The organism is Parasediminibacterium paludis, from assembly GCF_042651445.1.
Classification (GTDB): Bacteria; Bacteroidota; Bacteroidia; order Chitinophagales; family Chitinophagaceae; genus Parasediminibacterium; species Parasediminibacterium paludis.
Genome location: NZ_JBHSDC010000022.1, coordinates 115,344 through 173,014 on the forward strand (window position 1 = coordinate 115,344; position 57,671 = coordinate 173,014).

At 36.4% G+C, this 57,671-nt stretch carries 50 protein-coding genes (2 of these 50 cut by a window edge); 15 read left to right on the plus strand and 35 right to left on the minus strand.

Annotated features, from left to right (window positions below):
* The 7 genes from ACFOW1_RS10865 to ACFOW1_RS10895 all read right to left on the minus strand — a co-directional run.
* Nucleotides 1–47, minus strand: partial view of an efflux RND transporter permease subunit gene (locus ACFOW1_RS10865; protein WP_379014232.1) — the 5' portion only. It extends 3,118 nt beyond the left edge of the window; the window shows 47 of its 3,165 coding nt (coding positions 1–47); the start codon lies at nucleotides 45–47; its stop codon lies beyond the left edge, outside the window.
* Nucleotides 48–70: 23 nt separating this feature from the next.
* Entirely contained in the window at nucleotides 71–1,180 is a 1,110-nt protein-coding gene (locus ACFOW1_RS10870; protein ID WP_379014233.1) for an efflux RND transporter periplasmic adaptor subunit, read from the minus strand.
* A 13-nt stretch (nucleotides 1,181–1,193) separates the two neighbouring features.
* Nucleotides 1,194–2,510 carry a TolC family protein gene (locus tag ACFOW1_RS10875; protein ID WP_379014234.1) on the minus strand — a complete coding sequence of 439 codons (1,317 nt, stop codon included), beginning with the start codon at nucleotides 2,508–2,510 and terminating at the stop codon, nucleotides 1,194–1,196.
* Nucleotides 2,511–2,739: 229 nt separating this feature from the next.
* Nucleotides 2,740–3,138, minus strand: coding sequence for a hypothetical protein (locus tag ACFOW1_RS10880; RefSeq protein WP_379014236.1), 399 nt, complete (start codon nucleotides 3,136–3,138; stop codon nucleotides 2,740–2,742).
* 134 nt (nucleotides 3,139–3,272) lie between these two features.
* Nucleotides 3,273–6,344 carry a protein translocase subunit SecDF gene (gene secDF, locus ACFOW1_RS10885; protein ID WP_379014237.1) on the minus strand — a complete coding sequence of 1,024 codons (3,072 nt, stop codon included), beginning with the start codon at nucleotides 6,342–6,344 and terminating at the stop codon, nucleotides 3,273–3,275.
* Between the two features lie 159 nt (nucleotides 6,345–6,503).
* Nucleotides 6,504–6,866 (minus strand): hypothetical protein, encoded by a 363-nt coding sequence (locus tag ACFOW1_RS10890; protein ID WP_379014238.1) that lies wholly within the window; start codon nucleotides 6,864–6,866, stop codon nucleotides 6,504–6,506.
* A gap of 448 nt (nucleotides 6,867–7,314) precedes the next feature.
* Entirely contained in the window at nucleotides 7,315–8,070 is a 756-nt protein-coding gene (locus ACFOW1_RS10895) for a hypothetical protein (protein WP_379014240.1), read from the minus strand.
* 138 nt (nucleotides 8,071–8,208) lie between these two features.
* Between ACFOW1_RS10895 and ACFOW1_RS10900 the strand changes: the two genes are divergently transcribed.
* Both ACFOW1_RS10900 and ACFOW1_RS10905 read left to right on the plus strand, forming a co-directional pair.
* Complete coding sequence (locus ACFOW1_RS10900; protein WP_379014242.1) at nucleotides 8,209–9,063, plus strand: WG repeat-containing protein; 855 nt, start codon at nucleotides 8,209–8,211, stop codon at nucleotides 9,061–9,063.
* 146 nt (nucleotides 9,064–9,209) lie between these two features.
* Nucleotides 9,210–9,590 (plus strand): VOC family protein, encoded by a 381-nt coding sequence (locus ACFOW1_RS10905; protein WP_379014243.1) that lies wholly within the window; start codon nucleotides 9,210–9,212, stop codon nucleotides 9,588–9,590.
* A 60-nt stretch (nucleotides 9,591–9,650) separates the two neighbouring features.
* On the opposite strand, the gene ACFOW1_RS10910 is transcribed toward ACFOW1_RS10905, so the two are convergent.
* A complete protein-coding gene (locus ACFOW1_RS10910; RefSeq protein WP_379014245.1) occupies nucleotides 9,651–11,171 on the minus strand; it encodes a hypothetical protein in 1,521 nt (506 codons plus the stop codon).
* A 177-nt stretch (nucleotides 11,172–11,348) separates the two neighbouring features.
* Between ACFOW1_RS10910 and ACFOW1_RS10915 the strand changes: the two genes are divergently transcribed.
* Together ACFOW1_RS10915 and ACFOW1_RS10920 are read left to right on the plus strand one after the other, a co-directional pair.
* Nucleotides 11,349–11,828, plus strand: a complete 480-nt coding sequence (locus ACFOW1_RS10915; protein ID WP_379014246.1) for a GAF domain-containing protein — start codon at nucleotides 11,349–11,351, stop codon at nucleotides 11,826–11,828.
* 49 nt (nucleotides 11,829–11,877) lie between these two features.
* A complete protein-coding gene (locus ACFOW1_RS10920) occupies nucleotides 11,878–13,104 on the plus strand; it encodes a 4-hydroxy-3-methylbut-2-enyl diphosphate reductase (protein ID WP_379014248.1) in 1,227 nt (408 codons plus the stop codon).
* Nucleotides 13,105–13,182: 78 nt separating this feature from the next.
* Here ACFOW1_RS10920 and ACFOW1_RS10925 read toward each other — a convergent pair whose 3' ends face one another.
* Nucleotides 13,183–14,220 (minus strand): endonuclease/exonuclease/phosphatase family protein, encoded by a 1,038-nt coding sequence (locus ACFOW1_RS10925; protein ID WP_379014250.1) that lies wholly within the window; start codon nucleotides 14,218–14,220, stop codon nucleotides 13,183–13,185.
* A gap of 136 nt (nucleotides 14,221–14,356) precedes the next feature.
* On the opposite strand from ACFOW1_RS10925, the gene ACFOW1_RS10930 reads away from it, so the two are divergent.
* From ACFOW1_RS10930 to htpG, 3 genes are all read left to right on the plus strand, one after another.
* Nucleotides 14,357–16,945: a TonB-dependent receptor gene (locus ACFOW1_RS10930; RefSeq protein WP_379014251.1), complete on the plus strand. Its 2,589-nt coding sequence runs from the start codon at nucleotides 14,357–14,359 to the stop codon at nucleotides 16,943–16,945.
* Between the two features lie 40 nt (nucleotides 16,946–16,985).
* Complete coding sequence (locus ACFOW1_RS10935; RefSeq protein ID WP_379014253.1) at nucleotides 16,986–18,332, plus strand: DUF5689 domain-containing protein; 1,347 nt, start codon at nucleotides 16,986–16,988, stop codon at nucleotides 18,330–18,332.
* A 239-nt stretch (nucleotides 18,333–18,571) separates the two neighbouring features.
* A complete protein-coding gene (gene htpG / locus ACFOW1_RS10940) occupies nucleotides 18,572–20,416 on the plus strand; it encodes a molecular chaperone HtpG (protein WP_379014254.1) in 1,845 nt (614 codons plus the stop codon).
* A gap of 54 nt (nucleotides 20,417–20,470) precedes the next feature.
* On the opposite strand, the gene ACFOW1_RS10945 is transcribed toward htpG, so the two are convergent.
* Complete coding sequence (locus ACFOW1_RS10945) at nucleotides 20,471–20,887, minus strand: thiol-disulfide oxidoreductase DCC family protein (protein WP_379014256.1); 417 nt, start codon at nucleotides 20,885–20,887, stop codon at nucleotides 20,471–20,473.
* Between the two features lie 200 nt (nucleotides 20,888–21,087).
* Nucleotides 21,088–23,058 (minus strand): 30S ribosomal protein S1, encoded by a 1,971-nt coding sequence (gene rpsA / locus ACFOW1_RS10950; protein WP_379014257.1) that lies wholly within the window; start codon nucleotides 23,056–23,058, stop codon nucleotides 21,088–21,090.
* Between the two features lie 221 nt (nucleotides 23,059–23,279).
* Here rpsA and ACFOW1_RS10955 point away from each other — a divergent pair, with 221 nt between their 5' ends.
* The gene (locus tag ACFOW1_RS10955) at nucleotides 23,280–23,672 is read left to right on the plus strand and encodes a VOC family protein (RefSeq protein WP_379014258.1); all 393 of its coding nucleotides are present in this window, start codon (nucleotides 23,280–23,282) and stop codon (nucleotides 23,670–23,672) included.
* A gap of 25 nt (nucleotides 23,673–23,697) precedes the next feature.
* Here the strand turns inward: ACFOW1_RS10955 and ACFOW1_RS10960 are convergent, their stop codons facing one another.
* The 8 genes from ACFOW1_RS10960 to ACFOW1_RS10995 form a co-directional block, all read right to left on the minus strand.
* On the minus strand, nucleotides 23,698–23,988 hold the full coding sequence (locus tag ACFOW1_RS10960; protein ID WP_379014260.1) for a winged helix-turn-helix domain-containing protein: 291 nt from the start codon (nucleotides 23,986–23,988) through the stop codon (nucleotides 23,698–23,700).
* Nucleotides 23,988–24,668 carry a hypothetical protein gene (locus ACFOW1_RS10965; protein ID WP_379014261.1) on the minus strand — a complete coding sequence of 227 codons (681 nt, stop codon included), beginning with the start codon at nucleotides 24,666–24,668 and terminating at the stop codon, nucleotides 23,988–23,990. Before ACFOW1_RS10965 ends, ACFOW1_RS10960 begins: the two co-directional genes overlap by 1 nt.
* Nucleotides 24,669–24,670: 2 nt before the next feature.
* Complete coding sequence (locus ACFOW1_RS10970; RefSeq protein WP_379014263.1) at nucleotides 24,671–25,282, minus strand: hypothetical protein; 612 nt, start codon at nucleotides 25,280–25,282, stop codon at nucleotides 24,671–24,673.
* Between the two features lie 74 nt (nucleotides 25,283–25,356).
* Nucleotides 25,357–26,019 (minus strand): hypothetical protein, encoded by a 663-nt coding sequence (locus ACFOW1_RS10975; protein WP_379014264.1) that lies wholly within the window; start codon nucleotides 26,017–26,019, stop codon nucleotides 25,357–25,359.
* An 81-nt stretch (nucleotides 26,020–26,100) separates the two neighbouring features.
* Nucleotides 26,101–26,727 carry a hypothetical protein gene (locus ACFOW1_RS10980; RefSeq protein ID WP_379014266.1) on the minus strand — a complete coding sequence of 209 codons (627 nt, stop codon included), beginning with the start codon at nucleotides 26,725–26,727 and terminating at the stop codon, nucleotides 26,101–26,103.
* A 38-nt stretch (nucleotides 26,728–26,765) separates the two neighbouring features.
* Nucleotides 26,766–27,068 (minus strand): 2TM domain-containing protein, encoded by a 303-nt coding sequence (locus ACFOW1_RS10985; protein ID WP_379014268.1) that lies wholly within the window; start codon nucleotides 27,066–27,068, stop codon nucleotides 26,766–26,768.
* Between the two features lie 17 nt (nucleotides 27,069–27,085).
* On the minus strand, nucleotides 27,086–27,355 hold the full coding sequence (locus ACFOW1_RS10990; protein WP_379014269.1) for a 2TM domain-containing protein: 270 nt from the start codon (nucleotides 27,353–27,355) through the stop codon (nucleotides 27,086–27,088).
* A gap of 100 nt (nucleotides 27,356–27,455) precedes the next feature.
* Nucleotides 27,456–29,669 carry a TonB-dependent receptor gene (locus ACFOW1_RS10995; protein ID WP_379014271.1) on the minus strand — a complete coding sequence of 738 codons (2,214 nt, stop codon included), beginning with the start codon at nucleotides 29,667–29,669 and terminating at the stop codon, nucleotides 27,456–27,458.
* A 244-nt stretch (nucleotides 29,670–29,913) separates the two neighbouring features.
* On the opposite strand from ACFOW1_RS10995, the gene ACFOW1_RS11000 reads away from it, so the two are divergent.
* Nucleotides 29,914–34,866 (plus strand): PKD domain-containing protein, encoded by a 4,953-nt coding sequence (locus ACFOW1_RS11000; protein ID WP_379014272.1) that lies wholly within the window; start codon nucleotides 29,914–29,916, stop codon nucleotides 34,864–34,866.
* Nucleotides 34,867–34,925: 59 nt separating this feature from the next.
* On the opposite strand, the gene ACFOW1_RS11005 is transcribed toward ACFOW1_RS11000, so the two are convergent.
* From ACFOW1_RS11005 to ACFOW1_RS11045, 9 genes are all read right to left on the minus strand, one after another.
* Nucleotides 34,926–35,474, minus strand: coding sequence for a carboxymuconolactone decarboxylase family protein (locus tag ACFOW1_RS11005; protein ID WP_379014274.1), 549 nt, complete (start codon nucleotides 35,472–35,474; stop codon nucleotides 34,926–34,928).
* A 103-nt stretch (nucleotides 35,475–35,577) separates the two neighbouring features.
* Nucleotides 35,578–36,153: a uracil-DNA glycosylase family protein gene (locus ACFOW1_RS11010; RefSeq protein WP_379014275.1), complete on the minus strand. Its 576-nt coding sequence runs from the start codon at nucleotides 36,151–36,153 to the stop codon at nucleotides 35,578–35,580.
* 2 nt (nucleotides 36,154–36,155) lie between these two features.
* Nucleotides 36,156–36,740 (minus strand): Crp/Fnr family transcriptional regulator, encoded by a 585-nt coding sequence (locus ACFOW1_RS11015; RefSeq protein ID WP_379014276.1) that lies wholly within the window; start codon nucleotides 36,738–36,740, stop codon nucleotides 36,156–36,158.
* A 21-nt stretch (nucleotides 36,741–36,761) separates the two neighbouring features.
* On the minus strand, nucleotides 36,762–37,502 hold the full coding sequence (locus ACFOW1_RS11020; RefSeq protein WP_379014277.1) for an MBL fold metallo-hydrolase: 741 nt from the start codon (nucleotides 37,500–37,502) through the stop codon (nucleotides 36,762–36,764).
* Between the two features lie 189 nt (nucleotides 37,503–37,691).
* Entirely contained in the window at nucleotides 37,692–39,041 is a 1,350-nt protein-coding gene (gene rodA, locus ACFOW1_RS11025) for a rod shape-determining protein RodA (RefSeq protein ID WP_379014278.1), read from the minus strand.
* Nucleotides 39,042–39,047: 6 nt separating this feature from the next.
* Entirely contained in the window at nucleotides 39,048–41,147 is a 2,100-nt protein-coding gene (mrdA, locus tag ACFOW1_RS11030) for a penicillin-binding protein 2 (protein WP_379014280.1), read from the minus strand.
* Between the two features lie 168 nt (nucleotides 41,148–41,315).
* Nucleotides 41,316–41,846, minus strand: a complete 531-nt coding sequence (locus ACFOW1_RS11035) for a rod shape-determining protein MreD (protein WP_379014281.1) — start codon at nucleotides 41,844–41,846, stop codon at nucleotides 41,316–41,318.
* Complete coding sequence (gene mreC, locus ACFOW1_RS11040) at nucleotides 41,839–42,690, minus strand: rod shape-determining protein MreC (protein ID WP_379014282.1); 852 nt, start codon at nucleotides 42,688–42,690, stop codon at nucleotides 41,839–41,841. Before mreC ends, ACFOW1_RS11035 begins: the two co-directional genes overlap by 8 nt.
* A gap of 64 nt (nucleotides 42,691–42,754) precedes the next feature.
* Entirely contained in the window at nucleotides 42,755–43,780 is a 1,026-nt protein-coding gene (locus ACFOW1_RS11045) for a rod shape-determining protein (RefSeq protein WP_379014283.1), read from the minus strand.
* 449 nt (nucleotides 43,781–44,229) lie between these two features.
* Here ACFOW1_RS11045 and ACFOW1_RS11050 point away from each other — a divergent pair, with 449 nt between their 5' ends.
* The 4 genes from ACFOW1_RS11050 to ACFOW1_RS11065 all read left to right on the plus strand — a co-directional run bounded on the left by ACFOW1_RS11050 (nucleotide 44,230) and on the right by ACFOW1_RS11065 (nucleotide 52,035).
* Entirely contained in the window at nucleotides 44,230–45,885 is a 1,656-nt protein-coding gene (locus tag ACFOW1_RS11050) for a pyruvate dehydrogenase complex dihydrolipoamide acetyltransferase (protein ID WP_379014284.1), read from the plus strand.
* A gap of 252 nt (nucleotides 45,886–46,137) precedes the next feature.
* Nucleotides 46,138–47,973, plus strand: coding sequence for a DUF4139 domain-containing protein (locus ACFOW1_RS11055; RefSeq protein WP_379014285.1), 1,836 nt, complete (start codon nucleotides 46,138–46,140; stop codon nucleotides 47,971–47,973).
* A gap of 182 nt (nucleotides 47,974–48,155) precedes the next feature.
* Nucleotides 48,156–51,635: a transglutaminase family protein gene (locus ACFOW1_RS11060; RefSeq protein ID WP_379014287.1), complete on the plus strand. Its 3,480-nt coding sequence runs from the start codon at nucleotides 48,156–48,158 to the stop codon at nucleotides 51,633–51,635.
* A gap of 163 nt (nucleotides 51,636–51,798) precedes the next feature.
* The gene (locus tag ACFOW1_RS11065) at nucleotides 51,799–52,035 is read left to right on the plus strand and encodes a VF530 family protein (RefSeq protein ID WP_379014288.1); all 237 of its coding nucleotides are present in this window, start codon (nucleotides 51,799–51,801) and stop codon (nucleotides 52,033–52,035) included.
* A 70-nt stretch (nucleotides 52,036–52,105) separates the two neighbouring features.
* Here the strand turns inward: ACFOW1_RS11065 and folE are convergent, their stop codons facing one another.
* The 4 genes from folE to ACFOW1_RS11085 all read right to left on the minus strand — a co-directional run bounded on the left by folE (nucleotide 52,106) and on the right by ACFOW1_RS11085 (nucleotide 54,322).
* Nucleotides 52,106–52,828: a GTP cyclohydrolase I FolE gene (gene folE, locus ACFOW1_RS11070; RefSeq protein WP_379014289.1), complete on the minus strand. Its 723-nt coding sequence runs from the start codon at nucleotides 52,826–52,828 to the stop codon at nucleotides 52,106–52,108.
* The gene (locus ACFOW1_RS11075; protein ID WP_379014291.1) at nucleotides 52,791–53,276 is read right to left on the minus strand and encodes a 6-pyruvoyl trahydropterin synthase family protein; all 486 of its coding nucleotides are present in this window, start codon (nucleotides 53,274–53,276) and stop codon (nucleotides 52,791–52,793) included. The genes folE and ACFOW1_RS11075 overlap by 38 nt, the downstream gene beginning before the upstream one ends.
* A gap of 317 nt (nucleotides 53,277–53,593) precedes the next feature.
* On the minus strand, nucleotides 53,594–53,881 hold the full coding sequence (locus tag ACFOW1_RS11080) for a hypothetical protein (RefSeq protein ID WP_379014292.1): 288 nt from the start codon (nucleotides 53,879–53,881) through the stop codon (nucleotides 53,594–53,596).
* 33 nt (nucleotides 53,882–53,914) lie between these two features.
* The gene (locus tag ACFOW1_RS11085) at nucleotides 53,915–54,322 is read right to left on the minus strand and encodes a 6-pyruvoyl trahydropterin synthase family protein (RefSeq protein WP_379014293.1); all 408 of its coding nucleotides are present in this window, start codon (nucleotides 54,320–54,322) and stop codon (nucleotides 53,915–53,917) included.
* 94 nt (nucleotides 54,323–54,416) lie between these two features.
* On the opposite strand from ACFOW1_RS11085, the gene mqnB reads away from it, so the two are divergent.
* Nucleotides 54,417–55,055, plus strand: a complete 639-nt coding sequence (mqnB, locus tag ACFOW1_RS11090) for a futalosine hydrolase (protein ID WP_379014294.1) — start codon at nucleotides 54,417–54,419, stop codon at nucleotides 55,053–55,055.
* A 38-nt stretch (nucleotides 55,056–55,093) separates the two neighbouring features.
* Entirely contained in the window at nucleotides 55,094–55,924 is an 831-nt protein-coding gene (locus ACFOW1_RS11095; protein ID WP_379014296.1) for a 1,4-dihydroxy-6-naphthoate synthase, read from the plus strand.
* 33 nt (nucleotides 55,925–55,957) lie between these two features.
* Here ACFOW1_RS11095 and ACFOW1_RS11100 read toward each other — a convergent pair whose 3' ends face one another.
* From ACFOW1_RS11100 to ACFOW1_RS11110, 3 genes are all read right to left on the minus strand, one after another.
* The gene (locus ACFOW1_RS11100) at nucleotides 55,958–57,268 is read right to left on the minus strand and encodes a cryptochrome/photolyase family protein (protein ID WP_379014297.1); all 1,311 of its coding nucleotides are present in this window, start codon (nucleotides 57,266–57,268) and stop codon (nucleotides 55,958–55,960) included.
* Nucleotides 57,269–57,338: 70 nt separating this feature from the next.
* A complete protein-coding gene (locus ACFOW1_RS11105; RefSeq protein WP_379014298.1) occupies nucleotides 57,339–57,551 on the minus strand; it encodes a hypothetical protein in 213 nt (70 codons plus the stop codon).
* A 7-nt stretch (nucleotides 57,552–57,558) separates the two neighbouring features.
* Nucleotides 57,559–57,671, minus strand: the 3' portion of a protein-coding gene (locus ACFOW1_RS11110) for an SRPBCC family protein (protein WP_379014299.1). Its footprint extends 418 nt past the window's final position; the window shows 113 of its 531 coding nt (coding positions 419–531); its start codon lies off the right edge, out of view; its stop codon occupies nucleotides 57,559–57,561.

Here is a 57,671-nt window from a genome sequence, read left to right on the forward strand (position 1 = left end):
TTATTCTTTAGCGAGAAGCCTATAATGTTTTTTATAACCTTAATCATTGGATTGATTTATGAGGTAAAAATTAGTTATTTAATGCATCGTAGAATAGGATAGCTTGTGAAGCAATTATGATATCGCCTTCCTTTACACCACCTAATAAGTAGGTCTTATCTCCTAAAGTGCTTAATACTTGCACCGGTGTAATATCTGCAACACCTTTACCTTGGTATTTTAATACATAATATTGGCTATGGTCAAATATTAAGGCACTGGAAGGAATACAAATAGCTTGTTGATTTTCTTTGCTTAACACGGTTACACTTGTAAACATTTGTGGCTTTAATGAATAATCTGTATTTGGAAGTACAATTCGTACTTTCATTACTTTGTTAGTAGGGTCTAACACATTTAGTATTTTATCCACTTTGCCTTTGAATATCTTCCCAGGATAAGATAATGTTGTAATATTTACCTCGTCGCCTAAATGCACATTCCCAATATTTGATTCATACACATTCGCCTGAATCCACACATTTTTTAAATCAGATATTGCAAAAATGCTATTTCCATTATCGGCTCTAATAGCCGTATTATTGGTAATATTTTTTTGCACAATAAAACCACTAATAGGGGCTTTTACCACATAATCGCCCTGAGTATTATTGCCATTAATTTTTAAAACACGTTTCACTAATTGCAACTGCGCTACTGCTTGGTCGTAATTGGCTTGTGCGGCTGTAACCTCAAGTTGAGAGGAAAGTCCACTAGCAAACAGGTCTTTAGCAGCATCTAATTGTTTTTTTGTGGCTGTTAGATTGGTTTCTGCTACAATCAAATTATTGCTATAGCCTGCCATTTCACTACTTTTTATAATAGCCAAAGTTTGACCAGCAGTTACATAATCGCCAATTTGCACTTTTACATCTTGAATATTACCACTTACTAATGGGTAAATATTTACTTGATGATCTTGGTCAAAATCTACACTACCAGTTAAGGTTAACGCATTTAGCAATGGACATTTGCTCACGGTATCTATACGCATACTTTTTTGCAAAGAGTCTGGTATAATATATTTCTCTTTTTCAGCAATCACGTTTTCTGGGTGACTTTTGCAGCTTAACAATCCTACATTTATAAAGAAAAGAACAACAAGGTATTTGCCCGATTTTAAAAAAACTGAGTGATTCATGTCTGAAAGTATTTTAGTTGAAAAAATTTGCGCCAGTATAAAAGTTTAAATCTTCAAATGTATTGGCGTAGTTAGATTGCAGGGTATTTATTTGAATAACATTTTGTTTGTAAGAATCATAGAAATCTAAAAAATCTAATAAACCGAGATTTCTTTTTTCGTAGTTGATAAGCACTTCATTAAGTAGCCTATCGTAATCTTTTAAAAATTTCGGATCTATTTTTTGAAACAATTTATTGTTATCATACGCTTTTAGTAAGGCTCTATTTATTTGCTCTTCCAAAGTTGCTTCAATGCTTTTTTGCGTTGTTGCATTCACATCTATCTGTATTTTGGCCGATTTAATATTACCTTGGTTTCTGTTGAAAAAAGGAAGATCGATAGCAATACCTCCCGAATTAAAGTTGCGGGCATAGCTACCCTGTCTATCATAGCTTAAAGAAGCTGTCAAATCGGGAACTGCTAATGCCTTTTGATAGCTATAGTTCAATTTGCTGATATCCGTGTTGGCCTTAGCCATTAACAAGTCGGTTCTATTTTTATAAGCTGAATCGATAAGTGTACTTACAGAATACTGTGATGGCTGCAACCCCATTACTTTATTATTGTCTACTACTGGTATAATGTAACTGTTTTTTGCCTGTAAAACCAAACGTAGCTCACTTTCCGTATCGTTTATTTGGTTAATAAGATCGTTGTATTCACTTTGCAAGCTATACAACTGCGCTTTTACACGTATGACTTCTTTTTCTGAAATATAGCCTTTGCCATTTTGTTGGTTAAAAGCGTTGACAACTTGTTGTAATGCAGCAATTTCCTTGTCATATACCCTTGCCGATTGTTGCAGATAATAGATGGTAAAAAAATCTGTTCTTAATGTGTATTTTAGCGTTCTAATCAAATCGTAGAATTGATATTCTGCTAATTTAGCATTCGCCTCGGCAATTTTTATTTGCTTATTTCTTTTGCCTGCCAATAAAATTAACTGAGAAACAGATACGGCAGTTTCTGCGTTCTTAAAGAAATTAGAACTGGGATAATTTGATTGATCATCGTGTAATGGAATCAACGGTCCTCTGCTTAAAGAAAAATTTGGGTTTGGCAATAATTTGGCTTGTATAATCAATGCTTTTTGTGCATCAATATTATATTTCTGTGCCAGTACCAATAAATTTTGTTTAAGAAACATCGTTTCTGCACTATCTAAGCTAATTTGTATAGAATCTTTCTGGAATAAGCCGGGCTGAGCTATTACATGTAAAAAATTTACATTGCAAAAGACTAATATAATAAGCCCTTTCTGCCATCCGTATTTTATTAATTTGTTCATCATATAATGTTTATTATAAGCAAATACTCTAATTATAAAAGTCCAATGACTGAATCGTTATAAAATAGTGATGTTTTGTGCCGTAAGTAAGATGAAATAATTGCATACAAGTGTAGCCAATATCATCTAGCTTCTACATTAAATTATCGTGATTAGCCGTTACGCTTTGGTAAAGCGGCTACTTCACCATCCTTATGTAGTCGTTATAGGACAGCATTAATTTAAATAATTAAGCTTCTTTGGGCGGCGGAGGCGTGACATCTTTTGAAAACAAGAAAGAATACTTTTCATCTAAAGGATAAACAAACGATACAACGGTAATAAATTGTTGGTCAACGCTAAAATGAAACGGCTTAGGCTCGTATATTTTTATTACGTTATGTTTAATAGATTGGGTATTTTTTTGTTCGCCTTGCTTTTGTATCTCGGGAAATGCATCCTTATAGCCTAAAACTATTTCGGAGATATATTCTACCGCAGAATTGATATCATTGAAATCCGAATTTGCAGTACTATGCGGATTATAAATAGGATGAAAATCTATGGCATCAACACTAATATTAAGTATCTGTATAGCTAGGATAAACAATAGATACTTACTAATAATATGTTTTAAAGAGATATTCATAAGCCTTTGCAATATTACGCTGAATCTCGTTCAAAAAAACGTTAATTGTATTAAGTGTTTTTATTTTAAGCCAATTTTAAATAAAAAGCCCCGCAAATTAGTCGCAGGGCTTTTTATTTAACTATATCAATTTCTTATTTTTTAACTTCAGAAGAACCTAATGGTTTGCTTTTTGCAAAGTCAACCAAAATAGGCGCCGCTACAAAAATAGATGAATATGTACCAGTGATAACACCAATCAGCATCGCAAATGCGAAACCTCTTGTAACCTCACCACCAAAGATGAATAAGATTAAAATGGTTAAGAATACGGTTAAAGACGTCATTACCGTACGGCTTAATGTTTGGTTGATTGCTCGGTTAATGATGGTAGCATTAGATTCACCTTTCATCAATTTACTATCTTCTCTAATTCTATCGTAAACAATTACGGTATCGTTCATAGAGAAACCAATTACAGTCAATATCGCTGCAATAAAGTGCTGATCTATCTCTAATGGGAAAGGCACAATTTTACGTGCAAAACTGAATACAATAAGTGTAACGAATACGTCGTGTAACAAAGAGAAAATAGTACCTAAGCTATATCTCCAATCACGGAAACGGATGAAGATATACAAACAGATAACCAAGATGGCAAATATAGTAGCTTTTTGAGCACCCGCTTTTAAGTCATCAGAAATGGTAGGTAATACAGTTTGTGAACTTTGTTTGAATTTGGTATCAAATTCAGCATAAGAAGTTCCAGCAGGTAAATGGTTTGCTAAGCCTTTAAATAAAGCTGCTTCCACCAGTGAATCGATATTTTTACCAGTTTCATGTATTCTATAAGCAGTGGTGATGTTTAATTGATTGGTACTACCAACTGTTTTAAGAATTGGTGTTTGGCCGCCAAATTCAACTTTCAACTCATCTGCTAGTTTCTCTTGGTTTACAGCTTGGGTAAATTTAATAGTATAGCTTCTACCACCAGCAAATTCAACACCTTGGTCGAAACCATTGAAATAAGATGCAATACCTAAAATTAATACCACCGCAGAAATACCGTAAGCTATTTTTCTATATTCAATAAACTTGAAAGATGCATGTTTGAATACTTTTTTAGACAAACCAGTAAAATAATCAAAGTGGCGATTTTTACCCATGTATAAGTCTGTAACCAAACGTGAGATTAAGATACCACAGAATAATGATAAAACGATACCTACCATTTGCGTAGTAGCAAAACCTAATACAGGGCCTAAACCGAAGTAAGCCAATATAGCAGCCGTTAAGAAAGTGGTAACGTGCGCATCTAACACTGGTGATAGTGACCTTTTGTAACCATCATTTACTGCCGTGGCGTAGTTTTTACCCTTGGTAAGCTCTTCTTTAATACGTTCGAAAATAATTACGTTCGTATCTACCGCCATACCAATTGTTAATACCAAACCTGCAATACCTGGCGCCGTTAAAGTAAAGCCTAACGCAGCCAAAATACCAATAGTAAACAATAAGTTTAATATCAACGCAATATTAGCAACCCAGCCTGCTGTATTGTAATACACAAGCATTAAACCAAATATAACAATGAAAGAAATTAAGAAAGATAAAGCACCACCTTTTAAAGCAGCTTTACCAAGTGTTGGCCCAATCACTTGGTCCTGAACAATTTTAGCTGTTGCTGTCAATTTACCACTCTTTAAAATATCTGCTAGTTCTTGCGCTTCTTTTACCGTGTAATTACCACTAATAGAAGAATTACCACCTGTAATGGCTTCGTTTACATTGGGTGCAGAATATACAAAGTTATCTAGTACAATAGCAATGGGTTTACCTACATTTTTGCCAGTCATTTTAGCCCAAATGTTGGTACCCACTTTATCCATATTCATTTTAATAGATACTTTACCTTCTGTAAAGTCTTGTACGGCTTCAGCAACGTGTTCGCCCTCTAACTCAGCTTGACCATTGTCTAACGTTTTAATTGCGTATAACTGTAAAATAGTTTTTGATACAGCAGGATCTTCGCTGTCTACTTTACCATACATCAACACCATATTAGCAGGGAACTTGCTTTTCGCAATATCCATACGTAGATACGCATTCAATTTGCTAGTGTCGATTGCTTTTACATAACCAATAGCTGCAGGAAAAATCGTTTGACCGTTTTTGCCTTGTTGTGGTTGTGTAAATTGAATTAAACGTCTGATAGGTGCTTCGTTGGCTTTATAAGCAGAACTATCCACTTTGCTATTTTTTGCAACACCACCTTTCGCTAAATCAGATAATTTTTTGGTTTTAGAAGTATCTACCGCAGCTACCGATGCAGTATCTTTTTTAGTAGTATCAACTACTGCCTTGGTACCATTTAGATAGTCTTGCACAGCTTTATCAGCAGCTACAAGACCATCGCCTACTTCGTTTAAGTTATAAACTTCAAAAAACTGTAAGTTGGCGCTAGATTGGATAATTCTACGTACTCTTTCGGGGTCGTTAGCACCAGCCAATTCTATATTAATAACCGCTTTTACTTTATCGGGGTTAATGCTTGGAGACGATACACCAAAACCATCAATACGTGTGGTTAATACACGCAGAGTATTGTTAAAGGCGCTTTCAGCTTGGTCACGTAAATAAGCCGTTACTTTAGCGTCGCTATCGTCAAACTTAATTTTACCATTACTTTTTCCTGCAAAGAGCGGTGCTAAAGTAGCGTTGGGGTTATCAGCTTTAAACTCGTTGGTAAACAACGTGATAAAGTCTGCGCCACTATTGGCTTTTTTTGCTATGGCTGCTTCAAGGGCTTTGTTAAACGCAGCGTCCTTGCTGTAGTTAGCAAGTGCTTTTACCAAGCCATCTAAACCTACTTCCACGGTTACACTCATACCACCTTGCAAGTCAAGACCAAGTAATACTTCCTTGTCTTTTGCACTGCGGTAGGTTGTTAAACCAAATGGACCAATTTTAGTGTCTTTGGTGCTGTCTAATAAGCGTTGTAAGCGAGCTCTTTTTAGCTCTTTCAATGTGTCAGCATAAAGTGCTTTTAGCGCTTCATTGTCTGAATACTTCTTGTCAGCAGAAGGATAATTTGCTGATACCCATTTGTCAGCCTTAGCTTCCATATCGCTCTCGTGGCTATGTACAAACCACGTAAATGATAATTGATAGATACAGATAAGAATTAGGGCAATCGCAAAGAAGCGTACTAAACCTTTCAGTTGCATAATTAGTAACGGTTTAAAAATTTTTAAGTGGGCAAAGATAGGGGGTAAAGGTTATGAAAAAATCCAAGCCAAAAACTGGGGATTTTATTTGAAAATAGGCTATTTATTGGGTAAATTATCATAATTAATTACGATATTCTAGCTAATTTTCTCTTTGCCTTAGCTATTATGATTAATGGTGTCTGATAATGGTTCTTCTAGAGTTGATGGCTTGCTTCTATCCCTTTTGGCCAAAAGTTCTAGGTACTGCTGTTCTTTATTTTCCCATTGAAAATTGCGGTACAGCCAAGCCATAAATACGGTGATAATGAGTAATGCCAATGCAAATACAATGGCGCTCATTTTACTATTAGCCACCATATTTGCCCGCTCGAACCAGCCTGTAATAACCACCACGATAATAGCTGCGCTAATGCCCAAACCTACCGACATACCTTTTACAAACTCTACAAAGCTCTGCCTGTAGGTGTCTCGTTGTTTGGCCCAGTACACAATAAAGTCTTCTTCTTGTTTTGTAAGCATGTAGCAAAAGTAAGGCAATAGTTGATGGTTAAAGGGCGATGGTCCACGGTCGATGGTCCATAGTCGATAGACCATAGATGGTAGACAATAGACCATAGACCATAGACGGTAGACAATAGACTATATATTATAGACTATCGACCATCGACTATCGACCGTGGACTATGGACTATGGTCTGTCGTCTATCTACCATTAGGGGTAATACAGCGCACACTCTGGGTAACGCAACGCACACTCGGGGTAATGCAGCGCTTATTAGGGGTGGCATTACGCACACTCCGGGCAACAAAAAGCATATTCGGGGTGGCGTAGCGCATAGTGGGGGCGAAGTGGCGAACATTAGGGGTAGTATAACGCACACTCGGGGTGACAAAAAGCATACTCGGGGTAAGCTAGCGCACACTCCGGGCAATAGCTACCGCACGGCTACAAAAAGAAAGCCCGCTTTTAAACGGGCTTTGTAGTAGAACTAGGGGGTGTGATGGTTGGTTTAGTCGCTTTTACCTGCTTTAGAGCGGCTGCATACGATAGGCGGCTGCTAATGGCTTTGTCTTTCTTAAAAAAGTCAGCCGCTAGTTTTACCACATCCATTGCTTCGTTGTACAAATTATTAAGCGCAATGTTATGGTCTGCTGTTTGGTTAGGTTTATTGAACTTAAAGCTTTCCTGGTTAATATTGGCATTGTTCATCGTTTCGGCATAGCCCACCAAGCGATTGAGTAAATCGTTATTTATGTTTTTGGTTAATAAATCAGCTTTTACTTCTGGCGTTATCTTTTTATTTATACGAAACAGCAGGTTAATTAAATCAGATTGTGACTCATTGTTTTTGGCATTATCATAATATGTATCATAGCCAAATGTTTTTAAATATTCGGTAAGCGTGTTTTTGTCTTTCACAAAAGTGGTGAGGCGTTTTTTTAGCGTGGTAAGGTCATCAAGCGCCGTTACTTGAATACGATGCAAGGCCATGGTCGCTTTTCGTAGTGCTTCGGCATCGTCAAAACCCAAAAAGGTTTTAAAGCTATTGGTAATTTTTTGCTCAATGTTTACCAAAAAAGGTGGCACCCACAAGGGAAACTCGCCTTCTAGTTTGGTTTTCTGTTCCATCACTACTGCAAATAGCAGTGATATTGCGGTAATCATTTCATCTACGCTACCCTTAAACTGACGTTTAACAGTGCTTTTGGTTCCTTTTGACATAACAAATTGTTTTAAATGCTAATTTAGGAAAAGGAAATGATATAGTACAAATAATTTTATTGGGTGGCAGGAACTTTATTGGTGATAATCAATAATAAGTTTTATCTATTTTTGAATTGCAAGTCATTCTAAATATCGATGTGTTCTAAACTAACAATACTGATTCTACTTTTTTCAACGCAAAGTTTTGGACAAATCAATAAACTTTATCAGTTTAGAAGTCAGAATAATAAATATGGGTTTATTGACAAAACTGGTAATATTAAAATAGAACCAATTTATCTTGTTGTAAAAAAGTTTAGTGACGGCCTATACTTTGTTTCGAAAGAAGTAATTACGAGGGGTTATAAATGGGTTTGCATCGATACTTTAGGCAATGAAGTGTTTGACATTCAAGACAATTTCCCAGAAACAGATTTTAGTGAGGGGTTTGCTCGAATTAGCAGCTTAACTAGGCAGTGGTTTATAAACAAAAAAGGAATAAATCAGTTTAAAAGAACATGGAAAGATGGTTACCAAGCATTTACTAAGGATATTGCTTATGTAAGTAATATTCCGTTTTCAAATTTCTATCCTATTGATACTACAGGACGCCGAATTGGGAATAAAACTTATTCTAGAGTTGAGATTTATCAAAACCTCAAGAGCAATTCCTTAGTATTTTCAATAGACACTTTGGTAAAATTTAAGCAGGATAGTTTATGGGGTTTTAAAAATGAAAACGGCGACATTGTTATAAAACCAAAATTTTACTTTGTGGATAGATTTCAAAACGGTCTATGTGCTGTTAGATTAAGCTATCAAGAATTTGATGTTGTTAACGATTACTTTTTTGACGCTATAATTAATACAAAGGGAGAGATTGTTAGTCAACAACCAATGCATTGCTATATGGGCTTACAGGGTGACTTTATTGAATACTACGGGGGCTTTCATTTTTCAGGTGGCGTTCATTATCTTGACAAAAACGGGCAAAGAGTAATTCCAAAATAATAGACAAGGGATTTCGCAGTTTTTAATATATAGGGCAGGCAAATGTGTATGAACATACCAATAACTTTTGATGGAACATCTTATCTTGACCAAAATACTTTAGCTTCGTAAAGCATCATATTTACACATATACACAATCTCACAGCATGAAAAAAGTAACAGGTATTGGCGGTATCTTTTTTAAATGTAAAGACCCAAAGCAATTGTCAGAATGGTACAAAACGCATCTTGGTTTTGATGCCAACGACTATGGTGCCACTTTTGAATGGCGAGAAGAAGCAGACCCCAATAAAAAAGGTGCTACACAATGGAGTCCTTTTTCTGAAACCACTACTTATTTTGCCCCGTCTACCAAAGACTTTATGATTAACTACCGTGTAGAAAATCTTGAAGCATTGGTAGAACAACTAAAAGCAGAAGGCGTAACTATTGTAGACAATATTGAAACCTACGAATATGGCAAGTTTATACATATTATAGACCTTGAGGGTAATAAAATAGAGCTTTGGGAACCAAGTGAGGAATAAGCAAAGCAAAGAAGCAGAAAGAGAGTTGTGGGAAGTGGGCAGTGAATGCTGAAAAGAAGCCTATTGTTTCATGCTACTCATTAAAATATAACCGTCTGAAAAGGTTTTAAGTGTATCTAAACGTCGGTGCTGCTGTATGGTTTCTAACCTTACAATACTTGGGTTATCAAACTCATTAATAAACCATACAATATAATGCGGTTTGGAACTGTAAAAGTCTTGTACCTCCTTAGTGTGAGCTATTTCTGGTACGGTTTCGCAACTTAGTCCGCTAAAAAAATATACAGCGTCGTTGGCATTGGCATAAATAGCCATGTTAGGGACAAAGTAGTCGTGTTGCTTTTCTAAAAACTGCACAATAGGCGATTGCTGCCAAGTAGCATCGGTATAGCCGGGTACGCCATAGCGAACAACCATGCCCCGCCAATCATCCAACCATAAATATTGCTGGTACTGAAATAAACCAATAACGGTAAGACATGCGGCGGTTGCAACCCTTCTAGCTGCCGCTATTTTTAGTTGTTGCAGGGCAGGTGGTAGCCAATAACTAGTAGCCAAAAGCATAGGTATAAAAGCAGCCGATAATAATCGGTTATTAATTGGCTCGTACCGAGAAATAGATGAGGTAATAACAATAAATGCCACATACATAATAAACCCAACGGAAGCAATGTTTTGATAGCTATAGATGGCTTGTTGTTGCCAGCAGCGTTTTGCAATTATTACCACCAAAACTAGAAATAATACACAACCGATAAATGTGGCATATGGGTGTAGTATTTGTGGTAGATGTAACCAATCGTACACAACCGAGCCATACAATTGTACATTATTAGTAAAAGGTGTAACACTTTTTTGCCTCATCCCTGTTAAAGTATCTTGCAGCAAATAGTTGTAAGACAAGTTGGCAATAAGAGGTAATAAACTAACGATACCAAAAGTTAATAAATGCCACCATTTTCTGCGCCATACCAATTGGCCATCCATCAATATTACCAAGCCTGCGATGGCTATAAAAGTAACGCCTGCAAAGCGTGTAACACAGGCTAAAGCGGCGATAGCGCTTACTTGCATTAATGATTTAAGGCTATAATTAGTACCGTATTTGTGTAGAAATATAAAAAATAAGACAAGTAAGAGAATAAACAAGGTTTCGCTCCACAACATGCTATAAATTTCAACCAGCGAACTGCTGATAATTAGGCAGCTTAATAGTAGCCATTTGTACAGTTTATGGCTTACCATTTGTTGTGCCAAGCAGCCAACCATAAAAATAACTGCAGCAAATAAAAGCGCATTGATGATGGGGGCAATGGCGATAATATCGTGTTGAGTAATAAATATGATACTACCTAAAAAGCTAGGATAAAAACAAGGAAAAATAGTTAGGGGCATGCCATCAAACTGGTACCAAAATCTGCCATGCTGCATGTTGCGAGCGACACTGGTATAAGTAAGCGAATCTGGCGAAACACCAATACCATGTTGTATTGCAAACCAATAAATAATACTTGCACCAATACAAGCCGCAATCAGTGCGTCTATATTGTGTTTAAAAGTAATATTTTTGGTTGGTTTCATTGCAGTTATGATGGCTGGCTGCTAAGATAATAGAAACCGCGATAGTAGACTTATTGAAGTATATTTTAATACAATAAAACCATCACTGAGTTTTGCTAACTTGTATATACTGATGCGTTAAAATGGTGGTATAAATTCTTGATGAACTATTATCTTCGCCTAATATAACCTATTACTATGGCAGAAGATTTAAAAATAACGATAAAAGGTACTAAGGAAGAAAAGTACTTAGCATTATTACCTCAAATAGCTGCGCTTGTAGAAGGCGAAAAACATTTAATAGCTAATTTAGCTAATGTAACAGCAGCTTTAAAACAACAGTTTGGCTGGTTATGGGTAGGCTTTTACCAAGTAAAAAACGACCAACTAGTGCTTGGGCCGTTTCAAGGACCAATCGCTTGCACAAGAATTAATAAAGGGCGTGGTGTATGCGGTACAAGCTGGGCAGAATCCAAAACCATTATTGTGCCTGATGTATCAAAATTTCCTGGTCATATTGCTTGTAGTAGTGATTCAAAAAGCGAAATTGTAATACCAATTTTGGTGCATGGAGACGTGGTTGCCGTATTAGATGTTGATAGCGACAAACTTGACGATTTCGATATGATAGACCAGAAATATCTAGAGCAAATTATCGGTTTTTTAAAGTTTAAATAACACCAAACGTCTAAAACACTTTACTGTATTTGTTGTTATTTATCTGATTATGAAGCAATTTGAGGTTCCCAATATTTATCGAAGCCAACTAATAAGTGCTGTAAAAGCAAAGCGTAAAAGCGAAGACAAGTTGAAGAAAGACTTTTCGCCAACATTACTAGATTTTGGTGGGTTACAAATATATCTTGCAAGGCATTTTGGCTTTTGCTATGGCGTAGAAAATGCGATAGAAATTGCTTTTAAAACCATTGATGAAAACCCCGGTAAACGTATTTTTTTGTTGAGCGAAATGATACACAACCCGCAAGTAAACGCCGACTTGCAGGCGCGTGGCGTACAGTTTTTGCAAGATACTTATGGCAAGCAATTGATTAGCTTTGACGATATTACCAAAGAAGATGTAGTACTAATACCTGCTTTTGGCACCACGCTATTGATAGAAAAAGTACTCAATGAAAAAGGCATACCAATTGAAAAATACAATACAACTTGTCCATTTGTAGAAAAGGTTTGGAACCGTGGGGAGCAAATTGCAAAAAAAGGCTACAGCATTGTTATTCATGGTAAGCCAAAGCATGAAGAAACACGGGCTACCTTCTCTCATGCAGCGGTAAATACGCCAACTATTATTGTCAATGATATGGCGGAGACGATTAAGCTTGGCAAATACATTACTGGCGAGGTAAATCCTGAGCTTTTTTATACCGAATTTAAAGGCCAATACTCTGAGGGCTTTGATATCACTAAAGATTTACAACGTTTTGGGGTTATTAATCAAACCACACAGTTAGCAACCGATACACAAGCCATTTCTGACTATTTAAAGCAATTGGTAATGACTCATTACCGATTAGACGAAACAACGATTGCAGAGCGATTTGCTGACACAAGGGATACGCTTTGCTACGCTACAAATGATAACCAAACAGCAGTAACACATATGCTACAAACAGCGGCAGATTTGGCCATTGTTATTGGCGGTTATAATAGTAGCAATACATCGCATTTGGTAGAATTGTGCGAACAAAAGCTTCCAACTTATTTTGTAGATAATGCTGATAAATTATTATCAAAAGAAGCTATACTACATTGTAATTGGCATACAAAAGCCACATCCGTAGTAGCCAATTATTTACCATCACACCAACCTATAAAAATTTTAATGACAAGTGGTGCTAGCTGCCCTGATGCTGTGGTAGAAAGTGTCATTCAAAAACTGGTAAGCTTTTACAACACGTCTAAAACTGTAGCAGATATCATTGCAGAATTTGCTTAGTAAATGTTTGGTAAATAAAATCATGTCAAAGCATTTGCTGTATATGTTTAAGCATTTTTTTCACAATATTTATAGTGTTTAGTTTACTTTCTTTACCACTACTAAATAAGTAGGGAAGTGATCACTATATCCACCTCGGTATGTTAAACCATCCCAAGTACGCATTGGATATCCTTTGTATTTACCAATATTTTCTACTAAAAATGTTTTATTGAAAATATATGGTTTATAGAAGGTATAACCATTTTGCGCTCTTGTTAACCAAGGGTAATTGATCATAATTTGATCGAATAAGCCCCACGCATCCTGATAAGCCAAAGTTCCTATTCCTTTTTTATATAAGTTGGTCCATGGATTATAGATGCCCCCTGGTTTTACCTCATCGATAGTAGCTTTTGCATTCAATACTTTGGTAATACTAGAACTTGTAGGATCGTCGTTTAAGTCGCCCATAATAATAAACTTAGCATTTGGCGCTGTTTCTGATATTTTAGCCATCTGTGCTTTACATACCGCAGCCGCGGCTGCACGACTTGGTGCGCTTCTTTCTTCGCCACCTAATCGGCTAGGCCAGTGATTCACTAATATATGAATTGTGTCACCATCAAAATTACCTTTTACCCAAAGTATATCTCTTGTATAATAGCCATTTTTACTGCCACCAGGTAGGGCTACAAAAAGTGGTTTACTAGCTATTGGTGTAAAATATTTTGGACTATAAATAAGTGCCACATCAACGCCGCGGGCATCTTTACTATCGTAATGCACAAACTTGTAATTACGCGCCTTAAGCAAAGGATGGTGTATTAAATCGTTTAATACAGTATCGTTTTCAATTTCTGAAACCCCCAAAATGGCTGGGCCATCCGGACTGGTATCTGTACCCAACTGTGCAATCACTGTTGCCAGTTTTTCAACCTTATTCCAATAAATATTACTATTATAATTACGCGGACCATTTGGCGTAAACTCATCATCATTTACTAAAGGATTATCTATTGTATCATAAAAATTCTCAAGATTGTAAAAAGCAACAACTGCCACTTTATAGGTACTTTTTTGCTGTGCAAAAATGATGAAGGGTATTAAAAATAGAAAAGTTGCAATTTTCTTCATATAAACTATTGTTAGGTAAAAATACAATTATAGTATTTTAAAATGCAAAATTTATAGAATTACACTTTTTAAATAAAATTTTTTAATCTTCTTTATTTATAATAACCTATTTTCGTATTTGAAACAAACTTTACGTATGAGACAAATGATATTTTTTTTGTTGGTCTTCCTAACCTATGAAAGCGCTTATTCGCAAGCTGGACATAAGCAAAAACCTATACGGGATACCACTCAAAAAGCCATTGATAGCGCAATGGTTGAAGAATTAAAAGACAATGTATTGGATAATATTCCTATGGTTTTTTTAGACGATAACGATTTTGGTAACACGACTAGCAATCAAAATATATCATCCGTACTTACAGCAAGTAGAGATCCTTTTTATGCTGCTGCTGCTTACAATTTTAGTCCTGCGCGTTTTAGAATGCGTGGTTATAATAACGATTTAAATGTCACTTTTATGAATGGCATTTCTATGGATAATTTAGATAATGGTTTTACACCTTTTGGTTTGTGGGGTGGTTTAAACGACGTTATGCGTATTAAAGATTTATCTATTGGCTTGCGTTATAACACATTTAGTTTTGGCGCTATAGGAAATAGTACAAGCATCGATTCGAGAGCTAGCAAACAACGTGAGCAAACACAAATTAGCTATGCTATAAGTAATAGAAATTATACCCACAGAGTAAACGCCTATTACGGCTCTGGTATTCGTAAAAAAGGTTGGGCGTATGTACTAGCTGGTAGTTTTAGAGGTGCAGATGAAGGTTATGTACTTGGGACGCATTATAATAGCTACAGTTATTTTTTTGGTGTTGATAAGCGCTTTGGTCAAAAACATTTGCTATCGTTAGTAGCATTTGGTGCGCCCACAGAAAATGGTCGCCAAACTGCAACTGTACAAGAAGCGATGGATTTGGTTGGCAGTAATTATTACAACCCTTCTTGGGGTTATCAAAATGGCAAAAAGCGCAATGCAAATGTGGCAAAAACCCATCAACCGTTTATTATTTTCACCCACGATTTCAGGATGTCAAATAACAGTTCGTTGGTAACTGCAGTTGGTTATTCTTTTGGTGAAAGCGCAACAACTGGGTTAGACTGGAATAATACGGCTGACCCAAGACCAGATTATTATCGTTATTTACCTAGCTACAAAGCCGATATTACTTTAAGACAACGCGTTGCCAATGCATTTGCTAATAATCCATTATTAAGCCAAATAAATTGGGGCAAATTATATTATGCAAATTATAGCAGCAACGAAACCATTAAAGATGCAAACGGTATTGCAGGTAATAATGTATCTGGAAAACGCGCAAGGTATATTGTGGAACAGCATACTATCGATACAAAAAAATTTAATTTCAACATTGTATTTAATAAAAAAATTGGTAATCATTTAGATGTTACTGCTGGGATATCTTATCAAAGTCAAAAAAACAACTACTTCAAGCGAGTAGGTGATTTACTTGGTGCCGAGTTTTATGTTGATTTGAACCAATTTGCTGAAAACGCTTTTCCACTAAATCCGTCAGCTGGGCAAAATAACATTTTAACGCCAAATAGAATTTTATATAAGGGTGATAAGTTCGGTTACAATTATGACATCAACATTCATCGGTCGGCTCTTTGGAAACAATTAGTGTTAAAATATAATAAAATTGATTGCTTCATTAGTGGTGAAATTTCGAATACAGCGTTTTATAGAAATGGTAATTATAAAAATGGCTTGTATGTAAATAATTCTTATGGACAATCGGCATCTTATCATTTCAACAACTATGGAGTAAAAGGGGGTGTTACTTATAAGATTAATGGAAGAAACTATTTATATGTTAGTGGTGCCATCAGTACAAAGGCGCCATATTTTGATAATGTTTATATATCGCCTAGAACACGTGACATTGTTCAGTCAGACATTAATAGCGAGAAAATTTCTTCAGTCGAAGGTGGTTATATATTAAATGCACCTAAAATTAAAGTAAGATTAACTGGTTATTATACCAAGTTTGGAGATGGCATGGATGTGGTCACTTTTTACCATGATGATTATAGAAATTTTGTCAACTATGCTTTAAGCAAAATTAACAAAGTGCATTTTGGTGCAGAGTTTGGTTTTGATGCTAAGATTACACGAAACTTATCATTAGTAGGTGCTGCTGCTGTTGGTAGATATTATTACGATAGTGAGCAACAAGCCACAGTTACGCAAGACAATAATGCAGCAGTATTAAGTAAAGAAACTGTTTATTCCGAAAATTTTAGAGTAGGAGGTACTCCTCAAGAAGCTTATAGTTTAGGTATCTCATATCGCAGCCCTAAGTTTTGGTATTTTACTGTTACGGGTAATTATTTCGATCAAATATGGTTAAATTTTAATCCTCTTAGAAGAACCGCCGCCGCCGTAAATGGCGTGATTAAAGATAGTGACCAATGGTATGGCATTATTGACCAAACACGTTTACCAGCTCAGTTTACACTAGATTTCTTTGGTGGGTATAGTTATCGATTACCAAGGCAAACAGGCTCGAAGCATAATCAATTTCTAGTATTTAATATCGGTATTAATAATTTATTGAACAATACTTCAATGATAACGGGTGGTTTTGAGCAACTGCGCTTTGATTTTCAAGAAAAAAATCCCAATAAGTTTCCACCTAAATTATTTTATGGCTATGGGCTTAACTTTTTTGCAAACATCATTTATAGGTTCCAATAAATGATACGTACAATATTCAAAATCATATAATTAAGTATAAATGAAGCATAATGTATTTCTTTTAGGGATGTTAGCAGCCTTTTCATTTGCGGCTACAATTGTAGTGTCTTGTAATAAGAAGTTTGATGAGCCACCTTTCTCTAATATTGATCCAGATATTACGGCTAATACTACTATTAAAGCGTTAAAAGCTAAGCATACAGTAGCTGGTGCCTATGATGCCATTACAACAGATATTATAATTGCAGGTGTTGTAATTGCTGATGATAGAACTGGTAATATTTACAAAACAATGTATATCCAAGATAGTACTGGTGCATTATCTGTATTGCTAGATGCAAACAGTTTGTATGCTACATTTCCTATTGGTCGTAGAGTATTTATTAATTGTAAAGGGTTAACACTTACAGATTATAATGGAATGATCCAGTTAGGAATTAAAGCCAATATTAACGGAACTGCTTCGGTGGAAGCAATACCAAGCGCTATGATCGGTCAATATATTACGGGAGGTAGTTTCAATAATACTGTGATGGCAAAGCCTGTTATTGTTAGCCAATTAACCACTAATATGCAAGATCCAAATTTGGGTTCTCTAATTCAATTAAGTAATTACGAGTTTAATAAAAGTGATACTTCCAAAACACTATCTGACACCTCTCAATTTAAAAATACTACTAACATAACAATCAATAATTGTAGTGGTGCAGCTGGAATTATCATACGCACAAGTGCTTATGCAAATTTTGCAGGCGTAAAACCTCCAAGCGGCAATGGTACCATTGCTGCGATTTATACCACTTACGGTACTACAAAGCAATTGATATTGCGTGATACCAGTGACATTAGGTTTAATGGGCCTAGATGTAGCTTGTTTGAAGAAGATTTTAATGGCTATGCAGCCACTGGTACTGCTGCTGCGGTAATACCTGGTTGGAAAAATATCATGGCAACTGGTGATGTACCCTTCACATTAGCCGCATTAAGCGGTAATGTTTTTCCTAAAGTAACGGCATTTGGTTCTACTGCTTTGCGCACTACCAATATTTCTAGTTGGTTAATTTCCCCAGACATTAATCTTCCCGCAGGTACTACACCAAAATTATCTTTTACATGCGCAAGAAGATACCCAGCGGGTACATTTAAAATATATGTGTCTACCAATTTTATAGGTACCAATGTTTCTTCAGCTACATGGACACTTATTACCACAGTACCAGCTGGTTCTGCCACGGCGTTTACTCCGTTTGATTTGTTTGGACCATTTAATTTATCAACGTATGCTGGTCAAAAAATTAATTTGGCTTTTCGTTACGAAGCACCGGCTGGTACTGCTGCAAGTGCAGTAGGTACATACGAACCAGACGATATAAAGATTAGAAACTAATAACTTTTGCTTGCGTCTAAATAAAAGGTCATTCGAAAATCGGATGGCTTTTTTATTGTCATGATGGCAGGTAATCGTTGGTGGTATTGTGTTTGATAATAGGCGAATGAAGTTAAGTGATACGCTTAGATAAAAGTTGAATAGCGAGAAAAGCGTATAAGTGTGCGACGCAACAGGTGCTCAAAGTAGAGCAACAGCTGATAACAACCATGAAAAAATAACATAAACAATACACGATTATGCAAAAAGGACAGATCAGGGTAAATACGGAAAACATTTTCCCGATTATCAAGAAATTCTTGTACAGTGAACACGACATTTTTTTACGTGAATTGATTAGTAATGCCACAGATGCGACACAGAAAGTGAAAACGTTATCATCGCTTGGGGAGTCAAAAGGTGATTTGGGCGAATTGCGAATTGATGTGATTTTAGATGCTAAGGAGAAAACCTTAACCTTTAGCGACCGTGGCGTAGGTATGACGAAAGAGGAGGTAGACAAATACTTAAACCAAGTAGCTTTTAGCGGTGCAGAAGAGTTTTTAACCAAATATAAAGATGCGAATATTATTGGTCATTTTGGCCTAGGCTTTTATAGTGCTTTTATGGTGGCTGAAAAGGTGGAAGTAATTTCTCAAAGTCACAATCTAGAGGCGCCTACGGTGTATTGGAGTTGCGATGGTAGCCCAGAATTTGAATTATACGAAGTGGAGAAAAAAGACCGTGGTACCAAAATTATTTTGCATATCAATGAGGATAGTAAAGACTTTTTAGAGCCAAGTAAAGTAAAATCTGTATTAAACAAGTTCTGTAAATTTTTACCGATTCCAATTTATTTCACCGATGTAGCAGAAGAGAAAAAAGAAGATGCTGAGGAAAAAAGTATCAATAATACCAATCCAATTTGGGTGAAAAAGCCAAGCGATTTAACCAAAGAAGATTACGAAAACTTTTACAGAGAATTATATCCGTTCAATGAAACGCCTTTGTTTTGGATTCACTTGAATGTTGATTATCCATTTAATCTAACTGGTATTTTATATTTCCCGAAAATTAAGCAGAGCTACGAAATACAAAAGGATAAAATTCAACTATACAGTAACCAAGTGTTTGTAACGGATGAAGTGAAGGAAATTGTTCCTGAATTTTTAATGTTATTGCAAGGTGTCATTGATAGCCCAGATATTCCATTGAACGTGAGTCGTAGTTACTTACAAGGTGATCCAAATGTGCGTAAAATAAACGCCCACATAACCAAAAAAGTTGCAGACAAACTTGACGAATTATTTAGAAATGAAAGGGAATCTTTTGAAGATAAATGGGAAAGCTTAGGCTTATTTGTGAAGTATGGGATGATGACTGATGACAAGTTTTTGGAAAAAGCCAATAAGTTTTTGGTAATGGAAAATGCGGTAGAGAAGAAGTTCTTTACCCTTGATGAATACAAAACCGCAACAGAGGCTTTACAGAAAAACAAAGAAGGTAAGCATGTAATTATTTATACGACCAATCCTGTGCAGCAAGATGCTTATATACAAGCTGCGGTAGCAAAAGGATATCTAGTCGTAAAAGCTGAAACGCTTGTAGATGCTGCATTTATTAACCATATGGAAATGAAATGGGATAATGTAGCTTTTGTGCGTGTTGATGCTGATATCGTAGATAATTTGGTAGACAAGCAAGACAATAATGAAAGCGTTTTAAGCAAAGAAGATGCTGAAACCTTGAAGAAATTATTTGAATTTCCAGTAGGCGATTTGCACTTAACTGTTGAAGTAAAAGGCTTGGTAAACAATGATGCTCCTGTAGTAGCTACACGTCCTGAATTTATGCGACGGATGAAAGATATGGGTGCTGTAGGTGGCGGTATGACTGCGTTTTACGCCCAAATGCCAGATGAAGTAACGTTAACCGTAAATGGTAATCACCCGATTTATAGCACTTTATTGCATGAACCAGATGTAGATAAACAAGCTAAACAAATTAGAAATTTAGCTGATTTAGCATTACTATCTCAAGGATTATTGAAAGGTGCTGAATTAACCAACTTCATTAATCGAAGTGTTGAATTGATGAAGGCATAATTAGAAAATGATGGATATTTAAAAGCCAATCTATAAAAGGATTGGCTTTTTTATTTAGTCTAAAAATTTGTTTTTTAATTCAGGTGATGGTAACCAACAAGTGTCTTTTTTACCAAACCATTTGTACCTATTTTTTGCAATAATATTATAAACACCATCTCTTATAAAGCTAGGTACAATAATACACCAATATAATAAGCGAATAGCCCCAGATAATTGTTTAGTCGCTATCAAAGCAGCAGTAGAGCGTTGGTAAATAATACCATTTTGAAGCAGAATAAAGGAATTGAAATTGGTATTGCTCAATTGATTTGCTGCAAGCACTTGCTGCCCAAATTGGCTTTGTAATGAGGCAAATAGAAAATGATTATTTGGGTCATGTTTTATTACGTATTGAACAGCACTATTGCATAAGTTACAAACCCCGTCGAAGAGAATAACAGGCTGTTTAATATCTTGTAATGCTGTCATGTTGCAAAAGTAGGATAGGAACACTGATATTATAGATGATATAGATTAATACTGATTTTTTTCTTATAGCGAAACATTATTTTATCTTTTAGGGGAAATCCCCTTAATCAGCGTCATCAGCGTTTCAATCTATACAAAAACAAAACAACCACCTTACTTGCATAAGATGGCTGTTTATATAACAGCTAATTTGTTACTAATTATTTAGCAGCGTCTTCGCCACCTTCTAATTTCGCACGTAATTCAGCTAAAGCACCAATATCACCTAAAGTTGTTTTTTCAACTTTCGCTTGAACAGCTTTTACAGCTTTCTTAGTGTTTTCAGCTTCAGCTCTTGCTTCTTTCTTCACGGCTTCTTTCTCTTCTGCTTGAACTTGCTCCCAAACGCGGCTATGACTTAACAAGATGCGTTTTTCGTTACGATCAAATTCAATTACCACAAATGGTAAAGTTTCTTCTGCAACCACTGTTTTACCGTCTTCTTTTGTAAGGTGACGAGCTGGCGCAAAACCTTCTAAACCGTAAGGCAATTGTACCAAAGCGCCTTTGTCATCTTTACGTGTTACAGTGCCTTCGTGTGTAGAACCGATAGCAAATGTATCTTCTAAAGAATTCCAAGGATCTTCTTCTAATTGTTTGTGACCTAATTGTAATTTACGATTGTCTTTATCAATACCCATGATAATGATGTCGATGTGTTCACCAACTTTCACATAATCACTTGGGTGGTTAAAGCGTTTCAACCAGCTTAAATCGCTGATGTGAATCATACCACCAATGCCTGGCTCTAATTCAACAAATACACCATAAGGCGTGATGTTTTTCACCAAACCTTTGTGTTTGCTTTCTACTGCATATTTGTTTTCAATAGTGCTCCAAGGATCGACAGTCATTTGTTTGATAGACAGGCTCATTTTGCGAGCATCTTTATCAAGTGTTACAACTTTCGCTTCGTATTCGTCGTTTAGTTTGAAGAATTCTTTAGCATTGATAGGTGTGTTAGCCCAAGTAATTTCACTTACGTGTACCAAACCTTCAACACCTGGTTGAATTTCTAAGAAAGCACCATAATCTTCAATATTAACAACTTTACCTTTTACAATGCTACCTTCAGCTAAGCCTTCTGGCAATACATCCCAAGGGTGTGGTGTTAATTGTTTTAAACCTAAGCTGATACGTTTTTTATCATCATCAAAGTCTAATACAACCACTTGTAATTTCTGATCCATTTTCAATACCTCACTTGGGTGAGAAATTCTACCCCATGAAATATCAGTAATGTATAATAAGCCATCCAAGCCACCAAGATCCATAAATGCACCAAAGTCAGTAATGTTTTTCACAATACCTTCTAGTACTTGACCTTTCTCTAATTTGCTCATGATTTCAACACGTTGAGCTTCGATATCGCTTTCAATTAAGGCTTTGTGAGATACAACGGCATTCTTAATAGTTTCGTTAATCTTAACAACTTTAAATTCCATTGTTTTACCCACAAACTGATCGTAATCAGTAACAGGTTTAACGTCAATTTGGCTACCTGGTAAGAAGGTTTCCATACCAAATACATCCACAATCAAACCACCTTTAGTTTTGCTAGTAACATTACCAGTAACCACTTCGCCAGTTTTGTGAACTTCCATAATACGTTGCCAAGCACGGAAAATTCTAGCACTCTTACGGCTTAAAGTAAGGTTACCGTTTTTGTCTTCTTTCTCTACCACCATTACTTCCACTTCGTCACCAACTTTTAGACCTGGATAGTCACGGAATTCGTTTAAAGAAATCAAACCATCGCTTTTAAAACCAATGTTTACAACTACATCCGTTTTAGTTAAACCAACAACGCCACCGTTAATGATTTCACCATCAGCAATTTGTACAAAAGTGTCTTCGTACACTTTATCGTACTTTAATTTTTCTTCGCTAGAGTACAAACTCACGTTACGTTTGTCTACACTCCAGTCAAAATCATCATGCGCAGTAGCAATAACTTCTACTACGGGTTGTGCAGCTACAACTGGTTCAGTTGCTGCTTCCACTATTGCTTCAGGGGCAACAGTTTCTTCCACAGGTGCATTTGTTGTTGCAGTTGTAGCTTCTACAACCTCTTCAGGGGCTGCAGCACTATCCTGTGCATCTGCATTTAGTTGTTTAATGAAAAAATTCATAAAAAATTCCGAATGTTTTTATTTCGGGCGGCAAAAGTAATTAAAAATACTACTCAAAAGTCAGTCACAGCAAGCATTTTAAAGCTTTATTGGGTTATCAGCAGCAGTTTTTCAATAAAACTTCGTTGCGTCGCACTCTTGTACGTTCATTTCGCTGCGCAACTTTGCCCATTTTGTAGACCTTTTCATGTTATTTTGATACATATTTTACCACTTTTTATATGAAACAACAACTTGCACATATAGCCCTTGTAGTAGCCGATTACGATGAAGCTATCGTTTTTTACACCCAAAAACTACAATTCACTTTGGTAGAAGACACGCAACTAAGCGATACTAAACGGTGGGTATTAATAGCCCCTAAAGGTTCGCAAAATGGCTGTAACATTTTACTAGCCAAAGCAGTAGGTGATGAGCAAGTAAGTAGAATTGGCAATCAAACTGGTGGCAGAGTATTTTTATTTCTATACACCGATAACTTCTGGCGAGATTATAACCAGATGCAATCAGATGGTATTGTTGTCGTAAGACAACCTTTAAAAGAAGCATATGGCATAGTAGCCGTATTTGAAGATTTATATGGCAATTTATGGGATTTAATTCAGCCGAATTAGGTCATAAATATCAATTTATAAGTACTTAATTTTTAGGCACTAAATATTCTTGCAAGGCTTTTACGTAAGATTCAAAAGCAGCAATTCCTACAAGCGTAATTTTGCAAGTAGTTTGCGGATAATTATTTACAAACTGCTTGGTTACTTCTACATAGCCTACATCTTTTAGCTTTTGTATTTGTACCGATAAATTACCAGCGGTAGCGTTGGTTTTATCTTTTATAAAAGTAAACTCAGCTTCTTTCACACTTATCAGTAAGCTCATTACTGCCAAGCGTAATTGCGAATGTAATATGGGATCCAGTTCTTTAAACATTAGCAGTTTTTTCCTTTTTTGTAACGATTACGCAAAATCAATCCAGGAATTAGCCAATTACCAATACCTGCCATACCTGCCAATAGATTATCATATGTGGTAGATGTATATAAAGAAATGAAGAAGAAAATATAGCAAGCCATGGCACCATAAATCATAGGTTTAAAGCGGCGAGCTAAACCTGTAACCAGCGTTGGAAACGCATATAGAATTATTAGCAATGAACTTCCACTTAAAGCAAAAGCTTTAAAGGGTTCTATGATACCCTTTGCATTTTTTTGAAATAATGTAATACCATCGCTAGCAAATAAATGCGCCGAGCTAAATGGAATAATATTAATATATGCTATCATCGCAAAAATACTAATGCCATAAACTGTCCACACAGCATCCATCGCTATTTGCATATCGGTTCTTACAACTCGGTTTCTACTTTCTTTAATGCTGATGAAAATTTGTGGTATTAATGCCACTAGCGTTAAAATCCAAACGTCAAATCCAATACTAAATTTCCAATATAATTCAGCAAAATGTAATAACCCACAAAAGCCCACAACGCTTCCCCACAAAATAGCACTAGTGCCATCTTCATGAAAGTGACTTGCTTTTGCTTTGGCAATCATATCGGTTATCAGACGTAGGCTTTCCTGTTCATTCATTGGTGTTTCTTCGTTCATCATAACTAGTTGGTTTGTAAGTATTTTTTACGCATTAAATATCCGGGAACAATCCATGCAACCAGCATTGTAATCGGTATAAAAAGTAATTGATAATCGTATGGTATTTTGGTTAAGCTTGTGCTTGCTACAAAGCTGATTATCCAACAGCCCACGCCGCCAATTGTTAAAGGTTTAAACCGCAGCAATATGCCCGAAAGAAATACAGGAATACCATATAAAACTAAAATACAAGGTGTAAATAACGTGTAATACGCACTAAACATGCTGCCTGTATTGCTTATGGCATAACCTATTAAAAACATGGCGGCTACAAAGCTTATCCACACATAACCAATTACTTCGTCATAGTAAGTTTTTACAGTTCTTTCTCGTTTCTTGCGCTTTAGATAAATCATTTGGTAGATCGCTACCAACCAAGTAATCCCCCAGATTCTGTAATGGTATTGGTATTGGAAAAAATGTAATAAAACAAATTGTAGAAAGCTACAAACAAAAACTGTCCAGCCCCACAACAAGTATAAATGTCCATTCTCTGCAAACTTATTTTGTGCCTTTTGTATCATGCTTTCAATAAGTGCCAGACTTTCTTGTGGCGAAAAATGCTTTTTTCCCATTTTTTTTATTTTTTGTTAACCAGCAGTAGTAGTACTATGAAACATCGTTGCGTCGCACACTTGTACGCTTTGTTCTACTTTGAACTTTTTGGTGCATATTGTTTTAAAAACTTAGTAATCAAAACTGACCCAACTACAGTTGGCAATAACCACAAAATCCAATCTTGTTGTATGTGTACATTTACTACTAAAAAAGCTGTGTAAGTTGCTATCAAGCCGCCCATCATCCTTGTAATATGGCTAGCCATCCAATGTTTTTTAAGTGGCTTTTTACCTTTCAACAAGCCATAATCTAATCTTGCATAATTAAGGCAAATGCCACCAAATACAGCGGGTACCAAGCTAAATGTATTGCCATTTTTCAATGCAAAAGCAGCCAATGCGATTAAGAACGCACCAAATACTACCGCAAAAAGTGTAATAGCGTAGTCGATAGTTCCAATTGGAGAATCTGTTGTTTTTAATTGACGTTTCAGATGTATTATTCTATAACCACTTATTATCATGTATAGCGTAAAGCCACCAACAGCAAATAAAAACAGATTGTGGTGATTGGGCAACCAACTGATGATTAGCGCCGCCAATGAAGCTATTAACATCCCGTAAAAATATACTCTACCCACACCATTGTGCAACTTACTTCCCTTTTTTACTGATGCAGCTACCGCACCAGTAATTAATCCGGTAGTACCCCCAGCTATGTGCAGTATAATTAATATCGAAAAAAGTGAAGGCATGGCTATGATTTATGATTGTAGATTTAGGATTTATGATTTTACACCTTCCAATTCTCAAAAACTTGGAAGGTGTAAAATAAATTAGTTACAAGCAGCCAATTGTTTCGCAGCTTCTTCTGCGCCCCATGTTGGGTGAAATGGTGAAGCAGGTGTGTATGTTTTAAACAACTCTACAGATTTTGCAAATAAAGGTTTTGCAACTGCTTTGCCACCGCCAAATGCTTCAGGTGTATTAAACAATGTCATGCCATCTAGGTAGTAAATTCTAGGATTTGTTGGGTCTACTTTTTTAGCGTTTTCCAATGATGCTTTTGCAGCAGCGCCAAACGTTTGCCAGCGGCTCATTGGATCTACCATCATTTGTAAAATAGCAACTTGTTGTTCTAAACAATACAAGTCGGCTGTTTTTTCAATAGCCATACCTTTCGATACCAATACTTTACAAGCTTCGCCTACTTTGTCCTTATCAGCTTTTGGGTCGGCCCAAGCACTTTGGTATAAGCTTAATGCGGCATAATAATAAGGTAGCCATTGTGTTTTTTCTGCATCGCCAATGCGCTCAAAAAAAGCAGAAGTTTCTACCAAGGCGGGTGCGGTTTTGGCTTCTTTCATCATGCCTAAACCTTTTGCCATACCTGCTTCAAATTTGCCTTGTGCACTTACTAAAGTTGCCATAAAAAGGCTTGCAATCACTAATAATTGTTTCATGTTGTTGTATTTTTTGTGTTGATAATTGATAATTTGTATTATAGTTTATTTTTAAGTTTTTGGTACTCGTTTTCAATAGATTGTTTGGTATTTATGGCGTAGGCTTTTACAAACTTGCTAGCTAAGCCAAAGCCCCAAAATAGTGTAGCCCAAGCTGGCCAAGGGATATTAAAGCGCCAACGGATATCTTCATTAAACATATCGTTTCTAGCTTGGTTACCTGCAGTGATGTACCAAATACACCATAAAAAAGGAATAACGATACAAAAGCTAATAAGGCTTTTTTTAAACTTAGCTCTGTCTTTTGCTATTTCCCAAAGTGGGTCGTTTATGGGTTCCATAACAGCTATATTTAAGGTTATTTATTTTGATTTTTTAAGCGTTCATACTCGCTTTCGGCACTAAATATTTTATCCCCATGATAAGCATGAAAATATTGAAATGCCAAGCCTACGCCCCAACCTAATGCTGGCCAAATGGGCCAATAATAACTATATGGGCCACTAGAAAAATACCAAATGGCATTAAGTAATAGATTCACAATTAAGTAACTAGCAAGGCTGCTTTTAAATGCTACACGAGCTTTGGCGGTTTTCCAAAGTTGTTCGTCTTTTTGTTCGTTTGTCATGGTTAATGTTGATTTATTTGATTTGAATGGAATAATGAGTTAATTATTGAATTTAGGTTGGTACTATAAATTTATAAATCTCTTAAACTTTAAACCCAAATTATAAGTTATTATTAATCGCATCTTGGCGTTTATCAACACCCCAACTTAAGAACAACCCAATAAAGTAAAACTGCGGGGCTGGCGGCCTGATAGCTTCTTTATAAGTGCCGCTGTAATTATAGTTGTAGCCATAAATCTGATCGCTGTTAAGCACATTGGTAACACTAGCAACTATTACTGCATACGACTTGCCGAGCTTGGTTAAATAATTTAAACTAAAGCCTAAATTATTGTAATCTTTGGTTTTGCCTTGGTCTTTTATATCATATTTATTACCGTTGGCTATAAAATCGTAATAAGGTCTACCTGTTGCGTAGCTATAGGTAAAATTGAAGCCTGTATTAATTTTGGTAATAAATTTTTTTACCACCAGCGATGCCGTATGCGTTGCTGCAAATGTTGTTTGCAACTGGCTAGGGTAGTTGTTAAACTGACGTTTCGTATCTAAAAATGAGTAACTTAACCAATAATCTAAACCTTTAAAAGTTTTTTTATCTCTCCAAAAAATCTCTAAACCTTGCGCATAACCATCGCCATAATTATAGTAAATATTATTTGGTGGTGTTATAATTAAATTGTGGTATTTTTTATAAAAAGCCTCTGCTCTAAATGTTTGTAAAGCATTGGTTTTAATATAATTAATTAAATAATGCGTTGCTTTTATATAGCCCAAAGCGGTAGGATTGCTATATAAATAGTTGTTTTCAGGCTTTTGATAAAACTCACCATACACCAAGCTCATTTGCGCACCAGGACTAGTTTTATAAGCCAATGAAATGCGAGGTGCAATATTGCTTTTGTTGATGATAGATGAATTTTCGAATCTAGCACCCACTTTTGCGGCTAAATCGTTTGTAATATATAAATCGGCTTCACTAAACAATGCTGCAAAATTATCTTTCAAAATATAATTAGTATTATTATAATTAGTATTTGTATAGCCATACCAATATTCGCCACCAAAATGTACGACACTAATACCAGAAAGGCGTTTGTCAAAAACAGTTCTAATTTGTGTTAAATCTTGCCGACTATTGGTAGTAAAATTTTTACTGTCAATCCAGCTATAACTAGTAGTTGTAGGTGTGTTACTAGGGTTTTGTATTTGCTGGTATAATTCATCCCTATTAGTACTAAAACTAAAGCCAGTATTCACTTTCCAGCCATTGCCTAAGTTTTCTTTCCAGCTAATATTATTGTAAAAATTATGGTTTTTAATGCTAAAAGCATCCTTTAAAATAAGGCTATCAATATCTGGTCTTCTAAGGCCAATATTGCTGGCGCCATAGCTTGTATAAAATTTTATCATACCAGCTTTAGTTTTAATTCTAAAATTGGCGTCGGTGGTGTGAAATTCTGGTATGTGAAAATAATCTGGTTTTTGCTTAACTAGGGCAAAATAGGCAGCCAAATTGGTATAATTATAATTGATGCCCCAAGATGATTTTTTGTTTTTGGCAAGTTCTTGCAAGCCCGCACCTACCACAACTGCGCTCAAAGAAGCAGTGGCTTGTGATTGGTCTGGTAGATCAATACTTTCTAAAATTAAAGCAGATGATAATGCCTGGCCATATAAAGCAGAATAGCCGCCTGTGCTAAACACCGTACCCTTAAATAAAAATGGTGAAAAACGACCACGGCTTGCGATATCTGGCACACTTGCGTTAAAAGGATTATTAACCACTGTGCCATCTATAAATTGTTTGGTTTCGTAAGCGGTACCGCCACGCACAAACAAGCCCTCTTGCTCGCCTACTTGTTGTGCACCCGGTAGTGTTTTTACTGCTGCTACAATATCTGCATTACCGCCTGCAGTAGTTAAAATATCAAGCGTACTTAATACCGTAGACGCTTTTTTGCGATCACCAGCCTCAAAGCTACCCGCAGTAACCGTTACGGCCTTTAGTTCTGTTACTTCCTCTTTCAAGTTAAAATTAGTAACGATAGCTTCGCTGCTAATTGTAATTTGGGTTTCTACAGTTTTATAGCCAGTAGATTTTGCTACTACAACTTGGTTACCTTTTTCAAAGGTTTTAAAAGAAAAATAACCAACGCTGTCAGAAATACCACCATCGTAACTATCTTTTACCACTACAGAAGCGCCAGCAATAATTCTGCCTTTGGTATCTTTTACACTACCACTAATTCTTATTTGTGCTAGTAGGACAGTGCTTGTAAGTATTGTAGTAAGGAAAATGATAAACTTTTTCATAGCAGTTATTTTATTTGACAATGCGAACATAGACTAGTTTATAAAATAAACCAAATTATTTTTCAAATAAAATTTTAGTGTCAAAATGCACAATACTTTTTCGTACCTATGTATGGTTAATCGGATTGTTGGTAAATGTTTATAATTAATAGCACAGTAATTTTTTACTTATCCTAAAAAAAATTATTTTCATGGAATATATTTCAATTAAACGGTACCTTCAACTAATAAAATCTAGTATTGAATGAGAACAACTCTGTTGTTGTTGTTTTGCCTATTGTCATTGGTTTCTAAGTCACAATTGATTGCTGATTTTCAAACGGCTAATGGCGTATTAGGCGGTTGTTCACCATTTTCTGTTAGTTTCCAAAATACAACCAAAGGCGCTAGTGCAAGTGCTATTTACAAATGGGATTTGGGCAATGGCAATACGTCTTCATTGCAAAATCCTGGTGCCACGTATGCAATTGAAAAAACATATACAGTAGTACTTACCGTCACTGATAATGGCAATACTTCCACCAAGCAACTTGATATTACTGTTTACAAAAAGCCTGCGGCGAATTTTTCAATAAAAGACACAAAAGGCTGTTTGCCTTTTACTACCGTTTTTACAAGCGAATCAGCAGCTGGGGATGGCACTATTACCAACTTTTTCTGGGATTTTGGTGATGGAAGTTCAACCACTGTTTCCTCGCCAACGGCTACGCATACATTTACTAGTACACAATCTCCACATATTGTATTAGTGGTTACCAATAGTTTTGGGTGTCAAGCGTCTGTTGCTAAAGATACTTCCATAACTGTAAACAAACCACCTGTGGCGGGTTTTAAGGTATCTGATACTACTCTGTGTAAACTTACCGATAGTGCTGTATTTACAAATATGACTACTGGTCCCGGAAATATTACGTACAAATGGGATTTTGGTGACAGTAGCTTTGCTACTAGTTATAATGCTTCGCATGTGTACAATGCAAAAGGGCAGTATAATGTAACACTTACGGCTACTAGCAATTTAGGTGTTGGTTGTGTAAGTGTAGCCCAACAGATTTCGCCCATTTCGGCAGCTTTTTTTAATTCTAATTTTTTAGTGCCAACTGTCACTTGTAGTCATAATTCGATAAACTTTAATGCTGCTAATCTCGTTGCAGCATCAAATACACAATGGCAGTTTAGTGATGATGGTTTTAGTAAAACCTTTACAGGAAGTAGTATCAATAAAACTTTTGCTAATGCTGGTTCTGCTGTTGTGCGCATGATTAATACATATGGTAAATGTATTGATACCATTCAGAAAACAATCAAGATCAATCAATCGCCAAACTTGGGTGGGTTTATTATTAGTCATGATCTATTTTGTAGTTTACCAGTAAATTTTATTTTTAAAGATACCACAACAAAAGCGGTAAAATGGTTGTGGCAATTAAATGGTGCTAATACTACTGTTGATTCTACAAAAAGTGTGACTGCCATTTACCAAAATGAAGGTAATTATGTGGCTGCGTTAAAAGTTATAGATAGCCTTGGTTGCTTTGATACAATTAGTAAACCTTTTTCTGTACAAATACCAAAATACCCTATTTCTGACATTTCTACTACAAGCCCTACCGATGTTACTGGTTGCCCAGGTTTTACACTAACTTTTGGGGCAACACCTGCGAGCGATTTGATAAGTTATCTATGGAATTTTGGGGATAGTTCTGCAACTGATACCACCGCTAATCCTAGTCATACTTATACCAAAGAAGGTGTAAGTAAGGTAACGCTTAGTTATGTTACCAAAGCTGGATGCACTGGTGTTTCTAGCTTTACAAAAGATGTGATTGTATACAAAAAGCCTGTAGTAGATTTTAGTGTTTCTGACACAGTAATTTGTGGAAGTACAATGGTTACATATACCGATAAATCGTCTGTTCCAGTTACTTTTTGGAACTGGAATTTTGGGGATGGGGGTGGTATCTCTTCTAATTTGCCAACTACAACACATAAATATTATGATTCGGGATACTATAACGTCACACTAATTGCCTTTAATAATACTTGTAGCGATAGCTTGGAAAAGAAAAAATATGTATACGTGTTGCCACTATTTGTAGATTTATCTAAGCAGACCAATACATGTAATGGACTTAGAGATAGTATTTGGTTCATGCCAAAATATCGATTTGTAGACAGTGTTACTTGGTATTTTGGTGATGGCGATTCTTTAATATCTAATCCTAACATTGATACCGTATTACATCAATATAAAAAAACAGGTAACTACATCATTGGCGCTACTATTAGCAATAAATATTGCAGCTTAACAGAAAATACATATACCGATGTTATGCTGAAACAAAAGCCCGTATTGGTTGCTAGCGCCGATACGATTTGCTTAAATGATTCGCTACATATTTTGGTGAATAATCTAGAAAATAATCCTATCAATGGACCTACCGGTCCTGCACAATACCTTTTGCAAAGTTGGCAACTTTCAGATAGTTCCAATTTTATGGGTAGTACTACAACAAGGCCGGGTGTTTTCACCTTTGGTAATAGTTTTTCAGATATTTTTTGGAATTTAAAAAATGGCACACAAAGTATTAGGGGGATTTTTAGAACAGCAGGGTTTGGCTGTAACGATACCACCAATTTTATTAGGGTTACCACCAAAGGGCCTACAGCAGGTTTTTTTACTACCAACACGGAAACCTGTTTTAAATTACCAGTTACATTTAGCGATACTTCATATAAGGGTTTTGATGCACCCATTGTAACGCGGGATTGGACTTTTGGTGATGGAACAACTAGTACAAAAACAGATTCAACCAGTTTTACACATTTGTATTCTTCACCGGCCAATTATAATGTTCAATTGAAAGTAACGGATGCTGACGGTTGTTATAGCATTGCCACAAACACTGCAACGCCAATTCAAATTTTAGGGCCAAAAGTTGATTTTAATTGGAATGCCAATCCTATTTTAACAGGAACTACTGTTACATTTACTAATAACACAAATAGTTTTGGTAGCAATACCAATTATCAATGGCATTTTAGTAATAGTGGTTTAAACTCAACTTCTTTTGGGCCTATCGATCAATCGTATACAAATAATGCTACTGTGGATACTGTGAGACTTATTGCTACCAATAATGCCATTCAATGTACGGATACTTTGGTGCAAATAATTCCTGTGAAAAGGTTAGGGGTGCAGTTTACGTATACTACTTCATATGTTAATCAATCAAATTGTCCACCAGTCATTGTTAATTTTAAATCCGTATTACAACGTGTTAATACTATCAGTTGGAATTTTGGAGATGGTACTACTGCAGGTAATATTTTGGAACCGACACACACTTATGCCAAGCCTGGTGTATACACCATTACATTGTATGGTTATGGCAATAATAATTTGGTAGATTCTGTTTCTGATGTGTTTGTTGTAAAAGGGCCTTATGCTGCTTTATCTTCTAATGCCGTAATTAGTTGTTTGCCATTTACTGTGAAACTTACAGCACATACAGTAAACGCTGCAAGTTTTATATGGGATTTTGGCGATGGTAGTTTGTCTTCAGTGCAAGATACCATCGCATCACACCAATATTTAACACCAGGTATTTATCAGCCCGCTCTAATTATGAAAGACAGTGCGGGATGCAGCGCAGCATTTAGTCTGCCTACTACTGTTTTAGTTGACTCATTACAGCTTAATATCACACCTTCACCAATTGCCGTTTGCAAAGCTGGTGTTATCAACTTTGCCAATAATATAATAAGTGTTTCTGACAGCTTAAATCCTGCGTCTACAAAGTATCATTGGGTATTTGGTACAGGTAATTTAGCCGATACAAGTAATAATGCTAGCTCGCTATTTAATTACACGAAAGTGGGTAAATATCCTGTGAGCCTTCATGTTTCAACCGCTTCAGGCTGTAGTAAAGCAATAGTAGATACTGTAGAAGTGAAGCCTGTTGCTACTACCACTATTTCATCGCCTGCAATTATCTGTGAATATGATACAGCAGCGTTTACAGCAACTTCAAGTATAGCTAATAATGCTATCTATCAATGGAATTTCGGTAATGGTAATACATCTACACTACTCAATCCTTCGGCTCAACGCTATGTATCATCCACAGTGCCTTATAATGTGTCGTTAATCAGTAACTATAATGGCTGCTACGATACTACCAATACCACCATTAAAGTGTTGCACAATCCTGTGGTTAATTTGCTACCAAAGCTTACCAATATTTGCTTGGGTGATTCTCTGTTATTAAAGGCAAATGACGGTATTAGTTATCAATGGCAAGCCAATGCACCATCTTCTAGTAATACTTATGTAGCGAAGCCAAAAATAGATACCAAGTATGTGGTTACGGTTACTAATGCAGCAGGCTGTTCTAGTAAAGATTCAGCCGTAATAACGGTGTCGCAACCTTTTAAAGTAACACTCTCGCCTGATGTGGTTTTGTGTTTGGGAAGTAATACCCAATTACAAGCAAGTGGTGCCAACAATTACCAATGGATTAATAATACCACAGGCTTATCTGCTACTAATATTGCTAATCCTTTGGCTAGTCCAATTGTTACCACCAAATACACAGTTATTGGTTTCGATAATGTAGGTTGTTTTAAAGATACCAATAGCATTACCGTTACATTAGCGCCTTTACCTACAGTAAATGCAGGGCCAGATTTATTAATGGGTACGGGTACTTCTGCTAATATAAACGGTACAGGTAGTAGCGATGTAGTAAGTTGGTTATGGTCGCCAGATAAATACTTAAGCTGTACAGCTTGCCAAACTACCACCACTACACCACGTAGTAATATTACTTATACGCTTACAGGCACCACACAATATGGTTGTACTGCAAAAGATTCTATGACCATTACATTGAGTTGTATTCAAGGTAACTTGTTTATTCCATCAGGATTTACACCTAATAATGACGCACTAAATAGTGTATTTTATCCATTAGGTAGAGGCATTAAAAATGTGAGATATTTTACTATTTTCAACAGAGGCGGCGAGAAAATTTTTGAAAGACAAAACTTTAATGTCAACGATAAATCTGCTGGTTGGGACGGTAAGTTTAAGGGTAACGAAGCTGCTTCAGGCGTATATGTATATGTAATTGAAGTTGAATGCGATACGGGAGATATTTTTTCTAATAAGGGTACAATTACTTTAATTCGGTAAATAATTCAATAAGATTTGGCTTTTGAGCCAAATCTTATTGAATAGCTGCTTAAGCCGTATTAGATAACATCTGCTATTGGAAAATCAATGTCAAATTCAGTTAAGTTATGCAAATAATTACTGATAATTTTATCACCAATAATGATGACTACATCAATCATATTTGCTTCGGTATAGCCAGCTGCAAAAAAAGCTTCTTTACTTTCTTCTGTAGCACGACCGCGATTTTCAACGGTTGATGCGGTAAATTTTACCAAAGCATCTAGCTTACTATCAAAGCTTGCTGTGCCTTTACGAAGTTCCAAAATTTGTTCTTCTGTAAAACCATTCATTTTACCTAATACCGTATGCGCAGATTGGCAGTAGCGGCAACCATTAATTTGGCTGGTAATCAAGTTAATCACTTCTCTTTCTTTCGCTCTTAAAGTACTTTTACGATTTTGCAAGGCCAAATAATCACCCAAAGCTGTTTCGTTTTTGGCAAAATAGGCATAAAGATTAGGCACAAAACCTAAGCCTTTGTGTAAGTTGTCGAAAAGTGTTTGGTTGTTACTAGATACTTCTGCTTTTGTAGGAACGGTAAATGTTCTCTTTTCTGTGGTTGTCATTTTGCATTATTTTATAAAGTGTTCGTCGTTATTGACAATGCAAAACTGCTTTAGTTACCAATCTTTAAAAATGAACTAGTTTAGGAAATTTGGTTGATGTAGTTCAACTATTTATTAGCTGCGCTACGATGCTTTGAAGCACAGGCACTACCTGCAATTCAAACCAATCATTTTTTTTCATCCATATTTTATTTCTCGGTGAAGGATGTGGCAATGGTAAATAAGAAGGTAAATAGTTTTCAAAATGAGCTACTGTTTGCGTGAGATTTTCTTTTGCTTGATTGCCTAAATAATAGTCCTGCGCATATTTTCCAATTAATAAGGTTAATTGTATGTTGGGCATTTGCGCTCTTACTTTATCATGCCATAGTGGTGCACATTCTTTTCTTGGCGGTAAATCGCCAGACTTGCCAGTGCCTGGAAAACACATACCCATTGGCATGATTGCCATCAAATTCGTATCATAAAACTGCTCGTTTGATACATCTAACCAACGTCTCAATTCTTTTCCGCTAAGATCATCCCAAGGTATACCGCTGTTCTGAACTTTTTGTCCAGGCGCTTGGCCAATAATCAATATTTTAGATTGCTTGCTTGCTCGTATAACCGGCTTGGGATCATTTGGTAAAAATGGCTTGCATAAAGTACAAGCCCGTATTTGGGCAAGCAGTTCTTCCATCATTATTTTTTTGCCTTTTTGTTTCTAATTCTCGATAAAAATTCTGTTGTCATACCAAGGTAAGAAGCCAATGCATATTGGGGTACACGCTGTACAATTTGCGGATATTTACTAATGAAATTTTCATAGCGCTCTTCTGCGGTTTGTGTCAGGTTAGAGATAATGCGTTGCTGCATAAAGGCAGCTGTTCGCTCTGCACGTATTCTAAAAAAAGTTTCAAATTTGTGATTGGCGGCTTTTAATGCTAGTTCTTTTTCGTAGGGCATTTCTAAAATTACACTGTCTTCCAAAGCTACTACAAACATAGTAGCAGGCTTTTGTAAGATGTAGCTGTTATAATCTGTAATCCACCAATCTTCTATGGCAAACGCAATAGTACTATCTTGCCCATTATCATCTACCACATAGGCTCTAAATGCGCCCTCTACTACATAGTTTCTATGTTTTACTACAAAATTTGGCTGAACAATAAATTGCCGCTTTTTAATTTTTACTTCCCTAAAGGCCTCACTAAATTGCGTAGCTTCTTCGTCTGTAATATTTACAGAGCGTTTAATGTAATCTACAATATTGTTTTTGTGGTCCATTTTGGTATCAAGCCGTAAACCTTACAATGCAGGGTATACAGGTGTTTTAATATCGTGGTAAAACAAAAAAGTCCAATCATCTGCTACGCCTTCTTCCCACCATTGCTGCCTTAGTTGCATGCACTTTTTGCCATCATAATCGTACTTGGCTACAAACTTACTTTTCATCTGCTGCAATTGTGGTGCATCATCACCACCAAAAAATAATACTTCGCCGTCTTTCTTTAACCAAAATACTTGGTGGTAGGGGCTATGTGCACCTGTAATTTCATGGGTAATAAAACCATCAATCACGCCATCACCATCCAGCCATTGCACTTGCGGATTATTTTCTAAAACCCCAATTTCTTCACTCATAAAACTAGGAAAACCTGTTTCCATAGCGTAATCAAATTCTTTGCGCTGCACAAAGTATGTAGCATTAGGAAAAGACAAATGGTAATTGCCAAAATTGTCTCGCTTACTAAGGCCACCTGCATGGTCTTTGTGTAAATGACTCATCAATACTTTGGTAACCGCATTAGGGTCTATACCATTAGCCAATAAGTTTTGGTGTATTTGTAGTTTGCCATTAACGCTAAAGCCAAGCCCTGTATCTATTAGGTAAATATCATTATCGGTAATTATGGCAAATGGTTGAACTTCTACTAGCAAGCTGCCAATAGGGCGCTGTTGCAAATCATCTGCCTCTAAATTAAAAGGAACAAAAATTTTGGTTTTATCTATGGTAAACGAGCCTTCTGAAAGAGGTATTATTTTCATGCTGCGAACTTACAACAGGAACTATAAAGCTTCGACTAATTGTAGAAATGTTTGGATAAAGCAGTAAAAAAATTACTGACTTCGCTACAAGAAAAGACGATATAACTGACTAACGTACAAGTGTGCGACGCAACAGCAGCTAAATAGCAGTACCAAAGCTGGTTATCAAAATCTTTTAAAACCTATGCTTTACCTTAATACCATCTGCCTATCAGCGTCTAATCTTATCATAATGAAAATAAGAATAGTAAAATCTACTAGCGATAACCCGCCATAACTAATTAATGGCAAAGGAATACCTATTACAGGGCACAAACCTATTGTCATACATACATTTACTACTATATGAAAAAAGATGATACTTGCAACGCTGTAGGCATACACCCTGCTAAAAGTGCTTCGCTGGCGCTCAGCAATGGTAATAATGCGAAATAATAAAAATAAATATAAGCCTAAGAATGCCACACAGCCGCTTAACCCGAAAGCTTCGCCTAAGCTTGTGAAAATAAAGTCAGTACCTTGTTCGGGTACATATTTACCCCTAGTTTGTGTGCCTTTTAAAAAGCCTTTACCTATTAAGCCGCCTGAGCCAATCGCAATCTTACTTTGACGTACATTGTAATCATCGGGTTTTTTGGCAGCTTTTTCTTTATCGCTGGTCCTTTTTTTATTGCTTCGGTTTTGACTACAATCATACTCTTTACCTACCATACTATAAATGCGGGTACTTTGGTAGCATTGAAACACATTATTGAAAATATAAGGCACTGCAAAGCGCTGTATACCTACGCATATCACCCAAATACCTATAATGGCTACAAGTAGATTTTTACTGCGTTTTATTTGCTTGCGCAAAATATAAATGATAATACCCGCAATCACGGTTAGTGCAATGGCTAATACATTGGGACTGAGCAATAGGGTAGCTACTACCAATACACCAAAAGAGAAACCAATAATTAATAATGCTGGTGGGAGACCTTCGCGGTACATTACAATAAAGAATGAGAAATATACCAAGGCAACCCCAGTTTCGTTCTGCCCAATCGATAATATGGCTGGAACCAAAGCTATTGCTGCACCTATGAGTTGCGATTTTATTTTGGTAAAATCGGTTTCTTGCCTTGCGAGATATTTGGCCAAAGCTAGTGCCGCAAATATTTTACAAAGCTCTGCCGGTTGTAGGTTAAAACCGCCACCAATAGGTATCCAACTTCTAGACCCCTTGATATCTTTGCCAATGGCGAATGTGGCAAGCATAAGAAAAATACCAAATGCGTAAAACAAATTGGCAAAAGCTGTAAACAGTTTGCTGTCTGAAAGCAAAATAAAAGTAGCTACTACCAACGATAAGCAGAAGAAGAAAAATTGCTTACTATAATTGGTTTTACCGCTTAAAAACGTTGATAAAACATCAACACCAGGCTTGTACTCAACCATAAAAATACAGAGAATACCTAGACCTACTAATAAAGCATACAGCCATACTACTACCCAATCGATACCTTTAGAAACATCTGTATTGTAATTCTTAGCCATTGTGGGTTAAGCCTTTGCGTTTTTCTTTGAAAAATATTTGCGTTCGTCTGTTAAAATAGCAGCACTTGTGGTTAGCACTTTTTTATTATTGTTAGCTGGTTTGGGGCCTATTGGTTTTGGCTTGTTAATTAACGAATCGTCAATATTATCGTCCTCAAGTGTGTCTTGTGTTTCTTTTTCTTTTTGTAGTTCAAGCATTTGCGCTTCTTTAATTAGCTTTAATGAATCCATTTGTGCCAATTTTGCTCGCATTAAAGCAGGGATTAAATTCGTTTTTGCAATTTGCTCAACTTTATCTTGTCTATCTTTTTCTGGAATGGTATCTTTTAAGTAGCGCTCCATCATTAAGCTAGCAATAGGTGCGGCACTTGCAGCGCCAAAGCCAGCATTTTCACACATCACAGCGATTGCAATTCTAGGATTGGTACGTGGGGCAAAGCCGCCAAAGAACGCATGGTCTTTTTGTTTTTTACCATGATCGTAATTTTCTACAGTACCAGTTTTGCCACATACTACAAATCCAGGAATTTTTTCTGCTTGCCCTGTACCATAATCCATTACGCCTTGCATACCATCCTGCACCGCATCAAAAACAGTATCAGAAATATTACTGGCAGTATGTCTTTTTATTTTAAAAGAATCTAATAGGCCATATTCATCACCACCTTCTATCGAGTCAATAATATGTGGTGTATAATACCAACCTTTATTGGCAATTGTTGCCATAACATTGGCAAGTTGCACTAGCGTGGTTTGTACCTCACCTTGGCCAATGGAATTTGAAATAATAGTACAAGCATTCCAGCTATTGCCATATTTTTTATGATAATCCGCCGATAATGGAAGATTGCCACGTTTCTCTGCTGGTAAATCAACGCCCAATTTATTACCAAGACCGAAACTACTTGCGTAGCTATTAAATACTTTTAATGAGCTATCAGTGCTACCATATTTATATTGGTCTAATATCTTTTTATATACGGTGGCGAAATAAGTGTTATCACTCACCGCTATAGCATGCACAAAGTCGAACGTACCTCTATCTAAGCATTTCGGCTTGCCGTTGTTACAGCCATAAAATGCACCACTACACGATACAGTAAAGTGTTTATTAATAACGCCTTCTGCCAAGCCTGCTACACCAACCACCGTTTTAAATGTAGAACCTGGAGAATATTTTGTTCCTAAAGCGCGGTTATTAAAGGGCAATCGAGGGTCTAAAATCATTTCGTTGATGTGCTTTTTACGTTGATTGCCCGTTAAATAGTTAGGATTGTAAGTGGGTGCACTTATCATGCATAAAATACCACCAGTTCTTGGGTCTATGGCTACAATACTGCCTACTTTATTGGTCATTAATTTTTCGCCTAGTTGTTGCAATTCTACATCGATACTTGAGTACAAATTTTTACCTGCAACAGCAGTCGTGTCAAATTCACCTTTTTCAAAGGGACCTTGTATACGCCCTTTATTATCACGGATAAAACGCTTCACACCACGCTTACCCATTAATACTTTTTCATAACTCCGTTCAAGCCCTGTAAAGCCAACATAGTCACCACTTTCGTAGCCTTCATCTTTATGTTTACGTAAAAAAGAAGTATCTACTTCAGACGTATAGCCAAGAAATGCAGCACCTGTATTGAAAGGATAACTTCGAACAGAGCGATCGCTTAATACAAAGCCTGGAAACTTGTACATATTTTCATTCAATCTTGCATATAGTTCTGGTGTCAGTAATGGCTCAAAAACACTTGGTCTAACACTTCCATTTTTAAAAATAATATCTTTAATGCGTTTGCGATAAGTAGCGGTATCTATATTTAGTAAGTCGCAAATACCTAGCGTATCAGTACCCTTGGTCTCATTTGGTGTTACTACTAGGTCGTAAGTAATGGTGTTTTCTAATAGCGCTCTTTTCTTTCTATCAAAAATAATACCTCTATCAGGATAAATAATTCGCCTATAAATAGCATTATTATCAGCTTCTATTTTATACTTTTTTGAAATTACTTGTAGGTTAACTAATTGACCAATAATAATGAGAAAGACAATACCAAAAATAATTTTGATAACGCCACTGCGACTTTGGTTAAATACCGACATAAAAAGTATAGTAAAATGTTAGGTTGTAGCTTGATGAGTAACTGTAAAATTGCTGATTTGTTGTGTAAGCCGCAAGAAAAATTTGAGTAAATACAAAACTTTAATCGCCTTTTAAAATAGCGCTTTTAAAGCCAATTTTTTATTTGTTAAAACGATAGATTGTTGTGGTTATGCGTTGGTTCTAAACTTACCTTTTCTAAAAAATAGTAGCTCGGTAATCGTAATTAATAAAATGCTAATAGCTACAGTGCCAAGAACTTTACCAAAAAAGAACCATGCGTTTCCAAAACTTAGCCACTCAATTAATGTGAGATAGGCATGGTGCACAAATGTAAAAAGTACGATATACAAAGTATAAGGTGCAAAGCCCATGCTTTTAAAACTTGGTTCTGCGTAGCTAAGCTCTATAGTGTCTTGTGGTATAAGAATATTTAAAATGTATGGGCGTAGATAAGCGATTAGGGTGCAAGGTGCTGCGTGCAAGCCCATCGTGCCTGTAAAATAATCTAGCGTTAAACCTGTAGCAAATCCAATCGCCAACAACCAAAAACGATTAATATTAAATGGTAGCCAAAGTATATATAGAAAGTATAAGTATGGTACTATAAACTGATGTAAAGGCGGTACATGATTTAGAACATATACTTGTACCATTATAAATAATAGAAAACGTAAAATATTTTTCAATAAACTACTCATTCGGCTTTAGTTTATTTTCTAGTGCCAATTGCTCTGCATAGCGAACATTATATACCAAATTCACAAAACTGAGGCTGTAAAAATTAGTGGCTGTTTTTACTTTAAGCGTATAAAAATTACTAGCAGGATCTGCAGAAATACCAGCTATTGTTCCAATCATAATCTTTGAAGGAAACTTTGCAGAATAATTACTTGTAACAACAGTATCGCCTTTCACAACTTTGGCACTTTTCGGAATATTTTTTAGCGTTACAAAAGAAGGATCCTTGCCATCCCAATCAATACTGCCAGCAATATTATCCTTTTTCAACATAGCGCTCACACTGCTTTTTCGGTTTAAAATACTCATTACACGACAATAGTTATCACTGACATCTACAACAGTGCCTACCACACCTTCAGGACCCACCACACTCATATCTTTTTTTACACCTTGCAGCGAACCACGTTCAAGTGTTAAGAAATTATTTTCAAGTGTTACTGTATTGGCTACAACAGTTGCGGGTAAAAATATATATTTTCTAAACCGGTTCAGCGTATCTTTTATAGTTGTATCAACTACCATTTTTTTACTGCTATCAGGCGCAACAAAATTTGATAGTAGTTCATTTCTTAACTTAGCATTTTCGGCTGCTAATTGTCTGTTGGTTTCTTTTAAACTAAAATAAGCATATATACCACTATACTGCGAGTTTAATTTACCCGTAACCTCATTGATACGTACTGAAAAAAACGCATCGTGTGTTTTACTACTTTTAATAAGCATAACAGCACACACTATCTGCAGTACAATAAAGCAGATAAATGTGAATGATGTGCGAATTAAAATGATTATGTTCTTCACTTATAGTCAAGGTAAATAGTCAATCGTAAATGGTGAGTAGCCAATAATTGTAATTCACTACCCACTACTTCATTATAAAAGGAAAGCGTTGGTAATTTTTTAATGCTAAGCCCGTACCACGTACCACGCTTTTAAGTGGATCGTCAGCAATATGCACAGGTAATTTAATTTTAGCGCTTAAGCGTTTGTCAAGGCCGCGTAACAATGAGCCGCCGCCTGTTAGGTACAAACCACGTTTGTAAATGTCAGAAGCGAGCTCTGGAGGCGTTGTTTCAAGTGCTTTTAAAATGGCTTCTTCTATTTTAAAAATACTCTTATCTAACGCTTCTGCAATTTCTTGATAGCTAACCATAATTTGTTTTGGAATACCCGTTACAAGATCACGACCATTTACCGGCAAATCATCTGGTGGATTATCTAAATCTTTCATGGCAGCTCCGATCTGAATTTTTATTTGTTCAGCGGTACGTTCGCCAATTAATAAACTGTGGTAGCGGCGCAATGCTTCCATAATATCTGCTGTAAATTCATCACCAGCAATACGAATACTTTGGTCGCACACAATCCCTGCAAGTGCAATTACCGTAATACCAGTGGTACCGCCACCTATATCAATAATCATATTACCCACTGGTTCTTCTACATCTATACCGATACCAAGAGCTGCAGCCATTGGCTCATGAATCATGTATACTTCTTTTGCACCAGCTTGTTCAGCACTGTCACGTACGGCACGTTTTTCCACCTCAGTAATGGAAGAAGGAATACAAATTAACATTCTCCAACTTGGCGGAAATAAAGGTTTTTTTGGATATACTAATTTTATTAACTCACGAATCATTAATTCAGCAGCATTAAAGTCTGCAATTACACCATCTTTTAATGGTCTTACAGTGCGGATACTTTCGTGCGTCTTTTCATGCATCAATAAGGCTCTTTTGCCTACCGCCAAAACTTCTTTTGGGTTATTTCTGTTAAGGGCAATAATTGATGGTTCGTTTACTACAATTTCATCGTTGTGAATAATTAAGGTATTAGCTGTACCAAGGTCAATCGCTATTTCTTGCGAAAAAAAATTAAATAATGCCATTATATAGAGGAGCTTTATACTTGTTGTTTATGAATAGCTGCAAATGTGGTAGAAATAAGTGGAATAAACAACGTAAAAAGCGTGTAATAATTTTGTTGTGCATAGATATTAACACCCATTGCACAAATTGTACTTACTTCATCCGCTCTAGAACTAAAATCTTTGTTTAAAGTATATTTCCAAAGCGCTTCTCTCGTATTTTATAAATATTTTCTATCTATTTGCAATACTTCTTTTGACCTAAAATAATGTCAAAATATTAACAAATAATAATTTAGAGGTACTCGAAATTTAGTTGGCAGAAAATAGTTTTATGTGTGGCTAAACGCAGGTTTTAGCGTAAAAAAATTAAACTGTTTCGCCTCTTTACCAATTAATTTATTGTTTAACTCTTGCGGCTATTTCATTTTGCCTTAATTTCACGCCTCAAATTAAAGGCACCCTATTTTATGGCAGAAGTGATATTAATGCCCCGTTTAAGTGATACAATGACAGAAGGCGTTATTGCAGCATGGCACAAAAGCGTTGGCGAACAGGTAAATAAAGGCGATTTATTGGCTGAAATTGAAACAGATAAAGCCACAATGGAGTTAGAAAGTTATCAAAATGGTATTTTATTGCACATTGGTACGGCAAATGGTGGTAAACTTCAAGTAAATGACTTATTAGCAATCATAGGTAAAGCAGGTGAAGATGTGACTGCCCTAGTTGCTGCAAATAGTGGTGGTGCTGCCCCAGCAGAAAAAGCACTAGAAACAGTACCAGCACCTGCGGTAAGTGCACCAGCAGCAACCACAATTGATGCTTCTGCAATGGAAGAAGTGGTATTAATGCCACGCTTAAGCGATACCATGACAGAAGGTGTCATCGCTTCTTGGGTTAAAAATGTAGGCGATATTGTTAAAAAGGGCGATATATTGGCCGAAATTGAAACCGATAAAGCTACCATGGAGCTAGAAAGCTACAAAAATGGTAAGTTGTTATTTCAAGGTGCTAAAGCAGGCGAGAAAATATTAGTAAATGATTTATTGGCTATTATAGGTGAAGATGGTATAGATGTTAATGCTATTGTTGCTAGCCTAAAAGGTGGTGCTAAAGCGTCAACCGTCGACAGTCAACCGTCAACAGAAAAAGTACCTACTACAGCAAAGCCTGCAACTAGTAACCAGCAACCAGCAACAGCTGCAACTGCTGCACCAGCGGTAGTCAACGAAGGCAGAATTTTTGCTTCACCATTGGCAAAAAAAGTTGCTGCTGAGAAAGGCATTGATTTAAAATATGTAAAAGGTACTGGTGATAATGGAAGAATTACCAAGAGCGATATTGATGGTTATACGCCAACCGCTGCACCAGTATCTGTAGCTGCACCTGCTGCTATCGCGGCTGTATCATCGGCAACAGTAGCATCCGTGCCAGCTGGTGTTGTAAGCTTTGATGAAGTACCAGTAAGCCAAATGCGTAAGGTAATTGCGAAACGCCTCAGCGAAAGTTTATTTACTGCACCACATTTCTACTTAACCATGAGTATAAATATGGATGCGGCGATTGTGGCTCGTAATAAGATGAATGAAACGGCTAAATCTAAAATTAGCTTTAACGATATGGTATTGAAAGCAACAGCGCTTTCTTTAAAACAACATCCAAAAATTAATAGCAGTTGGTTAGGCGATAAAATTCGTACTAATCATCATGTGAATATTGGTGTTGCCGTAGCGGTTGATGAAGGTTTATTGGTACCGGTAGTCCGTTTTGCCGATGGTAAAAGCCTAAGCCAAATTAATGCTGAGGTGAAAGACTTTGCACAAAAAGCAAAAGATAAAAAATTACAGCCTAGCGATTGGGAAGGAAGTACATTTACTATTTCTAACCTAGGTATGTTTGGAATAGATGAATTTACGGCTATCATTAACCCGCCAGATGCTTGTATTTTAGCAGTAGGTGGTATCTCACAAGAGCCAATTGTAAAAAATGGTGCTATTGTAGTAGGTAATATTATGAAAGTAACCTTAAGTTGTGACCATAGAGTAGTAGATGGTGCAACAGGCGCAGCATTTTTACAAACACTTAAAAGTTTATTAGAAGAACCTGTAAGAATGTTAATTTGATAAGAAAAATACGAACCGAGTTCAAAAAGCCTCTAGTTTTACTAGAGGCTTTTTTATGGGGATTTAAAAAGCAAGTGTCAGCAGTTGATATGTCAGCATTTTTTTTGCTGACAGATATTGTGCTGACAAAATGATTTTTTTGAGATGCAAGAAATATCCTACAATACTAATACAACAATTATTTAGGAATATTTCGAAAACAGGTTTATGTAATAAAAGTAATTGTGGCATCTGACATAAAAAGTAACAATTATGAAGTACATAAAAATTTATCTGTCCCTTAGCTTATGCCTATTTATCACAGCGGCTTTTGCAGGTGATGACAAAAACGTAGTAAACGCATATTTAAAAACGGCCATTATCTACAGAAGTGGGGCTGAATTAACACACGATGCCAAAGCTATATTGCAACAAGGCAATAATGAATTGACCATTGATGGTATTAGCAACCAGGTAGATGTTAATAGCATTCAGGTAAAAGTGCCAAATGCAGTAACCATTGTAGGTATTGAGTTTCAGAACTATTATTTAAAGCCAAATATTGCTTCTCAGAAGGTAAAAGCGATGACTGATAGCATAGAGAAGTTACAGCAAGACATTACCAAATTGCAAACCAATATTGGTATAGCCACCGATTTATTGCAAGTGCTAAAATCGAACAGAGATATTAAGGGTACGCAAAATGGTCTTAGTGTAGCAGAACTTATGAAGCTGATGGATTATTACAAGGCCAAATCGCTAGAAATACAAACTGAGCTAACACAGCAAAACACAACACTTAAAAAAATACAAGACCAAGTACAGCGCTTAAATAATCAGGTACAAGAAGAAGAACAAAAGAATGCCAAAAGCACTGGTAGACTTGTGTTGCAGCTAAATGCAGCATTGGCTAGCAACTATAATTTTACAGTATCGTACATAACGCCAAATGCCTATTGGACACCTTTTTACGACATTAATGTGGCAGATATAAATCACCCAATGAAATTGGTGTATAAAGCTAAAATGTTTCAAACAACAGGGCTAGACTGGAAGCAAGTAAAACTATCATTATCTACCGCTACACCAAGCCAATGGGGCAATGCACCTAATTTGCAAACATGGTTTTTAGCTTATGTAAATCCATATACAAATATGAACAAAGCATTACAAGGAAGACTTGCTGGTGTGCAAATTGCAAAAGAAGAAAATAAAGGTCTAGATGAAGTAGTTGTGGTAGGATATGGTTCTTCTGGCGGTTCAGATGATATACAAATTCGTGGAAATAGTTCTTACACTAAAGTTGACCCACTTTATATTGTAAATGGTGTAGAAATGAGTGTTAGTGAAGCAAAGAAAATTAGTCCCCAAGCAATAAAAAAAGTAGAAGTGCTAAAAGATGGACAAGCTACTGCAATTTATGGTTCAAGAGCAAGTGGAGGTGCGGTTGTAATGACTTTGAAATATGGCTTAGATGACTACATCACCGTATCTGAAAGTACGCTAAACCTTAACTACGATATTGATTTACCTTACGATATTGCGAGTAATGGTAAAGAGCAAACTGCTACTTTAAAAGAGGTAGAAGTACCTACCAACTATAAATATTATGCCGTACCAAAATTGGATAAAGATGTATACTTGCTAGCAGAAGTAACCAATTGGGAAAAAATGAATTTATTACCCGGCGATGCAAATATCATTTTTGAAGGTACATACGTAGGCAAATCGTTTATTGACCCAAATACCACAACTGATACCCTAAACTTAACCTTGGGTAAAGACAAGCGTGTAGCCATTAAAAGAGAAAAGCTGGCTGATTTTAGTAGTGTTAAATTTTTAGGCAGTAATAAACTACAAAAAATTACGTATGAGATTACAGTGAAGAACAATAAAAAAGAAGCCATCAATTTATTGGTGAAAGATCAATATCCATTGGCTACTAATAAAGAAATGGAGATACAATTACTTGAAAGTACAGAAGCGGCTGTAAACGATGAAACTGGCATTGTAACTTGGAATCTCTCATTAGCAGCAGGCGAAAGCAAAAAACTACGCTTAAGTTATTCGGTAAAATATCTAAAAGATAAAACGGTGAATTTGAAATAGTAGCATCTCAGGCAAGGCAAAAAAACAAGGCAAGGGGTACTAAGTATGTACTCAAAGGTTATTCATTGATAATGTAATTAATCTTTGTGTACTTAGTATCCTTTGTTGCTTTGTGTGAAAAACCACCTATATTTATAGCAACGAATCTGCCTGCCATTCACCGCTTTAATGCAACCAAAACTATGGCTATACGTATAGCAATTAACCACAAAACCACCTATCATTACGACAGATTAGTATCTCTGTCGCCTCATATTTTTAGGCTTCGCCCAGCGGTACATTCTCGTACACCTATCGAGGCTTATACTTTAAAAATTACGCCTAAAGAACATTTTATCAATTGGCAGCAAGATCCTTTTGGCAATTATCAGGCACGTGTGGTTTTTCCTGAAAAAACAAACGAATTAAGCGTTGAGGTAGAAGTTATTGCCAATATGGTGGTGATTAATCCCTTCGATTTTTTTGTTGAAGATTATGCAGAAAAGTATCCATTTTCTTATGCCAAGCAACTTCAAAAAGAGCTAGTACCCTATTTTGAAATTAAGGAAGCAGGGCCGCAATTAATGCAATGGCTAGAACAGTTGAATATAAAGCCTGATACTAGTATCAACGATTTATTAGTATATGTTAATCAAAAACTGAACAAAGACATTAACTATAGCATTCGCATGGAACCAGGTGTGCAAACCTGCGAAGAAACCCTTGGTAAAGCCTTGGGTAGTTGTAGAGATAGTGCTTGGTTATTGGTACAAATATTTCGCCATTTAGGGCTGGCAGCAAGATTTGTTTCGGGCTATTTGGTACAGCTTACTGCCGATATAAAATCGTTAGATGGTCCTTCAGGCCCTGAAGCAGATTTTACTGATTTGCATGCCTGGACAGAAGTGTATATACCGGGTGCTGGTTGGATTGGTCTAGACCCTACATCAGGCTTATTTGCTGGTGAAGGCCATATTCCACTAGCTTGTACACCAGATTATGTAAGTGCTGCACCAGTTGTAGGTGCAACAGATATTTGTGAAACCACTTTTACATTTAGCAATACCGTTACACGTATTCATGAAGACCCACGTGTAACAAAGCCTTACACAGAAGAACAATGGGCCATTATTAATGCTACTGGTTTTAAAGTAGATAAAGATTTAGCAGCGGGCGATGTGCGCCTTACCATGGGTGGCGAACCTACGTTTGTATCTATAGACGATATGGAATCAGCGCAATGGAATACTGCGGCAGATGGCTTACACAAACGTATTTTAGCACATGAATTAATCTTCCGATTACGTGAGCAATTTGGCCCTAAGGGTATGTTGCATTATGGTCAGGGTAAGTGGTATCCTGGCGAGCCATTGCCACGCTGGCAATACGGTTTGTTTTGGCGTAAAGATGGGCATCCCATTTGGAAGAATAAAGACTTGATGGCACTTGAAAATGCAGAGAAAAAATTTACCCATAAAGATGCTGAAGCATTTGCGAAAGAACTAGCAAAGCGCTTGGCGGTAAGTGAAGACAATGTAACACCAGCTTATGAAGATGTGTTTTATTTTTTGTGGACGGAAGAAAAAATTCCTGTAAACATAGATCCATTAAAAGCCAATTTAAAAGATAGCATTGAGCGAAGAACATTGGCGCAGCTACTAGAAAATGGTCTAGATACACCAGCAGGTTATGTATTGCCACTTGAGTGGAATTATTGGAACAATAAATGGCGCAGTTGCAAATGGAAAATTAGCCGAGATTATTTGTTTTTAATGCCCGGTAATTCGCCTATTGGTTTGCGTTTACCACTAAAATCGTTACCTGCAATTGCAAAAGATAAAGAACCGCAACGTGTAGAAAGAAGCTTGTTTGAAGAACTACCTGAATTAGAAAATTTCCACGACAATATTGTAAGCCGATATGGTTTAGTAACGGTTCATGAACCACCACCAGTGCGAGTGCCAGAACCAATTGTGCAAAAGAAAGATCAACAAGAGGAAGAGAATAAGAAGCTAGAAGAGAAGAAAAAACTAGCGCAATTAAACAAGAAAGAAGCTGATGAGGGTGAAGAAACCAAGCCTTTGTACGATGTTGATACGGTAATAACTTCTTTGTGCGTAGAAGCTAGAGAAGGTATTGTATATGTGTTTATACCACCATTGTCTTATGTAGAGCATTATTTAGATTTAATTGCCTCTATTGAAGCATCGGCAGAACAACTACATATACCAGTACGCATAGAAGGTTATGAACCGCCACGCGATAACCGTATGGAAAGAATGGTGGTGTCGCCTGACCCTGGTGTTATTGAAGTCAATATTCATCCATCTAAAAACTGGCAAGAGCTTGTTTATAATATTGATACTTTGTACGAACAAGCGCATTTATCTCGCCTTGGTACAGAAAAATTTATGTTGGATGGTAGGCACACAGGCACAGGCGGCGGTAATCATATTGCTATTGGCGGTAATGTGCCAGCTAACAGCCCTATTTTACGCAGACCAGATGTTTTGCGTAGCTTAATTACTTATTGGCAACATCATCCAGGCTTGTCTTACTTATTTTCAGGTGCGTTTGTAGGGCCTACATCGCAAGCGCCACGGTTTGATGAAGGTAGAGATGAGAAGTTGTACGAAATGGAAATTGCTTTTAGCCAAATACCAGAAAATGGTTTTGTGCCTTTTTGGTTGGTTGATAGATTGTTCCGTCATTTATTAACAGATATTACTGGCAATACGCACCGTGCAGAATTCTGTATCGATAAATTGTATTCGCCAGATTCATCTACTGGTAGGCTTGGGATACTTGAATTTAGAGCATTTGACATGCCACCGCACAAGCAAATGAGTTTGGTGCAAATGCTACTCATTCGTGCATTAATAGCATGGTTTTGGAAGAAACCTTATAAACACGATTTGGTGCGTTGGGGCACAGAACTGCACGATAAATTCATGCTACAACATTATGTAAGGCAAGATCTACAAGAAGTTGTTAATGACCTTAACAGTGCAGGCTACGATTTTCATATTAGTTGGTTTGAACCATTTTTTGAGTTTCGTTTTCCGCATTATGGTTCGGTGCAAGTACAGGGTATACACATGGAAATACGCATGGGTATAGAGCCTTGGCACGTATTGGGCGAAGAAATGAGTAGCTCTGGTACCGCACGTTTTGTAGATTCGTCGCTTGAACGTATTCAAGTAAAACTCACAGGTATGAATGATGCTCGCTACGCATTGCTGTGCAATGGTGCAAGAGTACCACTGCGAGCCACCGATATTAAAGGCGAATATGTGTGCGGTATTCGCTACCGTGCTTGGCAGCCACCAAGTGCTTTGCACCCAACAATTGGTGTAGACACGCCTTTGGTATTTGATATTGTAGACACTTGGAACGGTCGCAGCGTAGGCGGTTGTACGTATTATGTGGCGCATCCTGGCGGTAGAAATTATGATTCGTTCCCTGTAAATAGCTACGAGGCCGAAAGTAGACGTGTGAGCCGTTTTTGGGATCAAGGCCACACACCAGAAACACAAATGCCTAGAGCTTACTTATCGTTTACCGAGCATTATATTGAGCAAAACCGTGAGCCATACATTTGCGATACACCACCAATTGAGGTAAATAAAGAGTACCCGGCAACATTAGATTTACGGCAAACTTGGAGCAAAAGAAACAAGTAGCACGTTCAGCCCATAAAGTGTCACAATGAATACAATGTATACCATGTTGTATTCATCGTTGCTTTAAAACCTTGTGCACTTTATGGATTTTACTTAGAGACTTTGTTGCTAAAAAAATCTTTGTGTTCTTTGCATCCTTTGTTTCTTTGTGTGAAATATTTTTATGTCAGAACAAGCGCCTTCAAAAGATCCACTACATGGTTTAACACTCGAAAAAATTGTGACGCATTTACAAGAGTCGTTTGGCTGGGAAGAGTTAGGCAATCAGATTAATATTAAATGCTTTACAAGCAATCCGTCTATACAATCAAGTCTTAAGTTTTTACGTAAAACACCATGGGCACGAACCAAGGTCGAAGATTTTTACAAGTATGCTTTAAGAAAAAAATTATTGAAATAAATATAAAAAGCCACAAGTTTTTGAAACTTGCGGCTTTTTATTCCAACAAACTGTAATCAAAAATCTATAATTAAAATTCAGTTTTAAATTCTAGATATTTTAAAAACTCGGCTTTTCTAGCTTCGTCTTTAAATACGCCATTATAGAATGCTGTAACGGTGCTGCTGCTTTCGTCTTTCACACCACGGCTACTCACGCACAAGTGTTTTGCATCTATTACAACAGCTACATCGTTGGTACCTAAAACCTCTTGTAGTTTTTTACCTATTTGCATGGTAAGGCGCTCTTGTACCTGTGGTCTTTTGGCAAAATATTCTACCAAACGGTTCAATTTACTTAAACCAATTACTTTACCATTGCTGATATAAGCTACATGCGCACGACCCATAATTGGCACAAAATGGTGTTCACAATTACTATAAAACGAAATGTTTTTCTCTACCAACATTTCGTTGTACTTGTATTTGTTTTCGAACAAAGCCATTTTTGGCATATTGGCAGGGTTTAGACCCTGAAATATTTCTTTTACGTACATTTTAGCCACACGATGTGGTGTGCCTTTCAGGCTATCGTCTGTAAGGTCAAGGCCAAGTGTGTTCATGATAGCTTCAAAATGCTTTTCAATAGCCGCTATTTTTTCGTCATCGCTCAGCGCAAAAGCGTCTGTACGCATAGGTGTTTCTACCGATGTCATCACATGATTATCACCCATTTCGTCAATCAATACATCAATCATTTCTATTTTGCCATCACCATTAAGCTGGATATTCGACAAAGTTTCTTTCTGTTTCATATAATCTTATTTTTAAGTCCAAAGCCGCATCGATTTTTATACGTAACAGGTTAAATATTACAATGGCAATATTTTCTGCTGTTGGGTTTACCGTTGCAAACTCTGAGGTATCTAGGTTTAAATTTTTATGGTCAAATTTGTCAAGCACCTGCTCCTTAATCAGGTCACTTAATATCTTCATATCAATCACATAGCCAGTTACAGCATTAGGCAAGCCAGTTACCTGCACAATTAATTCATAATTATGGCCATGGTAATTTGGGTTGTTACATTTACCAAAAACCCTTGCATTCTCGGCATCGGTTAATAATGGATTATGTAAGCGATGCGCAGCATTAAAATGTTCTTTTCTAAAAACGGCTACTTTATTCATAGTCATTACGGCATTGCTAGTAAATTTTTTGTTACCAGCTTTGGCAGTTCTATCGTCTCTTGTTGCGTCGCACACTTGTACGGTACAATCGACTGAACACCAGTTTAAATTTTAAAAAACGCAAATCAATATCAATTACTAACTGCCCGGCACTGCGTAAAAAGTGTGTTTACCAAGTGGCCTTGCATAAATTAAGGAGCGACAGATAATTAGTAACAGAACTTCAAAATCGTATGTAAGATATGCGAATAACGTACCAATTACAAATTGTCAGTTGTTTGCAAAACTACATACGGTATAATAACCAATAAAGTTTCTGTTTTGTTTAAAAGTAGCAATAAAAAAGTTAAACGATAATATTTTGGTAATAATTATCTCGAATTGAGAAGGTACTATTTGGCAATAAATAATTTTAGAAAGGCGAACATAGCACCAAGTTGTGTAGCCCAAAACACAAAAGCCCACAAAATAAGTTTGCTTTCCATTTGTGCTAATTTAGTTTCCAAAGAACCTTTTATTTCAGATAAATCCTCCTTTGTAGCTAAAGTTTCAGACTTTCTTTTTACTTCTTCTTTTATTTCTGATTGCACAAAACCTACCAATTGCTCGGCCTCTTGTTCACCAAGCTTTTTCTTTAAAACATTAAAAAGTTGTATTTCTGTTATGGTTATTGCTGCCATTGAAAAACGATTATAAAATTGAAATTACAATTTTTATCCAAAATACTCTACGTAAATTCTTGGTGTTTCGTATAGTTTAATGCAATGTAACTGCACTGTTTTAGGCAGGTGAGGTATTAATTGTTCCCAAATAGCTATGGCTAAATTTTCAGTACTACACATTTTATCTGCCATAAAGTCAACATCCAAGTTGAGGTTTTTATGGTCTAATTTATCTACTACATGTACTTTTATCAGTTGGCTGAGTTTTTTTACATCAAACAAAAAACCAGTTTCAGGGTCAGGTTCGCCCTTAATCGTTACAAACAAATCATAATTGTGGCCATGCCAGTTTTCATTGGCACAAACACCAAACATTGCCTCGTTTTTTTCTTTACTCCATTTTGGGTTTGCTAGTTTATGAGCAGCATTAAAATGTTCTTGTCTAGTTAAATACACCATCTCTTCGCACTAAAATTTTGGCAAAGGTAAGGTTTCATAAAGTTTTAGTAAGTAAGTGCCTGTTCAAACCTTGTAAATTCTCAACTTTGCAGCAATGAAAATTATTGTTGCAGCTGCTACTTCATTTGAGATACAACCTACTATTAATACATCTGTTAATAGTAATGTACAATTTTTGGTAACTGGTATTGGTATGTTGGCCACGGCAGTTTCCATAACACAATTGGTATTGCAGCAGCAGCCTAGCATCATTATTCAAGCTGGTATTGCAGGAACATTCAATACAAACTTGCCGCTAGGAAAGGTTGTAGCCATCAATTCTGAAACCATTGGCGATTTGGGTGTACAAGAAAATGATCGATGGAAAGATGTATTCGATTTAAAATTAATTGATGCCAATAGTGCACCATTTACCAATAAACAATTACTCAATCCATATTTAGCGCAGCTAAATCCATTGGGTTTGGAAGAAGTGCCTGCCATTACGGTAAACGAAATTTCTACTAACCAGCAGCGCATTTCGCAGTTACGGGCAACATATAATCCCACTATCGAAAGCATGGAAGGTGCTGCACTACATTATATTTGCAATAGTTTTCATGTGCCATATATTCAGTTGCGTAGTATTAGCAATTATATTGGTGAGCGCGACAAAAACAAGTGGCAAATGCAACAAGCAATTACTAACTTAAACGAGGCGTTAAAAGCGATGTTGCAGCAACTTTTGTCATAATAAAGGAAATAAAATACAGAACTTAAAATAGTATTACATTGAAACTTACTTTAGGCTTTTCGCCTTGCCCAAACGACACTTTTATTTTTGATGCCTTGGTAAATGGCAAAATAGATACCGATGGATTATCATTTGATGTACAACTAGAAGATGTACAAACGCTTAATGAGTGGGCAAAAGCAGGCAAGCTAGATATATCTAAAATCAGTTATGGCGTATTACCATTGGTACTTGACAATTATGTAACGCTTAATAGTGGCGGTGCTTTGGGAAAAGGTGTGGGGCCATTGTTAATTGCAAATTCCGAATTTGATATTGCTGATTTGCCTCACAAAACAATTGCAGTGCCGGGTATAAATACTACGGCGCATATGTTGTTTTCATTGGCTTTTCCTAATGCTAAAAACAAACAGTTTTTAGTGTTTCATGAAATTGAAGACGCTGTATTAAGTGGAAAAGTAGATGCAGGTGTGATTATTCATGAAAATAGATTCACCTATCAAGATAAAGGCCTAATAAAGTTGATGGATTTAGGTGAATATTGGGAACAACAATTGCAAGTACCTATACCGCTTGGTGGTATTATTGCAAAGCGAGGACTAGCTAATGATGTAATTAAAAAAATAGACGATTTGATAAAACAAAGCGTTGAATATGCTTTTGTAAATTATCCTGAACTAACCGATTATACGAGGCAACATTCTCAAGAAATGAGCGAATCTGTAATGCGTCAGCATATTGATTTATATGTTAATAATTATTCTATCAACTTAGGTGATGAAGGCAAAAAGGCAGTCACCACTATGCTTGATGTGTATCAACAATTGCATCCTGAAACTAGTATTGATGGCGGCAATATTTTTATATAAATCCTAGGAATCTTAATAACCTGAAACCCCATACTAAACCTTTTTCAAAGCCTTACCATACACTTCTAATGCTCGCTTGCGGGCGTCTTTGTGAACTACAATTGGTTTTACGTAGTTAAATCCTTCAAATTCTGGTACCCATTTGCGAATATATTTCAGGTCTTTATCAAACTTTTCGGTTTGTAGTTTGGGACTAAACACTCTAAAATAAGGTGCTGCATCGCAACCGCTGCCTGCTGCCCATTGCCAGCCACCATTATTGGCAGCAAAATCAAAATCGAGTAGTTTTTGTGCAAAATAAGCTTCGCCCCAGCGCCAATCTATCAGCAAATGTTTGGTAAGAAACGATGCCACAATCATACGAACTCTATTGTGCATATAGCCAGTGGCATTTAGTTCTCTCATGCCTGCATCAACGATAGGATAGCCAGTTTGTCCAGCGCACCATTTTGCAAATTCAGCTTCGTTATTGCGCCATTCTATCGCATCGTATTCTTTTCTAAAAGCATGACCTAAACGCACATGAGGAAAATGCCATATAATCATGTGATAAAAATCTCTCCAAATGAGTTCGTTTAAAAACGTCTCATTCAAATCCTTTGCTCTATTGGCCAAGCCACGAATACTAATAGTGCCAAAACGCAAATGGACACCAAGCTGCGAGGTACCTTTAATAGCTGGATAATCACGCTGTGTACTATATTTTTTTATCAGTTCTTCTTGTAAATGTTTGGTTGGAAAAACTGTATCGGTAGCAACAAAACCCATTGCTTCTAATGTGGGCACTTGTTTACTTGCTTGATTATAGAAATTATTAAAATATGCCTCACTAGGATAGGCTTTTAGGTGAAAGTCGGTTAGTGTGGCTTTCCATTTTCTGCTATAAGGAGTAAATACAGTGTAAGGCAAGCCATCATCTTTTAATACTTCACCTTTCTCTAAAATGACTTGGTCTTTGAACGTTTGCAAGCTCGCACCATTCTCTTGCAATAGTTGGTTAATGCTCGCATCTCTATCTATGGCATATTGCTCATAATCGTGATTGGTAAATGCGGCCGCAACATGATAGGTTTGTAATAGTTGCTTAAATGCTTCAATAGGTGTGGTGTAAAACACTTCAAGGCTACTGCCAAGTGCCACCAACTCCTTTTGTATATCACTAATGGTAGCATGAATAAACGCCACACGTTTATCTGTTTTATCTTCTAATTTGTCTAGAATATTTCTATCAAAAATAAAAATAGGTACAACTGGATAGCCGCTTTTTAAAGCATGGTACAAGGCGGCATTATCCTGCAGTCGAAGATCTCTTCTAAACCAAAAAATACTAACTGTTTGTTTCATATTAAACTGTGTAACATGTAGTAACAGTTAAACGGCTTTGTGGTTCTATTAGGTTTAAAATAAACCCATGTTATAAAAGTAGCTCGCAGTAAAAGCCAAGTGCCTTTACTGCGGCTATGGTTGGTTGAATAATATCGTAGTCGCTTTCAAGACGTAAAATATTATCACAGTCTTGTAAGTCAAAATTAAAATTCGCTTTAGGAAATAACTGCTGCAAATGCAATACAGTATTGCTTGCTGCATTTGCTTCAGTAATATCTGTTTTAAATATCTCTACAGCCATACAGCAACTACTTAGTTTCTAGTATTTTTTTCAAGTTTGCGGCATTTTCGTCCATATCTTTTCGTAACATTTTTTTTATCATGGGTATCATCAAGTTTATAGGAAAAGGATTAGACGAAT

Coding starts and splice junctions, on each gene's coding strand:
- ACFOW1_RS11080 (WP_379014292.1), bottom strand. CDS start 53,881: ATGGCAGCAATAACCATAACAGAAATACAACTTTTTAATGTTTTAAAG.
- folE (WP_379014289.1), bottom strand. CDS start 52,828: ATGAAACAGAAAGAAACTTTGTCGAATATCCAGCTTAATGGTGATGGC.
- ACFOW1_RS11035 (WP_379014281.1), bottom strand. CDS start 41,846: ATGAGTAGTTTATTGAAAAATATTTTACGTTTTCTATTATTTATAATG.
- ACFOW1_RS11000 (WP_379014272.1), top strand. CDS start 29,914: ATGAGAACAACTCTGTTGTTGTTGTTTTGCCTATTGTCATTGGTTTCT.
- ACFOW1_RS10975 (WP_379014264.1), bottom strand. CDS start 26,019: ATGCCTTCACTTTTTTCGATATTAATTATACTGCACATAGCTGGGGGT.
- ACFOW1_RS10990 (WP_379014269.1), bottom strand. CDS start 27,355: ATGACAAACGAACAAAAAGACGAACAACTTTGGAAAACCGCCAAAGCT.
- ACFOW1_RS10905 (WP_379014243.1), top strand. CDS start 9,210: ATGAAAAAAGTAACAGGTATTGGCGGTATCTTTTTTAAATGTAAAGAC.
- ACFOW1_RS11055 (WP_379014285.1), top strand. CDS start 46,138: ATGAAGTACATAAAAATTTATCTGTCCCTTAGCTTATGCCTATTTATC.
- secDF (WP_379014237.1), bottom strand. CDS start 6,344: ATGCAACTGAAAGGTTTAGTACGCTTCTTTGCGATTGCCCTAATTCTT.
- ACFOW1_RS11050 (WP_379014284.1), top strand. CDS start 44,230: ATGGCAGAAGTGATATTAATGCCCCGTTTAAGTGATACAATGACAGAA.
- ACFOW1_RS10955 (WP_379014258.1), top strand. CDS start 23,280: ATGAAACAACAACTTGCACATATAGCCCTTGTAGTAGCCGATTACGAT.
- ACFOW1_RS10935 (WP_379014253.1), top strand. CDS start 16,986: ATGAAGCATAATGTATTTCTTTTAGGGATGTTAGCAGCCTTTTCATTT.
- ACFOW1_RS10875 (WP_379014234.1), bottom strand. CDS start 2,510: ATGAACAAATTAATAAAATACGGATGGCAGAAAGGGCTTATTATATTA.
- mrdA (WP_379014280.1), bottom strand. CDS start 41,147: ATGTCGGTATTTAACCAAAGTCGCAGTGGCGTTATCAAAATTATTTTT.
- ACFOW1_RS10880 (WP_379014236.1), bottom strand. CDS start 3,138: ATGAATATCTCTTTAAAACATATTATTAGTAAGTATCTATTGTTTATC.
- ACFOW1_RS11015 (WP_379014276.1), bottom strand. CDS start 36,740: ATGGACCACAAAAACAATATTGTAGATTACATTAAACGCTCTGTAAAT.
- ACFOW1_RS10995 (WP_379014271.1), bottom strand. CDS start 29,669: ATGAAAAAGTTTATCATTTTCCTTACTACAATACTTACAAGCACTGTC.
- ACFOW1_RS10985 (WP_379014268.1), bottom strand. CDS start 27,068: ATGGAACCCATAAACGACCCACTTTGGGAAATAGCAAAAGACAGAGCT.
- ACFOW1_RS11065 (WP_379014288.1), top strand. CDS start 51,799: ATGTCAGAACAAGCGCCTTCAAAAGATCCACTACATGGTTTAACACTC.
- ACFOW1_RS11060 (WP_379014287.1), top strand. CDS start 48,156: ATGGCTATACGTATAGCAATTAACCACAAAACCACCTATCATTACGAC.
- ACFOW1_RS11010 (WP_379014275.1), bottom strand. CDS start 36,153: ATGGAAGAACTGCTTGCCCAAATACGGGCTTGTACTTTATGCAAGCCA.
- ACFOW1_RS11105 (WP_379014298.1), bottom strand. CDS start 57,551: ATGGCTGTAGAGATATTTAAAACAGATATTACTGAAGCAAATGCAGCA.
- ACFOW1_RS10930 (WP_379014251.1), top strand. CDS start 14,357: ATGAGACAAATGATATTTTTTTTGTTGGTCTTCCTAACCTATGAAAGC.
- rpsA (WP_379014257.1), bottom strand. CDS start 23,058: ATGAATTTTTTCATTAAACAACTAAATGCAGATGCACAGGATAGTGCT.
- ACFOW1_RS10925 (WP_379014250.1), bottom strand. CDS start 14,220: ATGAAGAAAATTGCAACTTTTCTATTTTTAATACCCTTCATCATTTTT.
- ACFOW1_RS10870 (WP_379014233.1), bottom strand. CDS start 1,180: ATGAATCACTCAGTTTTTTTAAAATCGGGCAAATACCTTGTTGTTCTT.
- ACFOW1_RS10965 (WP_379014261.1), bottom strand. CDS start 24,668: ATGATGAACGAAGAAACACCAATGAATGAACAGGAAAGCCTACGTCTG.
- ACFOW1_RS10980 (WP_379014266.1), bottom strand. CDS start 26,727: ATGAAACAATTATTAGTGATTGCAAGCCTTTTTATGGCAACTTTAGTA.
- ACFOW1_RS11020 (WP_379014277.1), bottom strand. CDS start 37,502: ATGAAAATAATACCTCTTTCAGAAGGCTCGTTTACCATAGATAAAACC.
- mqnB (WP_379014294.1), top strand. CDS start 54,417: ATGAAAATTATTGTTGCAGCTGCTACTTCATTTGAGATACAACCTACT.
- htpG (WP_379014254.1), top strand. CDS start 18,572: ATGCAAAAAGGACAGATCAGGGTAAATACGGAAAACATTTTCCCGATT.
- ACFOW1_RS11045 (WP_379014283.1), bottom strand. CDS start 43,780: ATGGCATTATTTAATTTTTTTTCGCAAGAAATAGCGATTGACCTTGGT.
- ACFOW1_RS11085 (WP_379014293.1), bottom strand. CDS start 54,322: ATGGTGTATTTAACTAGACAAGAACATTTTAATGCTGCTCATAAACTA.
- ACFOW1_RS10945 (WP_379014256.1), bottom strand. CDS start 20,887: ATGACAGCATTACAAGATATTAAACAGCCTGTTATTCTCTTCGACGGG.
- ACFOW1_RS10915 (WP_379014246.1), top strand. CDS start 11,349: ATGGCAGAAGATTTAAAAATAACGATAAAAGGTACTAAGGAAGAAAAG.
- ACFOW1_RS10900 (WP_379014242.1), top strand. CDS start 8,209: ATGTGTTCTAAACTAACAATACTGATTCTACTTTTTTCAACGCAAAGT.
- ACFOW1_RS10960 (WP_379014260.1), bottom strand. CDS start 23,988: ATGTTTAAAGAACTGGATCCCATATTACATTCGCAATTACGCTTGGCA.
- ACFOW1_RS10920 (WP_379014248.1), top strand. CDS start 11,878: ATGAAGCAATTTGAGGTTCCCAATATTTATCGAAGCCAACTAATAAGT.
- ACFOW1_RS10970 (WP_379014263.1), bottom strand. CDS start 25,282: ATGGGAAAAAAGCATTTTTCGCCACAAGAAAGTCTGGCACTTATTGAA.
- ACFOW1_RS11100 (WP_379014297.1), bottom strand. CDS start 57,268: ATGAAACAAACAGTTAGTATTTTTTGGTTTAGAAGAGATCTTCGACTG.
- rodA (WP_379014278.1), bottom strand. CDS start 39,041: ATGGCTAAGAATTACAATACAGATGTTTCTAAAGGTATCGATTGGGTA.
- ACFOW1_RS10895 (WP_379014240.1), bottom strand. CDS start 8,070: ATGTCAAAAGGAACCAAAAGCACTGTTAAACGTCAGTTTAAGGGTAGC.
- ACFOW1_RS10910 (WP_379014245.1), bottom strand. CDS start 11,171: ATGAAACCAACCAAAAATATTACTTTTAAACACAATATAGACGCACTG.
- ACFOW1_RS11005 (WP_379014274.1), bottom strand. CDS start 35,474: ATGACAACCACAGAAAAGAGAACATTTACCGTTCCTACAAAAGCAGAA.
- ACFOW1_RS10890 (WP_379014238.1), bottom strand. CDS start 6,866: ATGCTTACAAAACAAGAAGAAGACTTTATTGTGTACTGGGCCAAACAA.